47 protein-coding genes (1 of these 47 cut by a window edge) are annotated in these 57671 nt (G+C 66.6%); 24 read left to right on the forward strand and 23 right to left on the reverse strand.

Translation table 11 applies throughout. The features are described from left to right. Positions 1-68: 68 nt before the first annotated feature. Genes fliP through TSH64_RS22265 form a run of 4 tightly spaced genes read left to right on the forward strand, consistent with a single transcriptional unit; the run spans position 69 to position 2940 of the window. Positions 69-851, forward strand: coding sequence for a flagellar type III secretion system pore protein FliP (gene fliP, locus TSH64_RS22250; protein WP_199237638.1), 783 nt, complete (start codon positions 69-71; stop codon positions 849-851). Positions 852-855: 4 nt separating this feature from the next. Further along, a complete protein-coding gene (locus TSH64_RS22255) occupies positions 856-1140 on the forward strand; it encodes a hypothetical protein (RefSeq protein WP_247873089.1) in 285 nt (94 codons plus the stop codon). Positions 1141-1149: 9 nt separating this feature from the next. Continuing rightward, positions 1150-2178, forward strand: coding sequence for a flagellar motor switch protein FliG (locus TSH64_RS22260; protein ID WP_109448316.1), 1029 nt, complete (start codon positions 1150-1152; stop codon positions 2176-2178). Positions 2179-2223: 45 nt separating this feature from the next. Then, positions 2224-2940, forward strand: a complete 717-nt coding sequence (locus TSH64_RS22265) for a hypothetical protein (protein WP_109448318.1) — start codon at positions 2224-2226, stop codon at positions 2938-2940. A 39-nt stretch (positions 2941-2979) separates the two neighbouring features. Here the strand turns inward: TSH64_RS22265 and TSH64_RS22270 are convergent, their stop codons facing one another. The 4 genes from TSH64_RS22270 to TSH64_RS22285 form a co-directional block, all read right to left on the reverse strand. Further along, complete coding sequence (locus TSH64_RS22270) at positions 2980-3816, reverse strand: aldo/keto reductase (protein ID WP_109448320.1); 837 nt, start codon at positions 3814-3816, stop codon at positions 2980-2982. Positions 3817-3917: 101 nt separating this feature from the next. Next, a complete protein-coding gene (locus TSH64_RS22275; RefSeq protein WP_109448322.1) occupies positions 3918-5582 on the reverse strand; it encodes a nitrate ABC transporter ATP-binding protein in 1665 nt (554 codons plus the stop codon). Between the two features lie 11 nt (positions 5583-5593). Continuing rightward, complete coding sequence (locus TSH64_RS22280) at positions 5594-6673, reverse strand: ABC transporter permease (protein WP_109448324.1); 1080 nt, start codon at positions 6671-6673, stop codon at positions 5594-5596. Between the two features lie 159 nt (positions 6674-6832). Next, positions 6833-8236 (reverse strand): CmpA/NrtA family ABC transporter substrate-binding protein, encoded by a 1404-nt coding sequence (locus tag TSH64_RS22285; protein ID WP_109448326.1) that lies wholly within the window; start codon positions 8234-8236, stop codon positions 6833-6835. An 806-nt stretch (positions 8237-9042) separates the two neighbouring features. On the opposite strand from TSH64_RS22285, the gene nirB reads away from it, so the two are divergent. Genes nirB through cobA form a run of 4 tightly spaced genes read left to right on the forward strand, consistent with a single transcriptional unit; the run spans position 9043 to position 15620 of the window. Beyond that, positions 9043-11556, forward strand: a complete 2514-nt coding sequence (gene nirB / locus TSH64_RS22290) for a nitrite reductase large subunit NirB (RefSeq protein ID WP_109448328.1) — start codon at positions 9043-9045, stop codon at positions 11554-11556. A gap of 21 nt (positions 11557-11577) precedes the next feature. Further along, positions 11578-11970, forward strand: coding sequence for a nitrite reductase small subunit NirD (nirD, locus tag TSH64_RS22295; RefSeq protein ID WP_348770341.1), 393 nt, complete (start codon positions 11578-11580; stop codon positions 11968-11970). Beyond that, positions 11963-14656 (forward strand): nitrate reductase, encoded by a 2694-nt coding sequence (locus TSH64_RS22300; protein ID WP_109448332.1) that lies wholly within the window; start codon positions 11963-11965, stop codon positions 14654-14656. Before nirD ends, TSH64_RS22300 begins: the two co-directional genes overlap by 8 nt. Continuing rightward, positions 14631-15620, forward strand: coding sequence for a uroporphyrinogen-III C-methyltransferase (gene cobA, locus TSH64_RS22305; protein ID WP_247873090.1), 990 nt, complete (start codon positions 14631-14633; stop codon positions 15618-15620). Before TSH64_RS22300 ends, cobA begins: the two co-directional genes overlap by 26 nt. On the opposite strand, the gene TSH64_RS22310 is transcribed toward cobA, so the two are convergent. Further along, positions 15522-16304, reverse strand: coding sequence for an NlpC/P60 family protein (locus TSH64_RS22310; protein ID WP_109452938.1), 783 nt, complete (start codon positions 16302-16304; stop codon positions 15522-15524). The genes cobA and TSH64_RS22310 overlap by 99 nt on opposite strands. Positions 16305-16546: 242 nt before the next feature. On the opposite strand from TSH64_RS22310, the gene TSH64_RS22315 reads away from it, so the two are divergent. Beyond that, positions 16547-17626: a saccharopine dehydrogenase C-terminal domain-containing protein gene (locus TSH64_RS22315; RefSeq protein WP_109448334.1), complete on the forward strand. Its 1080-nt coding sequence runs from the start codon at positions 16547-16549 to the stop codon at positions 17624-17626. Between the two features lie 18 nt (positions 17627-17644). Here the strand turns inward: TSH64_RS22315 and TSH64_RS22320 are convergent, their stop codons facing one another. The 4 genes from TSH64_RS22320 to TSH64_RS35395 all read right to left on the reverse strand — a co-directional run bounded on the left by TSH64_RS22320 (position 17645) and on the right by TSH64_RS35395 (position 21562). After that, positions 17645-18667 (reverse strand): potassium channel family protein, encoded by a 1023-nt coding sequence (locus tag TSH64_RS22320; RefSeq protein WP_247873091.1) that lies wholly within the window; start codon positions 18665-18667, stop codon positions 17645-17647. A 141-nt stretch (positions 18668-18808) separates the two neighbouring features. After that, a complete protein-coding gene (locus tag TSH64_RS22325; RefSeq protein WP_109448337.1) occupies positions 18809-20218 on the reverse strand; it encodes an alginate export family protein in 1410 nt (469 codons plus the stop codon). 159 nt (positions 20219-20377) lie between these two features. Next, positions 20378-21244, reverse strand: a complete 867-nt coding sequence (locus TSH64_RS22330) for a 3-hydroxybutyryl-CoA dehydrogenase (protein WP_199237639.1) — start codon at positions 21242-21244, stop codon at positions 20378-20380. A gap of 54 nt (positions 21245-21298) precedes the next feature. Beyond that, positions 21299-21562, reverse strand: a complete 264-nt coding sequence (locus TSH64_RS35395) for a hypothetical protein (protein ID WP_146208057.1) — start codon at positions 21560-21562, stop codon at positions 21299-21301. Positions 21563-21574: 12 nt separating this feature from the next. On the opposite strand from TSH64_RS35395, the gene TSH64_RS22335 reads away from it, so the two are divergent. From TSH64_RS22335 to TSH64_RS22350, 4 genes are all read left to right on the forward strand, one after another. Further along, the gene (locus tag TSH64_RS22335; protein WP_109448338.1) at positions 21575-22585 is read left to right on the forward strand and encodes an ABC transporter substrate-binding protein; all 1011 of its coding nucleotides are present in this window, start codon (positions 21575-21577) and stop codon (positions 22583-22585) included. A 28-nt stretch (positions 22586-22613) separates the two neighbouring features. After that, positions 22614-23447: an ABC transporter permease gene (locus tag TSH64_RS22340; protein ID WP_109448339.1), complete on the forward strand. Its 834-nt coding sequence runs from the start codon at positions 22614-22616 to the stop codon at positions 23445-23447. Between the two features lie 25 nt (positions 23448-23472). Then, positions 23473-24309: an ABC transporter ATP-binding protein gene (locus TSH64_RS22345; RefSeq protein ID WP_109452940.1), complete on the forward strand. Its 837-nt coding sequence runs from the start codon at positions 23473-23475 to the stop codon at positions 24307-24309. A gap of 465 nt (positions 24310-24774) precedes the next feature. After that, a complete protein-coding gene (locus tag TSH64_RS22350) occupies positions 24775-26349 on the forward strand; it encodes an IS1 family transposase (RefSeq protein WP_146208058.1) in 1575 nt (524 codons plus the stop codon). Positions 26350-26466: 117 nt separating this feature from the next. Here TSH64_RS22350 and TSH64_RS22355 read toward each other — a convergent pair whose 3' ends face one another. Further along, positions 26467-27381: a LysR family transcriptional regulator gene (locus tag TSH64_RS22355; RefSeq protein ID WP_109448341.1), complete on the reverse strand. Its 915-nt coding sequence runs from the start codon at positions 27379-27381 to the stop codon at positions 26467-26469. A gap of 201 nt (positions 27382-27582) precedes the next feature. Here TSH64_RS22355 and TSH64_RS22360 point away from each other — a divergent pair, with 201 nt between their 5' ends. Both TSH64_RS22360 and TSH64_RS22365 read left to right on the forward strand, forming a co-directional pair. Beyond that, positions 27583-28044, forward strand: coding sequence for a (2Fe-2S)-binding protein (locus TSH64_RS22360; protein WP_109448342.1), 462 nt, complete (start codon positions 27583-27585; stop codon positions 28042-28044). Between the two features lie 3 nt (positions 28045-28047). Then, entirely contained in the window at positions 28048-30300 is a 2253-nt protein-coding gene (locus TSH64_RS22365; RefSeq protein ID WP_109448344.1) for a xanthine dehydrogenase family protein molybdopterin-binding subunit, read from the forward strand. A 10-nt stretch (positions 30301-30310) separates the two neighbouring features. Here TSH64_RS22365 and TSH64_RS22370 read toward each other — a convergent pair whose 3' ends face one another. From TSH64_RS22370 to TSH64_RS22380, 3 genes are all read right to left on the reverse strand, one after another. Continuing rightward, entirely contained in the window at positions 30311-30754 is a 444-nt protein-coding gene (locus TSH64_RS22370) for a hypothetical protein (protein ID WP_109452942.1), read from the reverse strand. 180 nt (positions 30755-30934) lie between these two features. Continuing rightward, the gene (locus TSH64_RS22375; protein WP_109448346.1) at positions 30935-31519 is read right to left on the reverse strand and encodes a mismatch-specific DNA-glycosylase; all 585 of its coding nucleotides are present in this window, start codon (positions 31517-31519) and stop codon (positions 30935-30937) included. Between the two features lie 53 nt (positions 31520-31572). Further along, positions 31573-33264 carry a GMC family oxidoreductase gene (locus TSH64_RS22380; RefSeq protein WP_109448348.1) on the reverse strand — a complete coding sequence of 564 codons (1692 nt, stop codon included), beginning with the start codon at positions 33262-33264 and terminating at the stop codon, positions 31573-31575. Positions 33265-33568: 304 nt separating this feature from the next. Here TSH64_RS22380 and TSH64_RS22385 point away from each other — a divergent pair, with 304 nt between their 5' ends. Then, positions 33569-34552, forward strand: a complete 984-nt coding sequence (locus TSH64_RS22385; protein ID WP_109448350.1) for a DUF4142 domain-containing protein — start codon at positions 33569-33571, stop codon at positions 34550-34552. Positions 34553-34654: 102 nt separating this feature from the next. After that, on the forward strand, positions 34655-34888 hold the full coding sequence (locus TSH64_RS22390; RefSeq protein ID WP_109448352.1) for a hypothetical protein: 234 nt from the start codon (positions 34655-34657) through the stop codon (positions 34886-34888). Between the two features lie 87 nt (positions 34889-34975). Here TSH64_RS22390 and TSH64_RS22395 read toward each other — a convergent pair whose 3' ends face one another. The 4 genes from TSH64_RS22395 to TSH64_RS22410 all read right to left on the reverse strand — a co-directional run bounded on the left by TSH64_RS22395 (position 34976) and on the right by TSH64_RS22410 (position 40260). Then, complete coding sequence (locus TSH64_RS22395) at positions 34976-37681, reverse strand: TIGR02302 family protein (protein WP_109448354.1); 2706 nt, start codon at positions 37679-37681, stop codon at positions 34976-34978. A 205-nt stretch (positions 37682-37886) separates the two neighbouring features. Beyond that, the gene (locus TSH64_RS22400; protein ID WP_109448356.1) at positions 37887-38825 is read right to left on the reverse strand and encodes a DMT family transporter; all 939 of its coding nucleotides are present in this window, start codon (positions 38823-38825) and stop codon (positions 37887-37889) included. 107 nt (positions 38826-38932) lie between these two features. Next, positions 38933-39490: a DUF2934 domain-containing protein gene (locus TSH64_RS22405; RefSeq protein WP_109448358.1), complete on the reverse strand. Its 558-nt coding sequence runs from the start codon at positions 39488-39490 to the stop codon at positions 38933-38935. A gap of 158 nt (positions 39491-39648) precedes the next feature. Beyond that, positions 39649-40260: a hypothetical protein gene (locus TSH64_RS22410; RefSeq protein ID WP_247873092.1), complete on the reverse strand. Its 612-nt coding sequence runs from the start codon at positions 40258-40260 to the stop codon at positions 39649-39651. 168 nt (positions 40261-40428) lie between these two features. Between TSH64_RS22410 and TSH64_RS22415 the strand changes: the two genes are divergently transcribed. The 5 genes from TSH64_RS22415 to TSH64_RS22435 all read left to right on the forward strand — a co-directional run bounded on the left by TSH64_RS22415 (position 40429) and on the right by TSH64_RS22435 (position 45504). After that, on the forward strand, positions 40429-42018 hold the full coding sequence (locus TSH64_RS22415) for an AAA family ATPase (protein ID WP_109448360.1): 1590 nt from the start codon (positions 40429-40431) through the stop codon (positions 42016-42018). A 177-nt stretch (positions 42019-42195) separates the two neighbouring features. Beyond that, positions 42196-43062 (forward strand): universal stress protein, encoded by an 867-nt coding sequence (locus tag TSH64_RS22420; RefSeq protein WP_109448362.1) that lies wholly within the window; start codon positions 42196-42198, stop codon positions 43060-43062. Positions 43063-43215: 153 nt separating this feature from the next. Beyond that, complete coding sequence (locus tag TSH64_RS22425; RefSeq protein ID WP_109448364.1) at positions 43216-43476, forward strand: hypothetical protein; 261 nt, start codon at positions 43216-43218, stop codon at positions 43474-43476. A gap of 120 nt (positions 43477-43596) precedes the next feature. Next, positions 43597-44067: a hemerythrin domain-containing protein gene (locus TSH64_RS22430; RefSeq protein ID WP_109448366.1), complete on the forward strand. Its 471-nt coding sequence runs from the start codon at positions 43597-43599 to the stop codon at positions 44065-44067. Between the two features lie 210 nt (positions 44068-44277). Continuing rightward, a complete protein-coding gene (locus TSH64_RS22435; RefSeq protein WP_247873093.1) occupies positions 44278-45504 on the forward strand; it encodes a hypothetical protein in 1227 nt (408 codons plus the stop codon). A 4-nt stretch (positions 45505-45508) separates the two neighbouring features. Here TSH64_RS22435 and uvrC read toward each other — a convergent pair whose 3' ends face one another. From uvrC to TSH64_RS22465, 6 genes are all read right to left on the reverse strand, one after another. After that, entirely contained in the window at positions 45509-47383 is a 1875-nt protein-coding gene (gene uvrC / locus TSH64_RS22440) for an excinuclease ABC subunit UvrC (protein ID WP_109448368.1), read from the reverse strand. Between the two features lie 98 nt (positions 47384-47481). Beyond that, positions 47482-48441, reverse strand: a complete 960-nt coding sequence (locus tag TSH64_RS22445) for an AraC family transcriptional regulator (RefSeq protein ID WP_109448370.1) — start codon at positions 48439-48441, stop codon at positions 47482-47484. Between the two features lie 235 nt (positions 48442-48676). After that, positions 48677-49468, reverse strand: a complete 792-nt coding sequence (locus TSH64_RS22450) for an EAL domain-containing protein (protein WP_109448372.1) — start codon at positions 49466-49468, stop codon at positions 48677-48679. A 28-nt stretch (positions 49469-49496) separates the two neighbouring features. After that, the gene (locus TSH64_RS22455; RefSeq protein WP_348770328.1) at positions 49497-51068 is read right to left on the reverse strand and encodes a PAS domain-containing methyl-accepting chemotaxis protein; all 1572 of its coding nucleotides are present in this window, start codon (positions 51066-51068) and stop codon (positions 49497-49499) included. A 1465-nt stretch (positions 51069-52533) separates the two neighbouring features. Continuing rightward, entirely contained in the window at positions 52534-53604 is a 1071-nt protein-coding gene (locus TSH64_RS22460; protein WP_247873094.1) for a GMP reductase, read from the reverse strand. Positions 53605-53744: 140 nt separating this feature from the next. After that, on the reverse strand, positions 53745-54548 hold the full coding sequence (locus TSH64_RS22465; RefSeq protein ID WP_247873382.1) for a DeoR family transcriptional regulator: 804 nt from the start codon (positions 54546-54548) through the stop codon (positions 53745-53747). A 334-nt stretch (positions 54549-54882) separates the two neighbouring features. Here TSH64_RS22465 and TSH64_RS22470 point away from each other — a divergent pair, with 334 nt between their 5' ends. Further along, complete coding sequence (locus TSH64_RS22470) at positions 54883-57087, forward strand: HAMP domain-containing methyl-accepting chemotaxis protein (protein ID WP_109448378.1); 2205 nt, start codon at positions 54883-54885, stop codon at positions 57085-57087. A 187-nt stretch (positions 57088-57274) separates the two neighbouring features. Beyond that, on the forward strand, positions 57275-57671 hold the 5' end (the start) of the coding sequence (gene glpD, locus TSH64_RS22475; RefSeq protein ID WP_109448380.1) for a glycerol-3-phosphate dehydrogenase. Its footprint extends 1175 nt past the window's final position; only the first 397 of its 1572 coding nucleotides appear in the window; its start codon is at positions 57275-57277; its stop codon lies off the right edge, out of view.

Genomic DNA, 57671 nt, shown 5'->3' on the forward strand with positions numbered 1-57671 from the left:
ACCCCCTGCATCCCCCTCACCCCGACCCTCTCCCCGGGGGGGAGAGGGAGCATCCCCGAAAGCCTCCCATGCGCCTCCGATCGCTGATCCTCCTGGCCCTCCTCCTCGCCGCCGGCCCGGCCGCGGCGGCGCCGCTCGACCTCAATCTCGGTGCGCTGGGCTCGCTGGCGGACGGAGGGAGCCTGTCGGGGCGGATCGTCCAGGGCATCGTGTTGCTGACGGTGCTGAGCGTCGCGCCCGGCCTGCTGATCATGGTCACCTGCTTCACCCGCATCATCGTCGTGCTGTCGCTGCTGCGCTCCGCTCTCGGGTTGCAGCAGTCGCCGCCCAACATGGTGCTGGTCAGCCTCGCCATGTTCCTGACCTTCCACATCATGGGGCCGGTGATCGACAGCGCCTGGCAGGACGGGCTGCGTCCGCTGCTGAACGAGCAGGTCACCCAGGAGCAGGGGCTGGAGCGGATGATCGAGCCGTTCCGCGGTTTCATGGCCTCGCATGTCCGGGACCGCGATCTGGCCGCCTTCGCCGCCTTCACCGCAAAGCCGAAGCCGGCGGGCGAGGGCACCGAACCGGCTCGGGACGAGCGTCCGGTGACGGCGGAAAGCGTCGATCTGCGGCTCTTGATGCCGGCCTTCCTGCTGTCGGAGCTGCGCCGCGCCTTCGAGATCGGCTTCCTGCTGTTCCTGCCCTTCCTGGTGATCGACATGGTGGTGGCGGCGATCCTGATGGCGATGGGCATGATGATGCTGCCGCCGGTGATGATCGCGCTGCCCTTCAAGATCATCTTCTTCGTGCTGACCGACGGCTGGTTCCTGATCGCCGGCAGTCTGATCCGCTCCTATGGGGTGTGACACGATGGACGACACGCCCGCCGACGTTGCCGCCAGTCCCGGGGCCAGTCTGGCCGACAGCCTGCTGGCGCTGGCCCGCCGCCGCGGGGTGACGGTGCCGGAGGACGGTTCGGTCGCCGGGCTGCTTGCCGTCCTCGATCCCAACCCGCTGATCCCGCATCCGCTGCTGCTGGTGGCCGGGGCGGTGATGGCGGTGGCCTTCCGCCATGACCGCGCGCTGGCCCTGCCGCCGGCCGACGCGTCCGACAACGCCCCGTCTTCCGCCCCCTCCGCCGATTGCTCATTCTGAGGTGCCGCCATGGGAACGCCGATCAAGATCCGTGAGAATTACAAGAGCCTGACCGGCATCGAGAAGAGCGCCGTCATCTTCCTGGCGTTGGGTGAGGAACGCGGCTCGCGGCTGATGGAACGGCTGGACGAGGACGAGATCCGCCTCGTCAGCCGCTCGATGGCGACGCTCGGCAACGTCACCTCCAATCTGGTGGAGACGCTGATGCGCATCTTCACCGAACGCTTCGCCAATGCCGGATCGGTCGTCGGCTCCTACGACAGCACGGAGCGGATGCTGAACCGCTTCCTGCCGGCCGACCGCGTGACGGAGATCATGGGCGAGATCCGCGGCCCCGCCGGCCGCACCATGTGGGAAAAGATGTCCAACGTGAACGAGGGGGTGCTCGCCGCCTATCTTGCCGGCGAATATCCCCAGACGGCGGCGGTCATCCTGTCCAAGATGCGCGCCGACCACGCCGCCAAGGTGCTGGTCCTGCTGCCGCCGGCCGCGCGCACCGAGGTGATCGAGCGCATGATCCAGATCGAATCGGTGCAGCGCGAGGTGCTGCTGGACATTGAATCGATCCTGCACAACGAATTCATGGCGAATTACGCCCGCACCCACGGCAACGACTCGCTGGAGCGGATGGCCGACATCTTCAACCGCATCGACCGCGAGACGCTGACCGAGATCTTCGACGATCTGGAAACCGTGATGCCGGAGCCGACCCAGCGCATCAAGCAGCTGATGTTCACCTTCGAGGATCTGATGCGGCTCGACCGCGTGTCCTTGCAGGCGGTGATCCGCCGCTGCGACACCGGCCAGCTCGCCATCGCGCTGAAGGGGGCGCCGACGCCCCAGCGCGACCATTTCCTATCGGTCCTGTCGGAACGCGCCCGCCTGATCCTGCTGGACGAGATCGAGAACATGGGCCCCTTGCGCATGCGCGACGTCAACGATGCCCAGGCGGAGATCGTGCGCGTCGCCAAGGCGATGGCGGAGGACGGCACCATCATCATCCCGCAATCCGACGACGCCGACGCCGTCGTCTATTGAGCGGAGCGCCAGCGAATGGGGACCATCCGGATGGAGGCCGATTGAATGGCGGGGCGCGACCTCGTTCCCCGGCATGTGCCGCCGCCGAGCCTGCTGGCGGCGCATTTCGCCTCGTCGCCGGCACCCGCCGCCCATGCCCACGGCTTGGCCGACGGCGACGAGGCACCGGCGCTGGTGCGCCGTCTGCTCGACCTGCTGGAGTCGCTGTCGCCGGCCGATGCGGTGCTGGCGCGCGGCTGCCTGCCGCGCTGCGATTCGACGTTCGGCGCGGCACTCGCCCTGTTCCTGGCGGCGACCGCCGGCGGCTGCCGCGGCTGGGTCGGCGCGGCCGCGGCCGCAAGGCTGGCGGATCTGGACGGCGGATTGCTGATCGACGAGTGCGACCGGGCGCTGGCGTCGCGCTTCCAGCCGGTGGACGGGCGGCTGTGGAGGCTGTCGCGCGTGCCCCTGCTCGACAGCGACGACGGGCTGCTCTGTGCCGTCGGCATCGACGACGGGCTGTCCGACCGCGTCACCCTGGTGCTTCAGGCCCGGCCGCGGCGGCTGGGCCCGGTGCAGCTGATGGCGACGCTGGCCGGCAGGCGGCTGGACGTGACCTTGCGGCTAGCGATGGGCCTGCCGTCCGCCGCCCTGGCCGACCTGCATGAAACCTTCAGCACCGCCCTGGCCGACTGCCGGATCGACGGGGCATTGACCGTCGGCCCGCTGGCCGATGCCTGGCTTGGGCTGGACCAGCCCCTATCGTCCGATCTGGCGCTGTGACCGGGGCGTTCCGCTCCTTCGGCCATCCCGGATCGTCGCTCAGATCATCGCCAGCGGCTGCTTGCGTTTCGGCGGCGGAAAGGCCTTGTCGATCTCCGCGATGTCCTCGCCGGTCAGGGTCAGCTTCACCGCCTCGGCATTCTCCAGGGCATGTGCGGTCGTGCCGGCCTTGGGAATGGCGATGACCCCCTGTTGCCGCAGCGCCCACGCAATCGCGACCTGGGCCGGCGTCACGCCGTGGCGCTTCGCCACCGCCAGCAAGGCGGGGGAGCGCAGCAGGCGGCCGCCCTGGCCGATGGGGGAATAGGCCATCACCGGCATCCGCGCGGTGTGCTGGAAGGGCAGCAGGTCGTATTCGATGCCGCGGTGTTCGGGGTTGTAGAGCACCTGATTGACGGCGCAGCCCTGCAGGTCGGTGGCCTCCGCCAGTTCCTCCAGATCGTCGACATCGAAGTTGGAGACGCCCCAGCGGGCGATCTTGCCGGCCTGGATCAGCGATTGGAACGCCTCCACCGTCTCCTCCAGCGGCACGCCGCCGCGCCAGTGCAGCAGATAGAGGTCGATGCGGTCGATCTTCAGCCGCTTCAGGCTGCGCTCGCAGGCCTTGACCGTGCCGATGCGCGACGCGTTGCTGGGCAGCACCTTGGTGACGATGAACAGCCCGTCGCGCCGGCCGGCGATGGCCTCGCCCACCAGTTCCTCCGACGCGCCGTCGCCATACATCTCGGCGGTGTCGATCAGGGTCATGCCGCGGTCGATGCCGGCCCGGATGGCGGCGATCTCGGCGGCGCGGTCGCCGCGCCCTTCCGCCATCATCCAGGTGCCCTGGCCGAGAGCCGGGACCTCGGTGCCGTCCGGCAGGGTCACGCGCTTCATCTTCCTCTCTCCCGTCTCAATCGCCGAAAGACAACAAGCTGGTCCCGCGGGGCCAGCTTGTCGATGGGTCTTCGGTGGGCTTTCCGGGGGATGGGACGGGGTCAGGCCGCCTTTTTCGGCGCCCCGGCGTGGCCGCCTTCGAGGAAGTTCAACAGCTCCTCGCGATAGTCGTAATAGCGCGGGTGCTCCAGCAGGGCTTGGCGGGTGCGGGGATGGGGGATGTCGACGGACAGGATGTGGCCGATCTTGGCGTTCGGGCCGTTGGTCATCATCACCACCCGGTCGGCCAGCAGTAGCGCCTCGTCCACGTCATGGGTGACGCAGACCGCGGTGACCTTGGTGCGCGCCCACACCTCCATCAGCACCTCCTGCAACTCCCAGCGGGTCAGGCTGTCGAGCATGCCGAACGGCTCGTCGAGCAGCAGCAGCTTGGGCGACAGGGCGAAGGCGCGGGCGATGCCGACACGCTGCTTCATGCCGTTGGACAGCTCCGACGCTTTCTTGTTCATGCTGTCACCCAAGCCCACGCGGGCGAGGTAATAGCGGGAGATGTCGGCGCGCTCGCCCTTGCTCGCATGGGGGAAGACGCGGTCGACGCCGAGCATGACGTTCTCATAGGCCGTCAGCCAGGGGAACAGGCTGGGGGCCTGGAACACCACGGCGCGGTCGGGACCGGCGCCGTCCACCTCCTTGCCGTCCAGCACGATGCCGCCGCTGGTCACGTCGGCCAGCCCGGCGACCATCGACAGCACGGTGGACTTGCCGCAGCCGGAATGGCCGATCAGCGAGACGAACTCGCCCTTGCGCATCTTCAAATCGAAGCCGTCCACCACGGTCAGCGGACCCTTCGGCGTGGCGAAGGTCTTGGTCAGGCGGGTGAATTCCAGATAGCGGTCCTCCATCCCGCGCCCGCCTATCGCCTCGATATAGGCCTTGGGCGGGGGCGAGGCGGTGATCGGCTTCACGTCGGGCAGGACAAGCCCGTCATCGCCGCCGGTGCCGCGGGCGACGCCGACCTCCATCAGATAGGCGGTGACCTCGGCGCGCAGGCGCTTGAAATCCTCGTCATGGTTGACGGCGGTGCGGTCGCGCGGGCGCGGCAGATCGACGGTGAAGGCCGGGCCGAGCGTGGCGTTCGGGCCGGGCGTCAGCGGGATGATGCGGTCGGCCAGCAGGATCGCCTCGTCCACATCGTTGGTGATGAGGATGACGGTCTTGCGGTCCTTGCGCCAGATCGCCTCGATCTCGTCCTGCAGCTTGGCGCGGGTCAGGGCGTCGAGCGCCGACAGCGGCTCGTCCAGCAGCAGCATCTCCGGGCTCATGGCCAGCGCGCGGGCGAAGCCGACGCGCTGGCGCATGCCGCCCGACAACTCCTTCGGCCGGCGGTCGGTGGCGTGGCCGAGACCGACCGTCTCCACCGCCCGGCGGGTCAGCACGCCGCGTTCGGCGCCGCCCTTCGCCTTGTGGACGGCGTCCACCGCCAGGGCGACATTCTCCTTCACGCTGAGCCAGGGCATCAGCGAATAGGACTGGAAGACGAGGCCGCGCTCCGGGCCGGGGCCGGTGACCGGCTTGCCGCGGTAGAGCACTTCGCCGGCATCGGGCATCGCCAGACCGGCGATCAGGTTGATGAGCGTCGACTTGCCGGAGCCGGAGAAACCGACAATGGCGACGAACTCGCCCTCTTCAATCGACAGCTCAATGTCGCGCAGGACGGTCGTGCCGCCGTAGGACTTCGACACACCCTTCAGGTCCAGGATCGCCATGGTCGGTCTCCTTAGCGGGCGGGGCTGTGGCTGACGGCGGACTGGAGCGCCAGCATCACGCGGTCGAGCAGGAAGCCGATCAGGCCGATGGTGAAGACCGCCACCATGATCTTGGCGAGCGAACTGGAGGAACCGTTCTGGAACTCGTCCCAGACGAACTTGCCGAGGCCAGGGTTCTGCGCCAGCATCTCCGCGGCGATCAGCACCATCCAGCCCACGCCCAGCGACAGGCGCAGGCCGGTGAAGATGAAGGGCAGGGCCGACGGCAGCACGAGGCGGCGGACCATGGTGAAGCCGGAGAGCTGAAGCACCTTGCCGACATTCATCAGGTCGCGGTCGATGGAGGAGACGCCGACCGCCGTGTTGATCAGGGTCGGCCACAGCGAGCACAGCGTGACGGTGATGGCGGACGTCAGGAAGGACTTCTCGAACAGCGGGTCGCTGCCTGACACGGTGGCGCTGACCACCATGGTGACCAGCGGCAGCCAAGCCAGCGGCGACACCGGCTTGAAGATCTGGATCAGTGGGTTGATCGCAGCGTTGACCGTCGGCGACAGGCCGCTCGCCACCCCCAGCGGCACCGCCACCAGGGCACCCAGCAGGAAGCCGGTGAAGACGGTCTTCAGGCTGGTGACGATCTGGTCGAGGTAGGTCGGCTTGCCGGCATAGGGGCGGGTCCTGACCTCCGCCTTCGGGTCCTTCGCCAGGATCTCGGCGTTGCGCTTGGCCTGCCGGTCGTAGAAGGCGGCCTCCTTGGCGCGTTCGGCCTTGTGGTCGGCGTAGAGGTTGGTCGCCTGCTCCCACACCTGGGCCGGGCCGGGGATGGCGCCGAGGCTGGTCTGCACCTGCGGGGCGGCCCAGCCCCAGGCGGCGAGGAACAGCAGGATGGCGGTGAGCGGGATGCCCATCTGGCGCCACAGTTCGATGCCCTGCTGGCGCGGGTTCTCGCCGGCGGCGAGCCGCAGCAGCGGCGCCAGCCAGCCGAGGCCGATCGTGGTCAGGGCGGAGGCGATGCGGTTCAGCACATGGGCGCGGCGGGCCTTGTGCTGGGCGCGGGCAAGGTCGGCGGAGGTGTCGGTCAGGCTGGTCATGGAAGTCTTCCCCTTGGAAAGATCCCTTCTCCCCCCTGGGGAGAAGGTTAGGATGAGGGGGTTCGGCGCAGCCGAAATCAGTTCGGCCTGTGCATCCCCCTCACCCCGACCCTCTCCCCGGGGGGGAGAGGGGGAATTGGCGGGTAAAGGCGGGAGGACTCAGCCCCCCACCACCTGACCGCCCTCGATCTTCTGGTCGCCCTTCAGGCCGATGGGCTGCTTGGCGAGGTAGTCGTTCGGCTTGTGGCCGTCATAGGGGATGCCGTCGATGAAGCCGGTGTCGACCGGCTTGTAGCCGTCGCTCTTCCACGGGAAGTCGGCTTCCTTGGATTTGCCCTCCTCGACCAGCAGCTTCGCGGCCTGGAGATAGATGTCCGGCTTGTAGACGCTGCGGGCGGTCTCGTCGTACCAGTTGTCGGGCTTGGCCTCGGCGATCTGGCCCCAGCGCCGCATCTGGGTCAGGTACCAGACGGCGTCCGAATAGAAGGGGTAGGTCGCGTTGTAGCGGAAGAAGACGTTGAAGTCGGGAACGTCGCGCTTGTCGCCCTTCTCGTATTCGAAGGTGCCGGTCATCGAATTGGCGATGACCTTGGCGTCGGCGCCGACATATTCGGACTTGGCGAGGATCTTCACCGCTTCGGCGCGGTTGGCATTGTTGTTCTCGTCCAGCCACTGGGCGGCGCGGATCAGCGCCTTGACGACGGCCAGATGGGTCTTGGGGTTCTTGCTAGCCCACTCGTCGGTGACGCCGAAGACCTTCTCGGGGTTGTTCTTCCAGATCTCGGTGTCGGTGATCACCGGCACGCCGATGCCCTTGACCACCGCCTGCTGGTTCCACGGCTCGCCGACGCTGTAGCCGTAGATGGTGCCGGCCTCCAGCGTCGCCGGCATCTGCGGCGGCGGGGTGACCGACAGCAGCGCGTCGGCGCCGATCTGGCCCGACACGTCGGTCGGGCTGTAGAAGCCGGGGTTGATCCCGCCCGACGCCAGCCAGTAGCGCAGTTCGTAATTGTGGGTCGAGACCGGGAAGACCATGCCCATGTTGAAGGGCTTGCCCTCGGCCTTGTACTGGGCGATCACCGGCTTCAGCGCATCGGCCTTGATCGGGTGGACCGGCTTGCCGTCGGCGCCGGTGGGCACGTTGGCCTTCATCTTGCGCCAGACGTCGTTCGACAGCGTGATGCCGTTGCCGTTCAGGTCCATCGAGAAGGCGGTGACGATGTGGGCCTTGGTGCCGAAGCCGATGGTGGCACCCAGCGGCTGGCCGGCCAGCATATGGGCGCCGTCCAGCTCGCCGGAGATCACGCGGTCGAGCAGGACCTTCCAGTTCGCCTGCGGCTCCAGCGTGACGGAGAGGCCTTCATCCTCGAAGAAGCCCTTCTCGGCGGCAATGGCGAGCGGTGCCATGTCGGTCAGCTTGATGAAGCCGAGCTTCAGCTGCTCCTTTTCGACGTCGAGCGGGGCGGCATAGGCAGAGACGCCTGCCGTCAGGGCGACGACGGCAGCAGCGGATGCGAGAAGGTGGCGGAGGGTGCGGGAGGCGGTGCGGGAGATTTGGGCCACGTCGGTTGCTCCATCTCTGAAATCCGGACCAGCGGTCGGGCGTGCGACACCGGTGTCGATTTTCTGAGCAGATCCCGGACTGGCTGTTTTTCGGGCAGATGGCTCATGCGTGCCTTGGCCGTCGAAAGCGTCCAGCGGGATCGACCGGAAAAGCCTTTTGAAAAGGCCTGTCGATACCGGGGTCGGCAACACTGCCGGGGGCTGGCCCATCATTGGACGCTTGGGATGCACGCACCGTCGTTGGCGCGTCTCTGGCATGCCTCTTCGCAAGCCTCATGCCAAAGGATGGCTTTTGCCGAAAAATCGGCCGGAGCGGTTGATTTCGTTGGCTATGACCGGGCTGAAGGTATGAGCTGCCTGTCGAGAGTATCGGGCCGCCTGCTGATTTTTGCGGCGCACACAGGCCGGCATGTCCATGCTTTGTGCAATACCTAAGCATGATCCAAAAATAGGCACCTAGGTATCGGGTGCGATGATGGTCGGGAGCCCGCGGAATCCCTGGAGTTTTGCCGGACGCACCCATCGATGCGGTGACTGGCACGTGGATTGCTTAGGAGACGGCGAGACAACAGCGGGCGCCGGCAACGTCGTCGGTGCCCGCAACATCGGCCAACACCGTGCGACGACGTGCGGATTTGGCCCTGGTTCGACGACGAACCGCCCGGACAACGGCGTCCGAACAGGTTTGCACCGGTCTTCGCGGTTCACTCGCGGGGCAGGGACGCAGGCCCGTTCGGACGCCTTTCTTTTTGGCCCCGTGCCTGACTTTGCAGCAGGCCGGACACGATAGACGAGGCAGACGCGCCATGGACATGCATCTCTCATCGAACAACGGGCCCGCCGTCGAATCCAACGAATCAGAACTGCACAGCACCGGCCCGGTCAGGGAACGGCTGGTTGTGGTCGGCAACGGCATGGCCGGCATGAAGACGGTGGAGGAACTGCTGGCCAAGGCGCCCGGCCGCTTCGACATCACCGTCTTCGGTGCCGAGCCGCACCCCAATTACAACCGCATCATGCTGTCGCCGGTGCTGGCGGGCGAGAAGACCTTCGACCAGATCGTGCTGAACAGCCGCGAGTGGTACGACGCCAACGGCATCGCGCTGCTGACCGGCGAGGCGGTTGAGAGCATCGACCGCGTGGGCAAGATGGTGGTCTCGCAGTCCGGCCGCGTCGTTCCCTATGACCGGCTGCTGATCGCCACCGGCTCCATGCCCTTCATCATCCCGGTGCCGGGATCGACCCTGCCCGGCGTCATTGGCTTCCGCGATCTGGCCGACGTCGACGCCATGCTGGCGGCGGCGGCGAAGGGCGGCCGCGCCGTGGTGATCGGCGGCGGGCTCTTGGGGCTGGAAGCCGCCAACGGCCTGCGCGTCAAGGGTATGGAGGTCACCGTCGTTCATCTGATGCCGACGCTGATGGAACGCCAGCTCGACCCGTCGGCCGGCATGCTGCTGCAACGCGAGCTGGAACGCCGCGGCATCGAGGTGCTGACCGGCGCCGACACGGCGGAGATTGTCGGCGACGAGTGGGTCAGCGCGGTCCGGCTGCGGGATGGGCGCGAACTGCCGGCCGACATCGTCGTCATGGCGGTGGGCATCCGCCCCAACATGGCGCTGGGCAAGGCAGCCGGTCTGGACTGCGGGCGCGGCATCCGCGTCGACGACCGGATGCGCACCAGCGACCCGTCGATTTCCGCGGTCGGCGAATGCGTCGAGCATCGCGGCGTCACCTGGGGCCTCGTCGCCCCGTTGTTCGAGATGGCGAAGGTGCTGGCCCACGATCTCGCGGGCGGGGAGGGGGCGGCCTACACCGGCTCCGTCACCTCGACCAAGCTGAAGGTCACCGGCGTTGACGTGTTCTCCGCCGGCGATTTCTCGGGAGGGGTGGGGACCGAGGACATCGTGTTCCGCGACGCCGCCCGCGGTGTCTACAAGCGTCTGGTGCTGAAGGACGGCAAGCTGCTGGGCGCGGTGCTGTATGGCGATACCAAGGACGGCGCCTGGTACTTCTCGCTGCTGAAGGACGGCACCGACGTGTCGGCCGAGCGCGACAGCATGATCTTCGGCCAGGGCTTCGGCGGCGCCGACGCCGGCGACCCGAACGCCGCCATCGCGGCACTGCCCGACAGCGCCGAGATCTGCGGCTGCAACGGCGTCTGCAAGGGCACCATCGTCAAGGCGATCACCGAAAAGGGCCTGACCAGCCTGGACGAGGTGAAGGCGCACACCAAGGCCTCGGCCTCCTGCGGCGGCTGCGCCGGCACGGTGGAACGGCTGCTGGCGGTGACGCTGGGCGACGGCTTCACCGCCGCGCCCAAGGTCAAGCCGATGTGCAAATGCACCCACCACACCCATGATCAGGTGCGGGCGGCCATCGTCGACCGCGGGCTGAAGACCATGCCCGAGGTCTTCCAGGCGATGGAATGGACGACGCCCGACGGCTGCGCTTCGTGCCGGCCGGCGCTGAACTATTACCTGCTCTGTGCGTGGCCGGGCGAGTACAAGGACGACTACCAGTCGCGCTACATCAACGAGCGCGCCCACGCCAACATCCAGAAGGACGGCACCTATTCGGTCGTGCCGCGCATGTGGGGCGGCCTGACCAATGCGGCGGAACTGCGCGCCATCGCCGACGTGGTCGACAAGTTCGCCATCCCGACCGTGAAGGTGACCGGCGGCCAGCGCATCGACCTGTTCGGCGTGAAGAAGGAGGATCTGCCGGCGGTCTGGGCGGATCTGAATGCCGCCGGGATGGTGTCGGGCCATGCCTATGCCAAGGGGCTGCGCACGGTGAAGACCTGCGTCGGGTCGGAATGGTGCCGCTTCGGCACGCAGGATTCGACCGGGCTAGGCGTCAAGTTGGAGCGGCTGACCTGGGGCACCTGGACCCCGCACAAGGTCAAGCTGGCAGTGTCGGGCTGCCCGCGCAACTGTGCCGAGGCCACCATCAAGGATCTGGGCGTGGTGTGCATCGACAGCGGCTATGAGCTGCATGTCGGCGGCAACGGCGGCCTGCATGTCCGCGCCTGCGACCTGATGGTCCGCGTGGGCACGGAGGAGGAAGTTCTGGAATACACCGGCGCCTTCATGCAGCTCTACCGCGAGGAGGCCCGCTATCTGGAGCGCACGGCACCCTGGGTGGAGCGGGTCGGGCTCGACCATATCAAGGCGGCGCTGGTCGAGGATCCGGAGCGGCGCCGTGCGTTGAACGCGCGCTTCCTGTTCTCGCAGACCTTCTCGCAGGACGACCCGTGGGCGGAACGCGCCGCCAAGGGCGTCGACCGTCACGAATTCAATCTGCTCGCCGAAGTGGGGTAAGGGATCATGGACAGCATCATCATGGAAAACGCCGTCTCCGAGCCCGCCATCTCGGAAACCGTCTGGACCCAGGTCGGCAGCATCGACGACATCCCGGTGCTGGGCTCGCGCGTCGTCCGCACCCCCGGCGGCGACATCGCCCTGTTCCGCACAGCGGCCGACGAGGTCTTCGCGCTGGAGGATGCCTGCCCGCACAAGCAGGGGCCGCTGTCCCAGGGCATCGTCCATGGCCGCCGCGTCACCTGCCCGCTGCACAGCTGGGTGATCGAACTGGCGACCGGCGAGGCCGTCGCCCCCGACGAGGGCCGCACCGGCCATGTCCCGGTGCGGGTCGAGGGGCGCAGCGTCGCCATCGCGCTGGGCGAGGCCAAGCTGTCGCGCGGCGGCTGCCGCAAGGCCTGCGGCCATGTTTGACGGGGCGGAGTCGTCCTCCGGCCGGGCCAAGGGCGGTGAACGGGAGGTGAAGACCACCTGTCCCTATTGCGGGGTCGGGTGCGGGGTGATCGCGCGCGTTTCGGCCGATGGCGCCGTGACCGTGCGCGGCGATGCCGACCACCCGGCGAACCGGGGACGGCTCTGCTCCAAGGGATCGGCGCTGGCCGACACGCTGGTGCCGGATGGGCGGCTGCTCTATCCGGAAATCGGCGACAAGCGGGTGTCGTGGGACGAAGCGCTGGACGAGGTGGCCCGGCGCTTTTCCGACACCATCGCCAGGCATGGGCCGGACTCGGTGGCCTTCTACGTCTCCGGCCAGCTGCTGACCGAGGATTACTACGTCGCCAACAAGCTGATGAAGGGCTTCATCGGCTCGGCCAACATCGACACCAACTCGCGGCTGTGCATGGCCTCGTCGGTGGTCGGGCACAAGCGGGGGCTGGGCGCCGACGCGGTGCCGGGGGCTTACGAGGATTTCGAGTGCGCCGATCTGGTGGTGCTGGTGGGGTCCAACCTCGCCTGGTGCCACCCGGTTTTGCACCAGCGGCTGCTGGCGGCACGGGCCGAACGCGGCACCCGGATCGTCGTCGTCGATCCAAGGCGGACCGACTGCGTCGATGCCGCCGACCGCCATCTGGCGCTGAGGGCCGGTACCGACGCGCTGCTGTTCAACGGGCTGATGGCCTATCTGGATGAGCGCGGCCATCGCGATGCGGGCTTCGTCGCCGCCCATGCCGAGGGGGTCGAGGAGGCGCTGACCACCGCCCGTGCCGATGCGCCGGATGTGGCGACCGTGGCCCGCCGCTGCGGGCTGGAGGAGGCGGAAGTCGCCGCCTTCTATGCCGAGTTCGCCGCCACAGACCGGGTGGTGACGGTCTATTCGCAGGGCGTCAACCAGTCCTCCCAGGGCAGCGACACCGTCAACACCATCCTGAACGTCCATTTCCTGACCGGGCGCATCGGCCGGCCCGGCTGCGGCCCCTTCTCCGTCACCGGGCAGCCGAACGCCATGGGCGGGCGCGAGGTCGGCGGGCTGGCGAACCAGCTGGCCGCCCATATGGGCTTTACCGAAACGGAGGTGGACCGGGTCGGCCGCTTCTGGAATGCGCCGCGCGTGGCGGCCAAGCCGGGGCTGAAGGCGGTCGATCTGTTCCGCGCCATCGAGGCCGGCACGGTCAAGGCGGTGTGGATCATGGCGACCAACCCCGCCGTCAGCATGCCCGATGCGGGCCGGGTGCGGCGGGCGCTGGAACGCTGCGAGACGGTGGTGGTCTCCGACTGCATCCGCGACACCGACACCGGCCGCTTCGCCCATATCCGCCTGCCGGCAAGGGGCTGGAGCGAGAAGGACGGCACCGTCACCAACTCCGACCGCACCATCTCGCGCCAGCGCGCCTTCAAGGACGGGGAAGGGGAGGCGCAGGCCGACTGGTGGATCGTCACCCAGGTCGCGCGCCGCATGGGCTTTGCCGAGGCCTTCCCGTACGAGACTGCCGCCGCGGTGTTCCGCGAGCATGCCGCGCTGTCGGACTTCGAGAATGGCGGGACGCGGGCGTTCGACATCGGGGCGCTGAGCGGGCTGGACGATGGCGGCTATGACGCGCTGACGCCCTTCCCCTGGCCCTGGCGGGTGGATGCCAAGCCGCAGAAGCGGCTGTTCGGCGATGGACGATTCTTCACCGCGGACGGGCGCGCCCGGATGCTGCCGGTCACGGCGAAGCCGCTGCCGCGCGAGATGCCGGACGGGGCGCTGTTGCTGAACACCGGGCGGCTGCGCGACCAGTGGCACACCATGACCCGCACCGGACTGTCGGCGCGGCTGTCCGCCCATGCGCCGGAACCGCGGCTGGACATCCACCCGGCGGATGCGGCGGCGCGTGGGCTGGCGGATGGCGGGCTGGCCCGCATCGCGACGGTGGCCGGGGAGGCGCTGGCGCGGGTGCGCGTCACCGATACGCAAGGCGAAGGCACGGTCTTCCTGCCGATGCATTGGACTGAGCGCTTCACCGGTGCCTGCGTCATCGGCCGGCTGGTCGACGACGAGGCGGTGGATCCGGTCTCCGGCCAACCCGACCTGAAGCGGATGCCGGCGACGGTGGGGCCCTGGCGGCCGGACTGGACCGCCTTCCTGCTGGTCCGCCATGCCGTGGAGCCCGGCCATGGCGGCTATTGGGCGCGCCGCGCCGTGGCGGGCGGGCATCTGGTGGAGATGGCGGGGATGGGGGCGATCCCGGCGGTGGCGGAGTGGCTGCCCGGCCTCGACCCCGCCGGGGCGGTGGTGGAGTTCCGCGATCCTGCGCGCGGCGGCCTGCGGATGGCCTGGATGGACGGGGACCGGCTGGAGGCCTGCCTGTTCGTCGCCGCTGATGGGCGCCTGCCGCCGCGCGGCTGGCTCGCCGGGCTTTTGGAAAAGGATGGGCTGGACGACGGGGCGCGGGCCGGGCTGCTCGCCGGCCGGGCGCCGGGGGCGCAGGCCGATGAGGGGCGGATCGTCTGCGCCTGCTTCAGCGTCGGCATCAACCGGTTGGTCGGCGCCATCCGCGACCGCCGGCTGACCAGCGTGGCGGAGATCGGCGCGGCATTGAAAGCCGGCACGAATTGTGGTTCCTGCGTGCCCGAACTCAAGGAGGTGCTTCGTCATGCTCACCAGCGCGAAGTGGCGTGAGAGTCTCGTGGCGCTGGCGCGCCTCTTGGTACCGCGCTTCGCGGGTGCTGGCGGCGGTGCCTTGTCCCTTCTCCCTCTCCCTTGGGAAAGGGCCGCCACGCGACCCCCTCACCCTAACCCTCTCCCCGGGGGGGAGAGGGGATACCGTGCTGCCCGGCAAAAAGAGTGCGGGCAAGTCACCCTCGTCGGTGCCGGTCCCGGCGACCCCGACCTGCTGACCGTCGCGGCGGTCAAGGCGCTGGCGGCGGCCGAAGTCGTGCTCTACGACGCGCTGGTCGGCGACGGGATCCTCGACCTCGCCCATCCCAAGGCCGAGCGCATCTGCGTCGGCAAGCGCTCCGGCCGGCATTCGCTGCCGCAGGGGGAGATCAACGCGCTGATCGCCTTCCATGCCCGGCGTGGCAAGCGGGTGGTGCGGCTGAAGGGCGGCGACCCGATGGTGTTCGGCCGGGCCGGCGAGGAGATCGAGCATCTCGACAGCCTCGGCATTCCGGTGCGGGTGGTGCCTGGGATCACCGCGGCACTTGGCTGCGCCGCCTCGACCGGGCTGTCGCTGACCAAGCGCGGGGTGTCGCGCGCCGTCACCTTCGTCACCGCCCATGGCCGTGACGGCGAGCGGTTCGAGCCCGATTGGGCGCGGCTGGCCGATCCGCAGGGCACGCTGGCGATCTACATGGGACGCGAGCAGGCTCGCGCGGTCGGGCAGGGGCTGACCGGTGCCGGGCTGCCGGCCACGACGCCGGTGCTGGCGGTGGAGAATGGCTGCCGGCCCGACGAGCGGCGGTACTGGACGACGCTCGGCCGGATGGCGGAGCAGGGCGTGGCAGCCGGCAGGGGGCCGACCCTGCTGCTGGTGGGGGAGGCGCTACGCCCGCGCCAAATTGCCGGTGAGACGGTTGGGACGGCGGACACCATTGACCTCCGCGCGCTCGGCGACCTCGCTCAGGGGTTCGATCACGACTGACATGGTGAAGACGGTGGCGTGCAGCAGGTTCGTCCCGTCCACCATCAGCCCGACATGGCCGGGGAAGAAGACGATGTCGCCGCGCCGATACTCGACGCCGCGGCCGTCCTCGGACACCCACGCCCCCAGCCGCTCGTCTTTGCGCTGCATGCCGCTGCTGTGGTGGGAGACGATGCCGGCGGCAGCCATGGCGGTCAGCACCAGCCCGGAACAGTCGATGCCGAAGCTGCTGCGGCCGCCCCAGACATAGGGCGTTTCCAGAAAGCGCAGGGCGGTGGCGATGTGATCGGGTGCGGGAGCGGCGCCCACCGGCTCCAGCCAGCCGGCGAACAGCCACAGCCCGTCGTCGGTGCCGACCCAGCCGTTTTCGGCCCGGCCGTCCAGCGTCACCGTCGACCCGAAGCTGAGCGTCGCCACCGGCGGCGCCCGGTGCGTCGGGCCGGGGTGCAGGTCGGCGCGCAGGGCCCGCACGCGGTGGGTGGGGGCGACCGGCTCCCGATGCGCGGTGCCCGGCGGCAGCCAGCCGACATGGCCGTCGAAGGCGTTCTCCGCCCGCAGCCAGCCGTCACGCTCCTCCAGAATGCGGAAGCGCTCACCGCGGATCATCTCGCTGGTCTGGGCGATGCCGTCCTGCGGCTCTTCCAGCAGGACGGCGTGCGGGGCGGTCAGTTGGCGAAGGGTCATGGGGGCGGGCCGGAATTTGGGGAAACCGGCTGCGACCTTAGCGCCGCCGCCGCGGTGGTGCGAGGGATAAAGCATGTCCGTCATTTCAACGGGGCTTCCGTCATTTCGCCGGAAAACTCAAGCGCCACCGGCGCATTGCCCGGTTCTGCCCGGCGGCATCCGCCGACATCTTTCGTGTGCGGGCCAAACCATCGGCATGGCCCGCCAACACGGGACACGGCTGAACAGAGGAGCGGGAGACCATGGCAACGATGAAGGTTCTGGTTTTGGGTGCGGGCAAGATCGGCTCGATGATCGGCACGCTGCTGTCCGAGACCGGCGATTTCGCCGTCACCATCGGCGACCGGGACGAGGCGCTGCTGTACCGCGCCGAACATGCCGGGCTGCGGGTGGCGCGTGTCGATGTCGAGGATCCGGCGTCTCTGCGCGCCGCCATGGAAGGCCAGCAGGCGGTGTTGAGCGCCTGCCCCTTCACCCTGACCCCAGTCATCGCCACCGCCGCCGTCGCGGCCGGCGCCCATTACCTCGACCTGACCGAGGATGTCGCCGCCACCCGCAAGGTGAAGATGCTGGCGGAGACGGCCAGTACGGCGCTGATCCCGCAATGCGGTCTGGCGCCGGGCTTCATCTCCATCGTCGGCCATGACCTCGCCCGCCGATTCGACGAGCTGCACAACCTGCACCTCAGGGTCGGCGCGCTGCCGCAATACCCGACCAACGCCCTGAAATACAATCTGACCTGGAGCACCGACGGGCTGATCAACGAGTATTGCAACCCGTGCGAGGCCATCGTCGACGGCCGTCCGCACGAGGTGATGCCGCTGGAGGGTGACGAGCGCTTTGCGCTGGACGGTGTCGATTACGAGGCCTTCAACACGTCGGGCGGGCTGGGCTCGCTGTGCGAGACGCTGGCCGGAAAGGTGCGGAACCTCGATTACAAGACGGTCCGCTATCCCGGCCATCGCGACATCGTCCGTCTGCTGATCCGCGACCTGCGGCTGGGCGAGCGGCGCCATCTGCTGAAGGATGTGCTGGAAACTGCGGTGCCGCTGACCTTGCAGGACGTGGTGCTGGTGCTGGCGACCGCCACCGGCATGCAGGACGGCGAGCTGCGGCAGGAGACCTTCGCCACCAAGATCTACAGCAAGCCGATTGCCGGCCGCACCTGGAGCGCCATCCAGGTCACCACCGCCGCCGGCATCTGCGCCGTGCTGGACCTGCTGCGCGAGGGCTCCATCCCGCAGGCCGGCTTCATCCGGCAGGAACAGGTACCGCTGGATGCCTTCCTGAACAACCGCTTCGGCCGGCATTACAAGGGGTGAGCGTGTGGGGGGCCGATCCTAGTTGGGTTGGCTCCCCTCCGCGGGCAGGCTGATAATCAGAAGGGTGTCCTGCGGCTGGATGAGGTAGCGGTTGCGTTCGGTGAAGGGGATGTCGCGGCCGTGGCTGTGGACCTGCACCACCATGCCGGCGTTGACCTCCGCCATGGTCAGGCCGACCTCGTCCGGCTCCGCCCGGCGTTCGCTCAGCACCATCTGCCCGCCGGCCGACATCAGGTCGCACAGGAAGGGGGTGGCGTAGCGCGTCTCCACCGCGTCGGCCATCAGGTAGCCGCCGATCTTGGGCGGCGACACCACCAGGTCGGCGCCGCTGAGATTGGCGAGCTTGATGTTCTCCTCCTGCTTGATGTTCGCCACGATCTTGGTGGCGGCGGACAGGTGGCGCACGGTCAAGATCACCAGGATGGTGGTGTCGTCGCGCCCGGTGCTGACGATCACCGCCTTCGCCTTGCCGACACAGGCATTCTTCAGCGTGTCCTCGCTGGTGCCGTCGCCGAGCAGGCCGACGAAGCCGCAGTCGGCCGCCAGCTGGATGCGGTCCTCCGACTCGTCGATGACGACGATGTGGTCGGCGGGATGGCCCTTCGAGACGGTCTCCTGCGCGGCGATGAAGCCGCTGTGCCCGAAGCCGCACAGCACGATGTGGCCTTGCAGCTGCTTCTGAATGCGGCTCAACCGGAATTCCTCCACGATCCTCTGCACCACCAGCTCATAGGCGGTGCCGAGGAAGATAAACCAGATGAAGATGCGGATCGGCGTGACGGCGAAGGCGTCGATCAGCCGGGCGGTGTGGCTGACCGGCACGATGTCTCCGTAACCGACGGTGGTCACCGTGATCATGGCGAAGTAGAGGATGTCGGGAAAGCTGATGTGGCCGTCGATCTGGTCCTTCAGCCCGTCGCGGTCGAACCAGAACACCGCGATGACCAGCGCGATCAGGGCGGCGACGATCCCGACCCGCAGCAGCAGGGTCTTTTCCGCCGACAGTCCGGAGCGGACATGGAGAAGCCGACCCTTGCGCAAGGACGGTTTGGTCCGCCGTCTGTCCTGAAGTCTCCGTTCCACCGCTTCCCGCATCCGCCGTCGGTCCATATGGGGCTTATCAAAAGCCCCGGCTGATTGACTGAACGTACGGGATCGCCGTCCGGCTGCAAGGCTTGCGCTTTAAAATTTGAAGACCGCTTCCATCCCGGCGAAATGGATGGTCTTGGCCGGGCCGCTGTCCTTCAGGAAGGGACCGGGCCGGAACAGCGAATAGGAGATTAGCCCCTCGAAGGAGCGGCCGGAGCTGTAGGATAGCACCAGTTCGCCCTGCGTGCCGACATAGCGCGCCTTCGACGCCGAACCGGAGCGCAGAAGCCCGCCGGTCAGGTCGTACACGCCGTCGTCCAGGCTTTCCCGCCAGAAGGCGATGGCGGAGGCGGACAGGCTGAAGTCGTCGGACAAGGCGAGGTCCAGCGACGGATGCAGGTTCATCAGGTTGTAGGGACCGATGGGCGTCAGTTCGCCGAAATACTTGGCGCGCGGGAACAGCGGGTTGAAGGTCTCCAGACGGTCGTCGCGCGGGTTGCCGTCGCCGCTGGCGATGTTGGCCTTCAGGCCGAGCCGGGGTTGCAGCGGCAGGTCTGTGAAGCGATAGCCGCTGTCGGTGGCGAACGACCAGGCCCGGATCAACCCGCTGCCGAAACGGCCGAACTGTCCCATCGCCTCCCAGTTCCAGTCCCAGCCGGCCGCCTTGCCGAAGCTGCGCAGCCCGACCGTATGCCGCAGTTCGTTCGCCCGGCCGGCGTCGAAGCCGGCGCGGCGGTTGCGATAGCCGATGTAATAGGCGTCCAGCCGGGCGCTGCCGCCCCCTTCGAATCCCAAATGGCCCAGATCGAGCGGCCGGGTGGCATAAAGCCCCCAGGCGGTGCGCTTGGCGTCGCGCCCATCGTCGAAGAGATCCGGTGTCGGCTGGACCGGCCGGCCGTAGAAGGCGTCGACCCGCCAGGGGCCGGCGGTGACGATGCCCTTCACCGCGTCGAAGGCGCGCGGGACATTGGCGCCGTAGCGGATGGAGATCAGCCGTTCCGAACCGTAGGCCAGCATCTGGCGGCCGACACGCAGCGTGCCCTGGGCCTCGCCCAGCGGGGCGTTCAAATCGGCGAATCCCTGCATCAGGTCGATGCGGTCGGCATCGGGCGGGGCCAGCGGGCCCAGCTTGCCGTCGGCGTCGGCCATGATCAGCTGGCCGAACAGACGCAGGCTCTGGCCGACGCGCAGGTCGGCGTAGGGCAGGGCGCGCCACAGCCCATAGGCGTCGTTGCGCGGTTCGTCCTGGCCCCAGCCGCTGTTGCGGACCGCCTCACCGCGCAGGCGCAACTCAAGCCCGGTGGAGAGCGAGGCGAAACCGTCCGGCGTGACCGGGATGGCCTTGAACCGCTCCCAATAGGTGCCGGTCCCTGCCCCGGGCTGGAGCAGGTAACGGTAATCCTCGTCATAGCGGGTGTTGGTCAGCGGTGGCGGATCGGCTGCATGGGCCGGACCGATCCACAGCAAAAGGGCGACCGCCGCCGCGCGAAGGCGGGCCGTCATGGGGCATCTCCGTGATGGCGCTGGACTGCACCGATCCTATGGAGATGCCCGGCCGGGTGATTGCTCCATCCGAACCGCTTTTGACGGTTCTGCGCACCCCCTTGCCGACTTGACCGGATTTGGCAGGGAGGGCGCTTGGGCCCTCCCTTGCCGCAGCGGTTACTTGCTGTAGTCGTAGAAGCCGCGGCCGGTCTTGCGGCCGAGGTAGCCGGCGTCGACCATCTCCTTCAGCAGCGGGGCCGGGCGATACTTCGGATCGTTGAAGCCTTCGTAGAAGACCTCCATCACCGACAGCATGGTGTCCAGACCGATCAGGTCGGCCAGCGCCAACGGGCCGATCGGGTGGTTGCAGCCCGCCTTCATGCCGGCGTCGATGTCCTCGGCCGTGGCGATGCCTTCCTGGAGCGCGAAGATCGCCTCGTTGATCATCGGGCAGAGGATGCGGTTGACGGCGAAGCCGGGGCTGTTCTTGGCGGTGATCGGCGACTTGCCGACGCGCTTGGCGAAGGCCATCGCTTTGGCGTGGGTGTCGTCGCTGGTCTGGATGCCGCGGATGATCTCCAGCAGCGCCATCAGCGGCACCGGGTTGAAGAAGTGCAGGCCGATGAAGCGGTCCGGACGGTCGGTGGCCGTCGCCAGCTTGGTGATGGAGATCGACGAGGTGTTGGTGGCGACCAGCGCCTCCGGCTTCAGGGTGGCGCAGAGATCCTTCAGGATCTTGACCTTGAGGTCTTCATTCTCGGTCGCGGCCTCGATCACCAGATCGCAGGTGGCGAGCTTCGACTTGTCGGTGGTGGCGGTGATGCGCGCGACGGCGGCCTCGCGGTCGGCGGCGGTCATCTTCTCCTTCTTGACCAGACGGTCCAGGCTGCCGCCGACGGTCGACAGGCCGCGCTGCACCGCTTCCTCGGAGATGTCGGTCATGACCACCGTCAGGCCGGCGACGGCGCAGACCTGGGCGATGCCGTTGCCCATCTGTCCGGCGCCGATGACGCCGATCGTTTCGATCCCCATGCTCTCGGCCATGTTTCTTGTCCCTATCGGTTGAGCGCGTGCGTTGGTTCGCAGATGCAGCATCTTCTACACGCATTTTCGTTGCGCTGCGATGACTTGTCGTAAGCGGTAAGCGCGGCTATCCCCCGGCGCGGCGACCTGCCGCAGGGACGGGTGTCGGCGGAAATCCGCCTGCCCGTGCACCGCCATCGGCGGCTTTCCGCCGATGCAGCCCATGGCGCCGACGGCCGGCTCCAGGCTTTTCAACTGTTTGCGCGACGAACTGACAATGGCACGCCCCTTGCTCTCCTCCAGGCCAACCGCGGCGACGGGTCGCGGATCAAGCCCCATGGGAGAGACACGATGCTCCGGAAGACTCTGCTCGCCGCCACCGCCTTCGCTGCCGCAGCACTCGCCGCCCAGGGCGCCTCGGCCGCCGATCTGGTCCGACTCGGCAACCTGAAATTCGCCCATTACGGCGCGGTCTCCTACATGAAGGAGATCGCCGGCAAGTACGACCTGAAGATCGAGGAGCGGGTCTTCCCCAAGGGCATCGACATCCTGCCCGCCATCGTCGCCGGCGAGATCGACGTGGCCGCCAGCGCGGTGGACGCCGCCATCGCCGGCCGTGCGTCGGGCGTGCCGATCTATGCGGTGGCCGGCTTCGCCAAGGGCGGGGCACGCATCGTCGCCAAGCCGGATGCCGGCATCAAGAGCGTCGCCGACCTGAAGGGCAAGAAGGTCGCCACCCCGCGCGGCGGCGCCCAGGAACTGATCCTGCTGGCCGAGTTGGCGAAGCATGGGCTGAGCTGGTCGGACCGTTCCGGCAAGGACGTGCAGATCGTCTACATGGCCTACGCCGACATGAACCAGGCCCTGCTGGCTGGCAGCATCGACGCCATGTCGCAGTCCGAGCCGCAATCGAGCCAAGCCATCAACAAGGGCTTCGGCGTCGAGGTGGTCAAGCCGTACGACACCGAACTGGGCGAGCCGGTGCGCTCGCTGGTCATCACCGAGGACTTCTACAAGAAGAAGCCCGACGTCGCCCAGCGTCTGGTCAACTGTTTCGTCGAGGCGACGGCGACCTTCATCGCCAACCCCGATCTGGCCGAGAAGTATGTCCGCGAACAGATGTTCAAGGGCCAGATCTCCAGCCAGGACTTCAAGGACGCTATCGGCAACTCGCCCTACAGCTACGACCTGTCGGTCCATCACGTCCAGGTCACGACCGACATGATGCAGAAGTTCGGCGTCGGCCGCATGGACAACCCGCCGAAGGCCGCCGATTGGGTGAAGCTGGACCTGCTGGAAAAGGCGAAGGCCACCAAGGCGGCCGCGAATGACGCCGGTACCGGCACCGTGAAGGCGAACTGAGCCCCACCCAGCGGAAGGAGGACGCCCCATGTCCCAAGCCAAGCCCCGTTTCTCGCCCGCGGCCCTGCTGCGCGGCTCCCTGGTGCCGGTCCTGGTGATCGCGCTGTGGCAGATCCTGTCCACCTCCGGCCTGATCAACCCGGTGGTGCTGCCGTCGCCGGTGCAGGTGGTCGTGCGCTGGTGGGCCTATCTGCTGCCGACCGAAGCCTACGATCCGGCGCAATCCAGTTGGATCCTGTGGGCGCTGTCGGGCGAGATGCTGTTCGACGCCTGGTCCAGCCTGTACCGCGTGGTGCTGGGCTTCGCCGTCGGCGCCGGGCTGGCGCTTCCGCTGGGGCTCGCCATGGGCGGCAACCCGCGCATCTACGCGCTGTTCGACCCGCTGATGCAGGTGCTGCGGCCGATCCCGCCCATCGCCTACATCCCGCTGGCGATCCTGTGGTTCGGGCTGGGCAATGCGCCGGCGGTGTTCCTGATCGCCATCGGCGCCTTCTTCCCGGTGCTGATGAACACCATCGCCGGGGTGCGCCATGTCGACGGCATCTATCTGCGCGCCGCCCGCAACCTGGGGGCCGGCAAGCTGACCATGTTCCTGCGCGTCATACTGCCGGCCGCCACCCCCTACATCCTGGCCGGCGCCCGCATCGGCATCGGCACCGCCTTCATCGTCGTCATCGTGTCGGAGATGATCGCCGTCAACTCCGGCCTCGGCTTCCGCATCCTGGAAGCGCGCGAGTTCATGTGGTCCGACAAGATCATCGCCGGGATGTTCACCATCGGCCTGCTGGGCCTCGCCATCGACATCGGCATGAACCGCCTGAACAACCACCTGCTGCGCTGGCACCGCGGTCTTGAGAACTGATGGGGAGGGGATGGAGATGACGCCCATGCTGAAGAGTGTTGCCGACACCGCTCCCGTCGCCGACGCGGCGCCTGTGCAGATCCAGGTGCGCGGGGTGGAGAAGACCTTCGCCGTCGGCGCGCAGAAGATCGTCGCCTTGCAGAACATCGACCTCGACATCCGCAAGGGCGAGTTCGTCTGCCTGCTGGGGCCCTCGGGCTGCGGCAAGTCCACGCTGCTGAACGCGGTGGCCGGCTTCCAGCCGCCGACCAAGGGGACCGTCACCGTCGATGGCCGCACCATCACCGAACCCGGTCCCGACCGCGGCATGGTGTTCCAGGAATATGCCCTGTTCCCCTGGATGACGGTGGCGCAGAACGTCGCCTTCGGCCTGGAGATCAAGGGAATGTCCAAGGCGGAGATCGCCGAGCGGGTGGAGTGGCTGCTGCAGAAGCTGCATCTGCAGGACTTCCGCAACCGCTTTCCCAAGGATCTGTCGGGCGGCATGCGCCAGCGCGTCGCCATCGCCCGCGTGCTGGCGCTCGACAGCCCGATCCTGCTGATGGACGAGCCGTTCGGCGCGCTCGACGCCCTGACCCGCCGCACGCTTCAGGACGAGCTGCTGCGCATCTGGGAGGAGGTCGGCAAGACCATCCTGTTCGTCACCCACTCCATCGAGGAGAGCATCTATCTGGCCGACCGCATCATCGTGATGACCTACCGGCCGGGCACCATCAAGCGCGACGTCGTCGTCGACATGCCGCGCCCGCGCGACGGCTCCGCCCCGGAGTTCAACCGCCTGAAGCGCGAGCTGTCGCAGATGGTGATGGAGGAGCAGCAGCGCTTCAGCCAGGACGAAATCCGCTCCGTCACCGCGGATTGACGGGAAGAAGGTTCAAGCGGACAGGAAGGGGCGCCCCGCCGTGGCCAGCCCCTACACAAAGGTGTTGCACCTCGTCGGAACCGCGCTCTACTCTCCGACTATACCGGAGCGCGCGGTTCCGCCCGAGGTTGACTTGCGGAACGCTAAGTAGACGCGCACTCTGGCCTCCGTTGCGGCGGTGCTGGAGTGCGCGTTCTCATGCCGAAGATTTCTTCGACAAGTAGTCAGCGTCGAATTCCCGCAGAATACTCGGGAATTGAAGTAAATTTCTGCAAAACGCCGGGCTGCGCGAACTTCGGCGTGCCACCCAGCCGCGCGTCAGCCCGAGGTCGCTCGGCGACGGCGCCCAGTCGAGATAACTACAGACTGAGCGGCACGGGTGGCGTTCCCGGGCTTTACTGCCAATTGTGTCGCAGAACAACCACTTTGAAGTCCAATCGGGGAATTCACGAAGAATTCTCGCGTGTGGCCGCTTTTCTGCGGATTCCGGAGGGACACAGCTGTCCAAACGCCGCCTGTCTGAACCACGAACAGGCGACTCGGGAAAATCCTGACCTCTACCGTCTTTACGGCAAGACACGCTCCGGCTCGAAGCGGTTCCTCTGCAAAAAGTGCGGCAAGACCTTCTCGGTCCCTGGCCCGACGACCGGACACAAGAAGCCGCACGAGAACCTACTGGTGTTCCGACTTCTGGTGAACCAGACCCCCATCAGCCGCATCTGTGAGGTTGCGGACCTGTCTTACACGTCCGTCTACGGGAAAATCGACTTCCTGCATCGGCAGTGTCTGAGATTCGCCGCCGAGCGTGAACGCCAATTCTCCAACACCCCATTCGAGCGCCTTTACCTCTGCTCCGACCGACAGGACTACATCGTCAACTGGGGCGACCGGAAGGCCCGCAAGACGGTCCAACTGACTTCGGCGGGCACCGCCGACCTGCACTCAGGATACGTTTTCGCCATGACGCCGAACTTCGACGCGACGCTCGACCCTGAGCAGGTCGAGACGGAAGCCGACGGCGCAGGCGACAACGCCGAGGACCCACCGTTCCGCAGGCACGCTCGGCTCTGGCTCCGGTCAGACTATGCGGCTTCCGTCGAGCGAGCCAAGGCAACCGCTGCGGCCTCCGGCCGGAAAGGGCAAAGCCTGGACGTGGAGATCCAGCAACGCGAGGTTCTGGTCGCCGCCCGCGATGACCTCGCGACCGCCGAACTTCTGGATGAGGGGCAGGCATTGCCCGAGCGGGGCATGCAAGTCCACGCCGAATACGGCCTCTACGGGCACTTCCTCTATCTTCGCCACCTTCTGCACGGGGCACGGAAGGTGCGCTTCTTTCTCGACCAGGACGCCGGGATGAAGCAGGCGTGCTTTGCCGCGTTCCACGATGGCGTTCGGGACCGCTGGGCCGATGCCTTCTTCGTCGCCATCGCGAAGGATCGGACGGTGGACGAGAAGCGCACGGCCACCGCTGAAGCGACGAAGCGGCTAGAACAGGCGTTGACGGCCAGAGGACTGAACCCTGCCAAGGCGACACCGACCGAGGTGCGGCGCGTCAAGGTCGCGGTGATGCGGGAACGTATCCAGGCGATCACTGACGCCAGCCCGGAAGAACGCGGCAGGCTCGACGGCAAATGGGTTGACCATCCGTTCCCGACGATGGCTGAACCGGAGAAAAAGGTGGCGCTGCTGACGGACCTGAACGGTTATGACGACGACGACCTCGACCGTCTGGCTCATCTGTTCAACCGGGCCTCGCTCCACGCCATCGATCGCTTCTTCATGCTGGTTCGGCGGCGTCTGCGGCTGCTGGAGCGGCCTATCTCGCCGACCCGCAGAGCCCGGCGAGTCTGGCACGGCTACGCACCCTACGACCCGGCAATGGTCGGCAAGTGCCTCGACATCTTCCGGGTCTGGTACAACTGGTGCTTCACGGGCGAGGACGGCCTGACCCCGGCGGAGCGGCTGGGGGTCGCCAAGGGCAAGGTCCGCATGGAAGACATCGTCTACTTCGACCCGAACGCCAAGGCCCCAGTGGATTGAGCCCGTCCCGGATAGCTGAACGGGTGCTGGGAAGTGCTGCCAAGTAATGTTGCGGGTCATGCGACCCGCAACACCTTTGTGTAGGGGCTGGCCCGCCGTGGGCGCCCCTTTTTCGCATCAGAGCTTCGCCGCCTCTTCGCTCAGGCGCTGGCGCAGCCAGCCATGCGAGGGGGAGCCGGTGTTGCGGCGGTGCCAGATCATCGACATTTCGTAGTCGCCGATGTCGAAGGGCAGCGGGCTGGTCGCCAGCCCCAGCGCGTCGGCGTACAGACGGGCCAGCCGGGCGGGCAGTGAGGTCAGCATCGGCACCTGCATCAGGATCATCGGGATCGCCAGGAACTGGGTGGTCGAGGCGGCGACCCGCCGGCTGGTGCCGAGTGCCGCCAGCTCTTCGTCGATGAAGCTGGTCATCCCGCCGCGCAGCGACGGCATCAAATGCGGATAGCGGGTGTAGTCCTCCAGCCCGATCGGCGGGGTGACCGGCACGAGTTTCGGATTGTACAGACAGGCATGGGTTTCCCGGTAGAGCACCTGCCCGTCGTGCCAGCGCCGCAGATCCGGCAGATAGCCGATGGCGAGATCGAGGGTGCCGTCGTCCAACGCGTTCAGCATGGCGTCGGGGTCGAGGTTTAGCAGCGACACCGACACGCGCAGATTGCCTTCCGCCGCATCGCGCAGAATGCCGGTCAGCAGGACCGCCTGCATGGAATCGGTGGTGGAGATGGTGAAGGTCCGTTCCTCCCGCTGGGGATCGAAATCCTCCTCCGCCGACAGGGCGCGGGCCGCACCCACCAGCAGGTCGCGCAGGGGTTCGGCCAGACGCTGGGCGCGCGGCGTCGGCTCCATCCGGTTGCCGGTGCGCACGAACAGCGGGTCGCCCACCAGGGTGCGCAACCGGCCCAGCGCGTGGCTGACCGCCGATTGGCTGACGCCCAGCGCCTCGGCCGCGCGGGAAACGTTGCGGGTCTCTAGCAGCGCGTCGAACACCTTTACCAGGTTGAGGTCGAGCGCCGGGTTATGAATTGCTTTCATGACGATATGAACCAAAGCGTCCTAGTTCATTGTGCACTGGACGGTGTATTCTGTCTAGCCAGCGCTGATCCAACAGCCATCAATCAAAAAAACCATATTCCGTAGCCAACGCCCGCAACCGGGCAGCGGACCTGTCGTCGTCCTTCCTCCAATCGTCGGGGCAGGCCGGTGGTTCCGTTCAGGGAGAAAGAGGCAAGAGCCATGGTTCGCATCAACGTCAACGGCGAGGAGCGTCAGGTCGACGTTCCCGAGGACATGCCGCTCCTGTGGGTTCTGCGGGACGAGCTTAACATGACCGGCACCAAGTTCGGCTGCGGCATCGCCCAGTGCGGCGCCTGCACCGTCCATGTCGACGGCACGCCGACCCGCGCCTGCCAGACCCCGGTCGGCATGCTGACGCCGGACAGCAAGATCACCACCATCGAAGGCGTCAAGGGCAAGGCCGCCCAGGCGGTCCAGGCGGCGTGGCAGAAGCTGGACGTCGTCCAGTGCGGCTATTGCCAGTCGGGCCAGATCATGAGCGCCGTGGCGCTGCTGACCGACAACCAGAACCCGACCGACCAGGACATCGACGCGGCGATGGACGGCAATGTCTGCCGCTGCGCCACCTATGTCCGCATCCGCGCGGCGATCAAGGATGCCGCCCAGACGATGAGGGCCTGATCCATGCTGCATCATCTGATCCGTCAGGCCGCACAGAATGGTTTTGGCGACGGGCTGTCGCTCACGCCGCTGCCCGCCCCGTCGCGCCGTGGTTTCCTGAAGGCCATCGGCGCCGGTGCCGGCGTTCTGGTGGTCGGCGCGCATCTGCCGATGCCGGCGCTGGCCGCCGAAGCGGCGCCCAAGATCATCGGCCCGGCCGACCCGCGCCCGCACGCCTTCGTCATCGTGGCGCCGGACAATACCGTTACCGTGCTGGCCAAGCATCTGGACAAGGGCCAGGGCATCGTCACCGGCATCGCCACCATTGCGGCCGAGGAGCTTGACGCCGATTGGGCCCAGGTGCGCGGCGCCTTCGCTCCGGCCGATGCCAAGCTGTACGCCAATCATTTCTTCGGCATCCAGGGCACCGGCGGCTCGACCGCCGTCGCCAACAGCTGGGACGAGCTGCGCATGGCCGGCGCCGCCGCCCGCGCCATGCTGGTTGCCGCCGCTGCCGTGCGGTGGAAGGTTCCGGCCGGCGAAGTGACGGTGTCGAAGGGCGTGGTCCGCCATGCCGCCAGCAACCGCAGCGCCACCTTCGGCGAACTGGCGGAGGAGGCATCCAAGCTGCCGGTGCCGCAGCAGGTCAAGCTGAAGGAGCAGAAGGACTATGTGCTGATCGGCAAGCCGGACCTGCACCGGCTGGACCACATCAGCAAGACCAACGGCACCGCCATCTTCTCGATGGACATCCGCCGCCCCGGTCAGGTGACGGCGGTGCTGGCGCGCAGCCCGCGCTTCGGCGGCACGGTGAAGAGCGTCGACGATGCCGCCGCCCGCAAGGTGCCGGGCGTCATCGAGGTGATCAGCCTGCCGGTCGGCGTCGCGGTGATCGCCAAGAATACCTGGGCCGCCATGAAGGGCCGAGAGGCGCTGACGGTCGCCTGGGACGATGGCAAGGCCGAGACCCGCGGCACCGACGCCATGCTGGCCGACTACCGCAAGGCGGCGGAAAAGCCGGGCTCGGTCGCGGCGAACAAGGGCGATGCCGACAAGGCGATCGCCGATGCCAAGGCCAAGGGCGGCCATGCGGTGGACGGCGAGTTCGTCTTCCCCTACCTCGCCCATGCGCCGATGGAGCCGCTGAACGCCGTGGTGGCGCTGAACCCGGAGGGTGGCTGCACCATCTGGGCCGGATCGCAGTTCCAGACGGTCGAGCAGATGACCGCCGCCCACATCCTGGGCTGCAAGCCGGAGCAGGTGAAGATCGAGACGCAGTGGGCCGGCGGCAGCTTCGGCCGGCGCGCCACCACCAACGCCGACTACATCGCCGAGGCGGTGATGATCGCCAAGGCCTATCCCAAGGCCCCGGTGCATCTGGTCTGGACTCGCGAGGACGACATCAAGGGCGGCCGCTACCGCCCGCTGTTCCTGCACAGGATCACCGCGGCGGTCGACGCCAAGGGTGCGCTCGTCGGTTGGAAGCAGCGCATCGTCGGCCAGAGCTTCATGGCCGGCACGCCGTTCGAGGCGGTGATGGTCAAGGACGGCGTCGATGCGACGATGGTCGAGGGCGCCTCGGACATGGCCTATCCGGTGGCGAACCTCGCGGTCGATGCCCACACTGTCGCCTCGCCGGTCACCACCCTGTGGTGGCGGTCTGTCGGGCACACCCACACGGCTTATGCCAAGGAGGTGATGATCGACCGCCTCGCCAAGGCGGCCGGCAAGGACCCGGTGGCCTTCCGCATGGAAATGCTGAAGGACCATCCGCGTCTGGCCGGCGTGCTGAAGCTGGCAGCTGAGAAGGCCGGCTGGGGCCAGCCCTTGGCGCAGGGCAAGGGCCGCGGCGTCGCCGTCCATGAGAGCTTCAACACCTATGTCGCCCATGTCGCCGACGTGACGGTCGATGCCAAGGGCCAGATCAAGGTGGACCGGATCGTCGTCGCCGTCGATTGCGGCGAGGTCGTCAACCCGGACATCGTCAAGGCCCAGATGGAGGGTGGTGCCGGCTGGGGCATCGGCCATGCGCTGCGCGGCGAGATCACCATGACCGACGGCGTGGTCGATCAGGCCAACTTCGACAGCTACCTGCCGCTGCGGATGTCCGACATGCCGGTGGTCGAGGTCCACATCGTGCCGTCGCACGAGCGGCCGACCGGCGCCGGCGAGCCGGGCGTCCCGACCGTGGCACCGGCGGTGGCGAACGCCGTCTTCTCGGTGACCGGCCAGCCCTTGCAGACGCTGCCCTTCAGCCGGGGCGGCATCGTCAGCTGAGACGGGGCGGCTAAGGCGAGGCTTTGTCCGAGACTGCAACGATTCCGGCCGTCCGCGCGGCGGCCGGGATCGTTGCGGGCGGGTAGGCGGGCCAGCCATGGTCGACCAGCAGCTTCACTGCGGGATCCGGTTGCACAGGGCCGGCGGGGACGGGAGTCTCCGCCGGCCCTTTTTTGTGGGGCGGATCGAGATGCAGAAGCCGGGCGAGCTGCCGGTAATGGGTGTCCGTCAAGGGTGATGGGGGAAGCCGCGGTCCCCAAGGGTCTTTCCAGGGTTCTGTCGCGGCGGTCGCAGGCGTCAGCACCGTGAGATAGCAGGCCGCCCGCAGAACCCCTGCCATCAGCAGGACGGCCAGCGCCAGGATTGCCCAATGGCGGCGGCGCAGCCGCAGGGCGACCCTGTCGGTCTGCGGTGCCTGTTGGTCAACGGGACGGGTTCGGGCGGTCGCGGTCATGCGGGGCACAGCATGGCTCAAGCCGGTATCGGCCTGCCCGGCCTTTCCCGGCGAGATGCCGGGGCAGGGGGAGTGCCCCCCGCGTCCCGTCCTGACCGGCCGGCATTCTCCGTCCGGACAACAATCCCTGCCGCCTCCCCAGGAATTGCAACGGAGGCGACATCTCCGTCGGAGACGGGTTCAGGCAAGCCGGCGACGCCCGATTTCCGCCCGTACCTCGCGGAACCAGTGCAGCTTGTCCTCGAAGGGCAGGCGGGCGAGGCCGCTCGGCGACGGCACGACCACATCGGCGACGCCGTCGAACAGGCTGCGCTCCTGCACGCCCCAGGGCGCGTCGGGCAGGCCGGTCGCCGCCAGATAGACGCCCTTGCCGGTATAGGCCAGCACCCGCGGCCGGACGAAGCCGACGATCCGCGCCAGCCGCGGCACCCCACCGCGCAGCTCCGCCCGCGACAGCTCAGCGGCGCTGGCGGTGGCACGGGCGACGAGGTTGGTGGAGCCGAGCCCGATGGCCGGCAGGGTGATGTCCTCCTCCGGCCGGTAGAGGCGCGGCGTCAGCCCGGCCTCATGCAGCAGGCGCCAGAACTGGTTGCCGCGCCCGGCATAGTGATGGCCGAGCGCGCCGGAGCGCAGGCCGGGGTTGAAGCCGACGAACAGGCATTCGAGCCCTGGCGCCACGATGTCCGGCAGCGGCCCGGCGGGAGGCGGCAATCCCGGCGGGGCCGGGGTCAGGGGCGGGGCCGGAACATCGTCGAACAGGTCCATGGCAATCGAATCCTCTCCGCAAGGGAGAGCAATATAGGACGCCGCCGCCCCGCTCAAAGCGAGGCGGCGACCGCGGGTGCGGGGGGGCTGCCGCGTTCATCCTGCAACAGGGCCAGGACGCGGTCGGTCAGGCGCAGGGCCAGCGCCACGATGGTCATGGTCGGGTGGTCGGCGCCCATGGTCGGGAAGACGGAACTGCCGGCGATGTAGAGGTTGCCGACGCCATGGACGCGCCCATCGGGATCGACCACGCCGTGGCGCGGCGAGTCATGCATCCGTGTGGTGCCCATATGGTGCCAGCACCAGCCGACGTCGGCCATCGTCGCCTCGGCCGTGTTCTCCCCGTCCTCCACCGTGATCAGGCCGCGGCGCAGCAGATCCTCGCGCAGCAGGCGCTGGGTTTCGCTGGCGCCCCAGCGGTCCTGCGCGGTCAGGCGCCAGTCCACCTTGGGCAGGTTGCGGCCGAACGGATCGGTGGCGTGGTCCAGCGTCACCCGGCTTTCTGGGTTGGGCACCGGTTCCAGCACCGTTTCCAGGGTGAAGCGGCGGGGCAGCCAGCCCGGATCGATGGTGCTGTCGAACAGCGCATGGGCCAGCTGCGGCATGCTGCGCAGGATGCGCGGGCCGGCGTTGCGCAGCAGGCTCGCCGCCTCGTCCTCCGACACGCCGAAGCGGCGGCAACGGTGGCGCGACGGCAGGAGCCGCAGGTCGCGCATCGCCTTGAAGGCGTCCAGTGCCGCCGAATGGTAGGAGGCGACCAGATATGTCCGGGAATTGGGCAGCGCATGCCGTTCCTGGAGATCCTCGGTCGGCGACAGCGCCAGCGCGATCGACGGGTGCGGCCGCCGCAGCCGCCGCCGGGCGAGGCACAGGCTGACGTCGTAGAGCGTGCGGTGATGCCCCTGCCGGGTCAGGCGGATCGGCGAGGTCTTGAAGCGCGGGTGATCGGCGAAATAGCGGCCGACCAGATCGCTGCCGTTGCCCAGACCGGCAGCCTGCACCTTGTTGGACAGCAGCAGGATGCGCGCATTCTCGATGCCGCCGCAGCCCAGCACGAACAGCCGGGCGCCGACGGTGAAGCCGGGGCCGTCCAGGGTGCGGACCTGCACCCGCTCCACCGCCGTTGCCGAATGGTTGGTGTCCAGCCCGGTGACGTTGGCGTTCAGGAAGGCGGTGATGTTGGCGGCCCGTCCGATTTCGGCGCGATAGGCCTCGCCCATGCGGATCGGCGGGCTGAGCTGGGCGACGCGGTTCTCGAAGGCGCTGGCGCTGCCGTCCTCGTTCTCCACCGGAATAAGCTCGGTCTTCGGTCCGCGGACCTGCTCCATCCAGTAATCGCTGTCGTACTCGAAGGGGCCGAGGCCGAGCACGCTGTGCGAGCGCTCGTAATAGGGCATCATCGTGTCGCGCGGGATCGGCCAGCCGCTGCCGGGGATCCAGGGGCGCTCGGCGAAGTCAGTCCGCTCCAGCGGGCGGGAGAAGCCGCCCCAGCAATTGGTGCTGCCGCCGAGATAGCGGCTGCGCGCGGTGGTCAGCCGCTCATAGGGCAGGCCGACGTTGCGGCCGGCATACAGCGCCTGGGAAATGCCGTCGACCTCCAGCCCGCCGCCTTCCAGCAGGACGACGCTCAAGCTGCCGCCCGCCAGTTCGCGCGCGATGGTCAGGCCGGCGGCACCGCCACCGATCACGCACAGATCGCAGTCGATGTGCGTGCCGTTCAGGACATGGCGGGCATCACGAAGCAAGCGGGCCTCCGTACTGGGAACATAAGCATACCGGGGTCATCGGGGTCATAAGCCCCCTTTCTTGCCCCGGACACGTGGCCTAGACCGAGCACTCATTCGGATATACCCCCGGCGCGTCCCCCTTGGTCCGGAGGTCGCAAAAGCGCGGCACCCCGGACGAACCGGACGGCCCTCGACCGGGAGGGAACGACCGCCGCGCCCAACGGTTGAGAAGGGCAAGAGGGGTGCTTCGGCCCGGCCGCAGGCTTGGCCGCCCGGCACCGGAAACCTTGCAAGTCCCAATGCAATTCGAGGAACCGCCGCCATGAAACGCCACCATCTTCTCGCGACCGCCGCTGTGCTCCTGTTCACGGCGCCGGCACTCTCGCTGGCCCAGACGCCGGCCCCGGCCAAGACCGTGACCGAGAAGGGCCAGTTGGCGCAGCAGGACATGACCTTCGCCGAAAAGGCGGCGATCAGCGACATGTTTGAAATCCAGGCGGGTAAGCTGGCGCAGGATCAGGCGAAGGAACAGGGCGTCAAGCAGTTCGGCAGCCACATGGTGGCCGACCACACCAAGACCTCCGACGCCATGAAGACCATGGCCCGGGAAAAGTCGATGACCCTGCCGACCAAGCTCGATTCCGAACACCAGCAGAAGCTTGACAAGCTGCGCGGCCTGAAGGGCGACCAGTTCGATTCCGCCTATCTCCAGGGCCAGATGGACGCTCACCAGACCGCCGTCACCCTGTTCCGCCAGCAGGCGGAGAACGGCAAGGACGCCGACCTGCGGCGCTTCGCCGAACAGAGCCTGCCGACGCTGGAGCAGCATCTGCGTCAGGTCCGCGACCTGCGCCCGAATGTCGCTTCCGCTGCCGGCGGTGCCGCCCAGCAAAGCACCAGCTTTGAGAAGATGATGGGCAAGGATGTCTATGGCGAGAACGGCAAGAAGCTGGGCGACGTCGCCGACATCATCCTCGACGCCCAGAGCGGCAAGGCCACCCAGGTGATCCTGAACCGCGGCGGCGTGCTGGGCATCGGCGCCAAGCATGTGGCGCTGGACTACAACCTGCTGCGTTCCGACAGCGACCGCCTCGTCGCCCGGCAGGTGACCGAGGATCAGGTCAAGCAGATGGCGGAGTTCAAGTACGACGACACCACCGTCTCGCTGGGCAAGCGCCATGGCACCAGCAGCGGCAGCAGCGTCGACCACAACGCCACCGGCCACAACACGGGCGCTGCCGGCGGCGACGCGGCGCATGGCACCGCCAACAGCCTGGACAGCACCCAGCCGCGCAACCCTCAGTAATCCCGCTTGCCGAGGTCCGTTAGCGATTTCCCAAACCCAGCCGCCCGCCGCCGGGAGTCCACGTCCCGGCGGTCCGGGTGGTCAACCGATGGAGAACACGCCATGGCGAACGCCAGCAAGAAGCACATGAGCCCCAGCGGGCAGGGCAAGGGCACCGGCACCGGTGCCACCACCGACCTGCCGGCCGGCGCCATCGGCGACAACATGGTGCTGTCGAACCGCGACAAGTCCCGTCACTCCGACGCTCGCGGCCTGGACAGCAAGGCCGTGCAGACCGAACAGATGCAGGACCACGCCGCCAACCACAATCCGGACGACGACCGTCCCGAGCAATGACGGACAGGTCAGCCTGATGGCGCCTGTTGAGCGGGACCGGCTTGTGCCGGTCCCGTTTTTCATGTCTGCACCGCTGGAAGTGATCCGTCAGAACTGCTTCAGCAACCGGTCGATGTAGTTGCGTTCCTCCTGCGGGCGCCCGTACTGGCCGGAGCGGCGGCGTAGCTCGTCGAGGATCTCGCGGGCGCGCTGGAGTTCCGACTGCTCGGGGATCTTCACGTCGTTGGAATCCTGCATGCCGTAGCCGGACGGACGGCGTCCGAGCGGGTCGCGGCCCCGGCCCTGGCGCGGCATCTGGCCCTGCTGGCCCATCATCGCCGGCCCGCCCTGGCCCATCATCTGCTGGGCCATCTGCTCGGCCATGCCCTGCATGCCCTGCTGAAGCTGTTCCATCGCCTCGGTCTGCGACGGAACCGCGGCACCGGGGGCGCCCTGTTGCAAGGCCTGGGCGGCGTCGCGCATGGCGCGCTCGGCGCGGCCCAGCGGTTGCGGGATCTCGCCGCCCTGCTGCTCGCCCATGCGCCGCATCAGCTCGCCCAGCTGGCGCCGCAGCGCCTCCTGCTGCTCGGCCTGCTTCTGCATGGTCGGGCTTCCCGAGTTCTGCTGCTGGCCCTGCTGGTTCCGGCGCTGGTTGGGCTGGCGGCCGCGGGGCTGGTCGCCCTGCTGCCCCTGCTGGTCCATCGACTCCTGCGACTGGCGGAAGCTCTGGTCGAGAAGCTGCTGCTGCTGCTGCGCCAGCTTCTGCAACTGCTGCATCATCTCCCAGGACTGGTTCTGCTGCTGGCCGTTCTGCTGGTTCATCTGGGCCATGGCGCCGGAGCGCATGTTCTCCAGCATCTGCTGGAGCTGGGACAGCATCTGGCGGGCGGCGTCGCGCGACCCCGTCTGCGCCATCTCGCGCATGCGGTCGAGCATCTGCTGGAGGTCGCTGCGGTCGGTCATCTTGTCCGCCATCTCCGGCGGGACCATCGGGATCTGCTCGCCGCGCTGCATGGCTTCCAGCATCCGCTGTTCCATGGCGTCCATGAACTTGTCGAGCGCCGCCTGCAGCTCATCCATCAGGCGGTTCAGCTCCTCGTCGGAGGCATTTTTGTCCAGAGCCTCGGACAGCCGCTTTTCGGCGTCGCGCAGATCTTTCTCGGCCAGCGACAGGCCGCCGTCCTCGATGCGCAGCGCGGTTTCCCACAGAAGCTGCTGGAGGGCGGGGACGGACTCCGCGCTCTGGTCCAGCATCAGTCGGGCCAGGGCGGTGCGCAGGGACAGGAAGGCGACGATGTCGTTGCCGTAGCTGTCGGGGCGGGCGGAGATCTCCGCCAGCGCGCGGGCGACCTGGACTCGGGACTCCTGCGGGCTGCGGGTCAGGATCTTGCGCTGATTGACGATGGCGCGGGCGACGGGGTGGTTGAAGGTGCGCTCCGGCAGGATGATCGCGGCATCCTCCGAACGGCCGGTCTGGCCGGCGCCGTCTGCTGCGGTCAGCCGCACCGTCACCGGCATGCCGGCCCAGGGATGGGCGGTCAGGTCCTGGAAGGCGGTGCCGCGCGCGTCCTTCGGGCGGACGCCGGGGAGCGACAGCGGGAATTCGAGCACCTGCTCGGTGCCGGCCTTGTCCGGCTTGGGTGCGGCATCCGGCTTCGCCGCGCCGGGAGCAGGGGCGGGCGGCATCTCCGGGGCGAGGCGGATTTGCGCCTTCACCTCGGTTAGGCCGTAATCGTCGCGGGCGGCATAGTCCAGCTTCAAGGCGCCGCGTTCGCCGGCGGCGGGCGGGCTGGCGTGGGCGATGATCGGTGCGCGGTCGGGCACCACCTGGATCGGCCAGGAGCCCAGCGTCCGGCCACCCTGGGTGACGGCGATGCGGGTGCCGCCGGTCACCGGCTTCTGCACCTGGAAATTGCTGGAGTCCACCGCCTCGAACGGGCCGGTCTGGTCGCCGGCCTCCAGGCTGGGGGTGCCGCTGCCGCCGGTGACGCGGGCGAGCACCAGGCTGCCCTGCGGAATGTGGACCGGCTGGTCCGCGGCAGGGGTGCCGGCGGCAGTCTGCTGGGCTGCCGGCTGGGCTCCTGGCTGGGCGGTGGGCTTCGCGGCGGAGCCGGATTTCAGGAAGACCGGCGGCAGGCCGGTGTAGTCGGGCGGGTTGATCCAGAGGTCCAGCGTCGCCGCCGCGGTGACGGTGCCGCCCGAGAACTGCGGGGTCAGCGCGGCGGCGATCCGCGGGCGCCAGTCGCCCCAGGCGGCGGCTCCGGCGACCACCAGCGTCAGGATCACCAGGGCGCGCAGGGCATAGCGGTCGTGCGACGGCACCTCGGTTCCCGGCCACGCCACGCGCAGGCCGCGCATGGCGGCGCGCGTGCGCTCCTGATGCAGGCGCCACAGCGCCTGTGCGGTCGGGTCATTGCCGGCGGGGCGGTCGCGCAGGGTGTGCAGCGGACGATGGGCAAGGCCGCTGTCCCGCTCCAGCCGGCGGCGGGCCTCATCCTCGACCGGGGCGCGGAAACGCCGGACTCCGACGGTGAGCGACCACAGGAAGGCGGCGGCCATCACCAGCAGGGCCAGCCCATGCAGCCAGCCCGGCAGCAGGATCAGCAGGTTGAGCAGGGCGAGCGCCAGGAAGCCGCCCAGCACCGAAAGCGGTGCCCACGATGCCGGCCCCAGCCGTTCCCACAGCAGCGCCGCGCGCGCCTGGGCAAGGCGGAACCGGGGCTCCGTCACGCCGTCCGCCAGGTCCGCGTTCCGGCTCCGCTCGGATCCGGCCCGCTCGATCCCGGGTTCGCCGCGTCGCTCGTTCTGCTTCATGCCGCCCCCTTCGCGCCGTAAGGCAGCCGGTCCGGCGGGTCGCCTGCCGTGGACCGGTGTGCTCGCGCGAACCAATCATATAGGCGTCGCCAGCGGATTTCGCCCGCCGGTTCGCTCACCTCGAAGTCGATGGTACAGCCCATCATCGCGGGATGGCGAAACTATGACGCGCGACGGTCGGCTGAAATTTCGGAGGGTAGGACCCTCAGTCGCCGTCGCCGGCCGGCAGCGGCTTGGTCACGGTGGTGCGGCGCCGGGTCTCGCGGTGCAGGATGTAGAGGCCGCTCGCCATCACCACGGCGGCGCCGGCAGCCATGGTCGCGGTCGGCACCTCGCCCCACATGAACCAGCCGAAGACGACCGCCAGCAGCAGCGAGGTGTAGTTCAGCGGCGCCACCACGGCCGCCGGGGCCAGCGAATAGGCGCGGGTCAGCATCAGCTGGCCGCAGCCGCCGAACAGGCCGGTCACCAGCAGCAGAAGCCAGTCCATCGGGTCCGGCGTGACCCAGGAGAAGGGCAGCGACAGCCCGAGCAGGACGGTGGTCAGCAGGGTGAAGTAGAAGACGATGGTGTCCGGCCGCTCCGTCCGGCTCAGCTGGCGGATGGCGATCATCGCCAGCGCGTTGGTCAGCGCACCGCACAGCGCGATGATGGCGCCCAGGTTCAGCACGTCGCCGCTCGGCCGCACTATGATCAGCACACCGGCGAAGCCGACCAGAACGGCGCTCCAGCGATGGATGCCGACCTTCTCGCTGAGCAGCGGCACCGACAGGGCGGTGAGGAACAGCGGCGCTGCGAAGTTCAGCGCGATGGCGTCGCCCAGCGGCAGCAGGTGGAAGGACCAGAACATGGCGACCATGGTGGTCAGCCCGATCAGCGACCGCCCCATATGGCCCCAGGGATAGCGCGTGCGCAGCGTGGTGGCGAAGCCGATGCCGAGATGGATCGACAGGCAGACCGGGATCAGCGCGAACAGGCTGCGGAAGAACATCACTTCGGTCACCGGGAAGCGGTCCATCAGGAGCTTCGCCAGGACGTTCATCAGCGAGAAGAACAGCACCGACATCAGCATCGCGGTGATGCCGCGGGGCGTGTTGTCGACGCGCTTGTGCGTGGGGGGAGTGGATCGAGGCGGGGCTGTCACGGTGCGCCGAGCCTACCAAGCGTTGCCGCCCGCGTCACGGTGTCGCGACGCGGGCGGTCATGCCGGTGGGGAATGGCGGTGTTGCGTAAACCCGCTTCGGTTGTCCGTCAGGACTGGGCCTTGAACAGGCCGGAGACTTCCGCCTCGGCGCGCAGCCAGTGCTCCTGCTCGCGGCCTTCGGGACGGCCGTCCTCTTCCCAGATCTGATAGGCGCGTTCCTGGATCATGCGGTTGCGGTGGCCGCTCAGCAGCCCCTCGGCGATGTTCATGTTCAGGCGGGCGAGCGAGACCAGCTTGGCCGTCTCGATGGCGCCCTGGGTCGCCAGCATGGTGGTGGACACGACATACTGCGCCAGATTGCGCAGGTTGGCCTTCACCTCCGGCTCGACCGGGCAATCGCTGTTCAGCAGGACCGTCTTGATGGCGATCCACAGCTTCAGGTTCTGGTCCAGCGTGACGGTCACCTTGTCCGGCGAGTCCGACTCCAGAAGGGCTCCGGCCGCCTGCAGCAGGACGATGCTGTCCTGTTCCACCGACGCGAAGTTGGTGCGCAGGATGGTGTCGGCCCAGCTTTCCACCGGAGCCTCGAACACCGGCGCAGCAGAGGCAGCGGCGGGAGCGGTTGCGGGAGCGGCGGAAGAGGCGGTCTTGCGCTTGGTGGCCATGGTGGGTTCCCCAGGGAGCGTTCGGTCCGCGTCCACTTGAGCCAACCATGTTTAAAATGCGGTTAAGACGCTACCGATGCGCGCGTTTTCACCGCACCGGACGCCGCGGCACGATGTCCCGGCCTTGTCCCGGCCTTGTCCCGGCCCTGTTCGGGCGGTCATGGGCCGCCGAACGGCAGGCGGTAGTAAAAGCCGAAGACGTTGTTGGTGCCGGCCGCCGGGTCGCCCGCCGCGGCGTCGTTGACGATGCGGCTGTAGCCCAGGCTGAAGCGCGACTTGTTGTCGAACTCATAGCCCAGCTCCAGCTGCGAGCGGAATTCGGTGGTGGGCGCGCCTTCGCGCCGGGCGGTGGGCAGGGTGCCGGCGCCGACGCTGGGGGTGAAGACGAAGGAACCGAGCGGTACGTCGACCAGCACGCCGCCGCTCAGGCCCCCGGAAAGGCCGCCGGAAAGACCGGTCACGGCGCTGCGCGGGGTCAGGCTGCTGCCGGTGGCCGGTCCGATCCAGGGCTGGATGTTGACATAGGGTTCGATCTGCGGGACCAGCGACGATCCGATCCGCACCTTGCTGTTCAGCACGGTGAGGTTGCTTTCCGGCGGTGGCTGCAGGCTGTAGGCGAGGCCGCCCAGCGCCCAGTTGCCGAACCGGCCGTCGGCGTCGATCGACTCCGCCCGCGCAACTCCACCCCCCGTCAGGGCGAGCCAGAGCAGACTGGCGGCCAGGACGGCCGGCAGGCGGTTCTTCTGGTGGCTGCTGCGCAGGCGTTTCACGGGCACCCCCCTCCCCAGCCCTCTTCACGGCAAATCGGGTCGGACCATGAGGTCCGGCCACTATAACGAAGGGGCGTGGCAACTGACCCATGGAGTATCGGCACTACCCCTAGGATGTCGTCATCGCCATCTGCGTTTCAACCATGAAAGCAGGAGCGCGGCGGGATCATGCTCTGTTATTCTAACGTCATGACCGTGCATCCCGCCGAACCGTCCGCCGGCCGGTCTTCCGACGCCGGGCAGCAAGAGGAGGCGATCGCCTTTCTCGGCGATCCGCACACCCATGGCGGGCTGGCGGTCGAGCGGATCGACACCCATGCGGCATCGGTGTTCCTGGCGGGGGACCAGGCGCTGAAGCTGAAGCGCGCGGTGCGCTATCCCTATCTCGATTACTCGACTGTCGGGAAGCGCCACGCCGCCTGCGTCGAGGAATTGGCGATCAACCGCCGCACCGCGCCGGCGCTCTACCGCGGCGTGGTCGCCATCCGCCGCGGCGACGATGGCCGGCTTCGGCTGGACGAGAGCGGGGGTGCAGATGGAGCCGTCGATTGGCTGGTGTCGATGGCGCGCTTCCCGGACGAGGCGCTGTTCGACCGCATGGCGGAGCGGCAGGCGCTGACCCCCGTGCTGATGCGCCGCCTGGCCGAGCGGATCGCCGCCTTCCATCGCGATGCCACGCCCCGGCCGGATGGCGGCGGGGTGGAGGCGATGCGGGCGGTGGCCGACGGCAATGTCATGGATCTGCGGGCCGCTCCGGATCTGTTCCCCGCAGCTGTGGTGGACCTGCTGGCGGAGCGCACCGGCGATGCGCTCGACCGGCTGGCGCCGCTGCTGGAGGAGCGGCGGCGGGCGGGGTTCGTCCGTCATGGGCATGGCGACCTGCATCTGCGCAACATCGTCCTGCTGGATGGCGAGCCGACCCTGTTCGACGCCATCGAGTTCGACGAGGCGCTGGCGGTCGCCGACGTCTTCTACGATCTCGCCTTCCTGCTGATGGACCTGGATCACCGCGGACTGCGGCCGTTGGGCAATGCCGTGCTGAACCGCTATCTGGAGGAGACGGGCGATTACGCCGGGCTGGCGGCGCTGCCGCTGTTCCTGTCGCTGCGCGCGGCGGTGCGGGCCAAGGTGTCGGCCGCGGCATTGCAGCTGGAGGGGGCGGCGGACGAGGCTTTGGCCGGGGAGGCGCGGCGCTATCTGGAGCAGGCGCTTGCCGTTCTCGACCCGGTGCCGGCGCGGCTGGTCGCGGTCGGCGGGCTGTCCGGCAGCGGCAAGACGCGGCTGGCCCGGGAGATCGCGCCGGACCTTGGACCGCCGCCCGGTGCGGTGGTCCTGCGCAGCGACGTGCTGCGCAAGCGGCTGTGCGGGGTGGCCGACAGCGACCGGCTGCCGGCCGAGGGTTATGGCCCGGCCATGACGGAGCGGGTCTATGGCGAGCTTTACCGGCGGGCCGCGGCGGTGCTGGCCGCCGGTCAGGCCGTGGTGGTCGATGCGGTCAGCGCCCGGCCCGACGAGCGCAACCGGATCGCGGCGGTCGCCGCCGGAGCCGGGGTCCGTTTCGACGGCATCTGGCTGGAGGCACCGCTGACGGAGCGGGTGGAGCGTGTGACCAATCGTCGCAACGATGCCTCAGACGCCACCGCCGAGGTGGTGGAACGGCAGGAATCCTACGATCTGGGGAGCATCGGTTGGGCGCGCCTGGATTCTGGCAGGGTTGCGTCGGATGTGCTGGACGACGCCCGTGCAAGCTTGGCCTAATTCCAGGTGAGACAACGCGTTAAGGGTCATATCTTAAAGGTTGGCGGCCTCCGTCCCGGGCCGCGGACCGCAGCGACGACGGGGCAAATGACGGCAAGGGCGAGAATTGCCCGCCACACCGGCGGGTGGGCCGCCGCCGTCCGGGAAGGGCCGCTCGAACCGGTCCGGGAGGAGTCCATGACCTACAAGACCATCCTTGTGCCGCTGTGCGGCAGTGACAACGATCCGGTCGCCCTGAAGGGCGCGGTGGCGGTGGCGCGGGACTTCGACGCCCACCTCGTCGGCCTGTTCGTCCGCCTCGACCCGCGCGACGCCGTGCCGATGCTGGGCGAGGGCATGTCCGGCGCCATGGTGGACGAGATTATGCGCGCGGCGGAGACGGAGTCGAACAACCATCGCGCCGCCGCCCGCCGCCATTTCGACAGCGCGGTCGCCGAAGCCGGGTTCGAGATTCGCGACGTCCCCGGCGGGGTCGAGGCGCCGTCCGCCTCCTGGCGCGAGGTGATCGGCCGGATCGAGGACGTCGTGCCGGCGGAAGGCCGCCTGTCCGATCTGATCGTCTGCGCCCACACCTCCATCGAGGCCGACACGCAGGGCTACACCACCATGGAGACGGCGCTGCTGGGCTCCGCCCGGCCGGTGCTGCTGGTGCCGAAAAACCTGCCGGCGGAGATCGGCCACACCGTCGCCGTCGCCTGGAACGGCAAGACGGAGGCGACGCGCGCCGTCGCCGCGGCTCTGCCCTTCCTGCGCAGCGCCGACCGCACCCATGTGCTGACCGCCGAAACTTCAGTGACGGAAGGCGCGACAGGACGTCGCATTGCCCAATATCTCGCTTGGCAAGGAGTTAACCCGGAGTTAACTGTATTGCATCCGGGATCGGAACCCGTTGGGGAGACGGTCACCAAGAAAGCCGTTGAGCTGGGCGCCGACCTGCTTGTCATGGGCGGCTACGGCCACAGCCGGATGCGGGAAATGATCCTGGGCGGTGTCACGCGCTACGTGCTGAACCACGCCGGGCTGCCGGTTCTGATGGCTCACTGATTTTTGCCGGTCTTCGGCCGCGCGGTTTTCCCCGTCGCCCACAGTTGGCGGGGGCCCGTGCGGCTCCGGCATTTGCAGGGATGCCGTGTCAAGCAGGACCGTTTTCCGACCCTGCCAGCAGGGCAGTCCGGCCGTTCCCGGGAGGAACGCGCCATGTTGACGATCAAGGACTGCATCGCGCTGAGCGATCTCACCGAAGCCGAGATCGACGCGATTGCCGAACACGAACATGTTCCGGAGATGGTCGCCGTGGAGATGGGCCATTGCCTTGCCCATTGCCCGGGCGGGGCCGACCGCATCGCCCGCATCATCGCCGACGACATCGCGGAGGCCTGCGCCCATGGGCAGGTCGGCCATGCGGTGGATCTGATGCACACTCTGCGCGAATTCGTGGAAACGCACCCGCGCGGGTAAAGGTGTAAGGCGATGGCGAAAGGGACGCGGCCGGGAACAGTCCGGCCGCGACGGGGTTCTATTGGCAACCGTTCACCTTGTTCCCAGAACGATTGCCCTCAATTGCCAAGGACCCCGACGATGGCCAGCAAGACCACCGGTACCCAGGCCGACATCTTCGCCCGCATCAAGACCGACCACGACACCATCCGCAGCCTTTTGGACAAGACCGAGAAGGCCAACGGCAGCGGCCGTGCCGTGTTCGAGGAACTGCAGCGCGAGCTGTGGGCCCATTCGAAGGTGGAGGAGGGCGTCTTCTACGCCTCCCTCAAGAAGGTGAAGGAAGCGAAGTCGGAAACCGTCGAGGGGCTGAACGAGCATCACCTCATCAACGGCCTGCTGGATGAGCTGAACGCGATGAAGACCACCGACAGCGGCTGGAAGGAAAAGCTCCAGGTGCTGGGCGAACTGGTCCGCCACCACCTGGACGAGGAGGAGGAGGAGCTGTTCGAGGAGGCCAAGGACGCTCTGGACGACGACCGCGCCGCCGAGCTGGGCAGCGCCTATGCCGAGCGCAAGACCCACATCATGGCCGGTCTGGCGCCGCTGTAAGCCGGTTGGCTCCGCCCTCTCCCACCGGGGGAGGGGGCGGAGTCCGTTTGGTTGCCGTCGGCCGGCAAAGGGGCCATATCAGGGGCTTCTTTGATTTGGCCGGCGGTGTCGATGTCCAAGCGTGTCAGCCTCTTGCGAATGCTCCCACGGCGAGGAGAGCGGTTCGGCCGCGCCACCGTCGCGGCGGTCTTCCTTGGAGTTTACGCCCTGATGTGCGGTTCGGCGTCGGCTGCACCGGTCCCGCCGGCGAAGGAGTTGGCGCAGAAGACCTGTGGCACGCTGGCGGCGCGCGTCGACGAGGTGTCCGGGCGCGGGCCGCTGTTCCTGCGCAGCTACGACAATTCCTATGCGCCCGGCCCGACCTCGGAGCCGGCACTCTCCAATGCGGCCTTCACCTACGACAATGCGCTGGCGATCATGGCGCTGACCGCTTGCGGCCAGCGCGACAAAGCCCTGCGCATCGGCGAGGCGCTGCTCGACGCCGTGTCGCTCGACCGTGCCGGCTGGAAGGGGCGGCTGCGCAACACCTATCGGGCTGGCGCGCAGAAGCAGCGGCCGATTCCGCCCAACGGCTGGTGGGATGCCGTCGGCAATCATTGGGGCGAGGACCCCTATCAGGTCGGCACCGCCACGGGGAATGTTGCCTGGGCCGGTCTTGCCCTGCTGACTCTGGGCGACGCCACCGGCGAACAGCGCTTCCGCGACGGTGCGGTCGAGCTGGCGCGCTGGGTGGTCGAGCACACCCGCGACCCGCGCGGTCCCGGCGGCTTCAACGGCGGCGTCCAAGGCTTCGACGACGCGCCGCAGCCGCTGACCTGGAAATCGACGGAGCACAACACCGATCTGGTCGCGCTGTTCGCTTGGCTCGGCAAGAGTTCCGGCAAGGGCTCCGGAGACAGTTCGGGCGACGATTTCGCCGGGCCGGAGCGCGAGGCGCGCGCCTTCCTCGACACGCTGTGGACGGCGGGCGGCGACCATTTCCCCATCGGCACCGCGCCGGACGGCGTGACGATCAGCACCTCGACCTCCGGCCTCGATGCGCAGCTCTGGCCGCTGCTGCTGCCGAAGGCGCCGGAGGCATGGCGGGCGGCACTCGCCTATGCGGAGCGCGCCCATGGCGCCGACGGCGGGTTCGACTTCAACGACGACCGCGACGGCATGTGGGTGGAGGGCACGGCGCAGGCGGCACTCGCCTACCGCAGCGTCGGCCGCCGCGGCGATGCCGACCGGCTGTTCGGCGAGATTCTGAAGGAAGTCAGCCCCGGCGGCTATCTCTACGCCACCCGGCCGCAGGTGCTGACCACCGGGCTCGCCATCGGGCCGGACAGCAAGACCGACGATTTCCTCTACTACCGCCGACCCCATCTGGGTGCCACCGCCTGGGCGGCGCTGGCGGCGCTGGGCTGGAATCCCTTCACGGGGAAAGCGGTGCCGTAACCGCCTATCCGTGGAAATGCTCGTAGAGCTTCCGCGCGATGGTCTCGCTGATGCCGGGGGCGGCCTCCAGATCCTTCAGTCCGGCGGACGCGACGGCGGTGGCGCTGCCGAAATGATGCAGCAGGGCCTTCTTGCGGGCCGGGCCGATGCCGGGGATGCCGTCGATCCGGCTGTGCGAGATCGCCTTCATGCGGCGGGCGCGGTGGCTGTCGATGGCGGTGCGGTGGGCTTCGTCGCGCAGCCTTTGCAGGAAATGCAGCACCGGATCGTTGGGCTCCAGGGTCAGCGGCGGCAGGCCGGGGCGGAAGAAGCGCTCCCGTCCGGCGTTGCGGTCCGGTCCCTTGGCGATGGCGACAAGCGGGATGTCGGTGATCTGAAGCATCGCCAGCTCGTCCTTCACCGCATTCAACTGCCCCAACCCGCCGTCGATCAGGACGAGGTCGGGCCATTGTCCGGAATCCCGGCCAGCCTCGTTGCTGCGGTGGAAGCGGCGGGTGAAGGTCTCGCGCAGCATGGCGTAATCGTTGCCGGCGGCCTCGGGATCACGGATGTAGAAACGGCGGTAGGCATTGCGCTGGAACCCCTCCGGCCCGGCCACCACCATGGCGCCGACCGGGAAGGATCCCTGGATGTGCGAGGTGTCGTAGATTTCGACCCGGCGCGGCGCGTCGGGCAGGCCGAAGACGCGCGCCACCCCCTCCAGCAGCGTCGCCTGGGTGGAGCGCTCTGCCAGCCGGCGGCCCAGCGCGTCACGGGCGTTGGTCTGCGCATGTTCGACCGCGCGGCGCTTGGGTCCGCGTTTCGGACATTCGACGGCGACGTGGCGCCCGGCGGACAGGCTCAGCGCTTCCTCGAGCAGTTCCGCTGACTCGACCGGGTCGCTCAGCAGCAGCAGGCCCGGCGGCGGGGTGTCGGCATAGAGCTGGGCGGCGAAGGCGGCCAGAATGTCGCCCGGCTCCTCCTCGGCATCCACGCGGGGGAAGAAGGCGCGGGTGCCCTGGTTGCGGCCGCCGCGGAAGAAGAAGACCTGGACGCAGGCCGCACCGCCGTCCCGGTGCAGGGCCAGCACGTCGGCATCGCCCAGCGTGTCCTCCAGATTGATGTCCTGGCGGCTTTGCAGTGCGGTCAGGGCGCGGATGCGGTCGCGCCAGCGGGCGGCGTCCTCATATTCCAGCCGGTCGGAACTGTCGAGCATGTGGCGGGCGAACTCCGCCTGCACCTCCGCGCTGCGACCGGACAGCACGTCGCGCACGCCCTGGACCTGGGCGGCGTAGTCCTCTTCGTCGACGCGGCCGACGCAGGGGGCGGAGCAGCGCTTGATCTGGTGTTGCAGGCAGGGCCGGGTGCGCGAGGCGAACACCCCGTCGTCGCAGGTGCGCAGCAGAAAGGCGCGTTGCAGGGCGGCGATGGTCATGCCGACCAGATGCGGCGAGGCGTAGGGGCCGAACAGGTCGGACTCGCGGCGGTTGCCCTTTCCCGAGCTGCCGCGCCGCTCGGCGCTGCCGCGGTGATGCATCAGGCGAGGGAAGTCGTGTCCTTTTCCAATGACGATGTAGGAGAAGGAGCGGTCGTCCTTCACCAGGATGTTGAAGGGCGGCAGCAGGCTGCGGATCAGGTTCGCTTCCAGCAGGAGCGCCTCGGCCTCGGTGTGGGTGGTGACGAACTCCATTGAGCGGGTCAGCGACACCATCCGCCGAGTGCGGCCGGGCAGCCCGTCGGTCCGGGTGTAGCTGGCCACCCGCCGCTTCAGGTTCTTGGCCTTGCCGACATAAAGGACCGACCCGTCGGCCGCCAGCATCCGATAGACGCCGGGCGTGTCCGGAAGGGTCGGCAACTGGGCGCGGATCACGTCCGCTCCGCTGCCGGGCACCCCGTGCATAAGCTCCCTCGTTCCCGCAAAGCTCCGATTCGCCGCTCACTCAATCAGTAGAACGGAACGGGACCAAGAGACAAGAGTCGGACGAGGCTGCCGTGGCCTCATGCTCCGGTGCTTCTTTTGCGCCATTCGGTCGGAGGCATTCCGAAGGCCTTGCGGAATCGGGCGGTGAAATGGTCGGCATTCACGAAGCCGACAAGGAGAGCGATCTCCGCAACCGTCTTGGCGTCATATCTGCGGTCCTCCAGGAACGAACGGGCCCGGGCAAGGCGCATGCCGAGCAACTCCCGCATGAAGCTGTTGCCTGAAACGGTGAACACCGCATGGAGGGTTCGGACGGAAATTCCATGCTCGGCGGCAAAGCTTGTCGGGTTCAATGACGGATCGAACAGGCGGTCGCGCATATCCTGGCGAAGCCTTTCACGCAACGATCGTTGACTGCTGGTCAGGTGATCGATTTCGGGACCGATCGACAGGGCCAGCAGTCCGAGGACATGATCCGCAACGGTGCTGGGAGGGAGGGCAAGATGGTCGATGGTCCGTGGCGTGATCTCCCTCATCATGGATGCCAAAGCCCCGCCCCACCCGGTCGCCGTGGGCATTTCCTTCAGATGCAGGATGTCGGGATTGGGGATGATGGATTTCATGTAAGAAATGTCGAAATAGATCGCAGTGAAAACCAGTTCGCGGTCTGTAACAAAATGATAGGGAATTGAGTTCCCTCCGCAATAAATGCCTCCCCCCTTCCATGTGAGGTCACGGCCACCACAAGACACTTCTGCATTGCCATCCAATATCATAGCAATGCAGATCGATTCTGAGCTATCCCTCGATATATAATAGGGAGTTCGGTCAACTTCATGAGAACCATTCAGACGAAAATGAGTCAGGGTTCCAAAATTAAATCCCTTGTAATCAACTTCCGCTTCAAACAGGTCGTCGTTTTTATAATTAATTTGCACATTGTAGCACGCGCTACCAACATGATCTGCCCAATATTCTTTTGCTTTATTTTGATTCAATCCTTTCGTGGTTAACTTCCGAAAGTTATCAGCGGTCATTGTCTTCCCCGTAAGCGCCTTTCGAAACTCAAGGGCCTATACAATCTATAAAGCTTTGATGAAAAAATTATGAAACTGACTTTTCTGTTGTTAAAAAATGCAATACCCATACAAAGTTTAACGATAATGAATGCCGCATTGTAAGCATTTTTATATAATTTTGAAATAGAAATTGTGAATCTTGTTGCGGTTTTGGTTTCAAAGCCACACAAGATATAGCCTTGGTGAGGTATCGTCAGTTCTTGGCATGGTGGTAATTCGAGAGAAGTCTCGTATAATCATCGAATTCAAGCGGAAAGGCAAGCAGATAGCCCTGACCGAATTGGCAGCCCGATGCCCGTAGCCAGTCCAATTGACATTGTGTTTCTATGCCCTCGGCAATTACCTTGAGATTAAGGGAATCTCCAAGTGTCACTATGGACCGGATGATCGCTTCATCTTCATATGTCCGGCCTATGCCGGAAATGAAGCTCCTGTCGATTTTGATCTCCGATGGGATGCGATGTTTGACATAGGAAAAGGACGAATATCCAATGCCAAAATCATCGACGGAAATTTTGATTCCGGCCTGTTTCATAGACTCCATTCGTGCCAAAGACACGGGATTGATTTCCAAAAGTGCACGTTCCGTAATTTCAACTATCAAGGAATGATGGGGAATGCCTGCATCCTCGACGCTTTGAATAAGCCCGTCGATGAAACCGGGGATACAGAAAGACAGGGGCGATATGTTGATGCTGATCGGTGGGAAATTGAGCGCGCACGCCTGCCATGCCTGGATCAGCGCAACAATCCGCCTGTAAACAAATCGATCCAGATCGACGATCAGGTTGGTCATTTCGGCAATGGGGATGAATTCGGCTGGCGACACTTCTCCCAGCCGCGGATGTCTCCACCGGACCAAAGCTTCCGTACCGATCAATCGACGACTGTCGTCCAGGGCGTATTGGGGTTGGAACACCATTCTCAGCCATTGGCTGGGGGTGGCGAGGGAATCCCGCAGGGCGTCGGCGATGGCGGTATGCATTTAGGGTCTACCTTGACTTCTTCGTTTTTCAGCGCGCCAGTATCTGCGCCGCATCCCTGGTCTTCAGCAGCGCATTGGCACTTTGACTGATGGCGGCGGAGATCTGGGCAATGTTGCCGGTGATCGTTTCGACGGCGATGGCTGCGCTCTGCATGTTGAAGGACATGTCGCGGGTCACGGCCGTCTGCTCTTCGACGGCGGACGCTGTGATCGATACGTTCTGGCGCACTGCCTCGATGGCGCTTGTGACCCCGTCGAGAGCGCAAACAACGTCATGCGACGTCGATCGGACTCTTTCGATTTCATGTCCGATCTGCTCGGTGGCTTTGGCTGCCTGGCCGGCCAGATTCTTCACCTCGTTGGCCACGACGGCAAAACCCTTGCCGGCTTCACCCGCGCGGGCGGCCTCTATGGTGGCGTTCAGGGCCAGAAGATTGATTTGCGCGGCGATCGATTGGATCAGGCCGAGGATGCTTCCCATATCGTCGGCTGTCTGGGCGAGGCGTTGCGCCGACGTGTCGGCCGAAAGGGTTTGCTCCACGGCGCGATCCGTGGCGGATTGGGATTTGACCATACTGTGTGAGATTTCGCCGATCGATGCAGACAGTTCTTCGGCGCTGGCGGCGACGGTTTGAACGTTGCCGAATGTTTGCCCCGCAGCCGATCCGACGGACAAGGCGAGAGAGTCGGATTGCGAGATTGCGGCTTCGATTTCGGTAAAATTCACATCGATCATTTTGTTGAGATCTGTCAGAAGTTTTACTTGGTCAGTGACATTGGTGGCAAACTTCACGACCTTGAAAGGAATGCCATTCAGGTCATAAATCGGATTATAGCTGGCTTCTAGCCAGATAATTCTATTTCCTTTTCCAATCCGTTTCCATTGTTTTGTTTGAAACTCTCCATTGCGAAGCTTTTCCCAAAAAACTTTGTATTCTGAATTTTCTCTGTTTCCATCTTCAACGAAAATGCTGTGATGCTTTCCTTCGATTTCTTGCAAACTATAACCAACTGTGGATAAAAAATTTTCATTGGCCGTGAGGATCGTTCCATCAAGATTGAATTCGATCACGGCCTGGGATTTTCTGATCGCATTGATCTGTCCAAGAAGATCGGCGTACTGCCGCTTCTGCGCGGTTACGTCCGTCGCATACTTGATCACCTTGCGGGGGGTGCCGTTCTTGCGCAAGACAGGGTTGTAGGACGCTTCAAGCCAGACTTCCCGACCGTCCTTGCCGATGCGTTTGAACTGCGTACGTATGAACTGGCCATTTTTCAACGTATTCCAGAAATCCTGGTATTGGGGGCTATCGCGGAAGGCTTTTTCCACGAACATGCTGTGATGTTTTCCTTTGATTTCTCCGAGGGTGTAGCCGACCGTTTCAAGGAAATTCCCATTGGCGGCCAGAATTGTCCCGTCCATATTGAATTCGATGACGGCTTGCGAGCGATCCAGTGATGCCAGAACCGCTTCGGCGTCACTTTTCTTTGACAACTGAGAAAACATGCGAGGCCCCTTTTGCTTATCGACCGGTAAGGCTTGGTTTTGCTCTCTGCCGGATATTGTGCCTGCGTCCATGGACGCCATTTGCTGCTTCACTCAACCCTGTCCGTCCGCGTGACATCAAGAGTATGCAGATGCTCGATCAAGGCGGCTGAGACTGTGCTTCAGGTCCGCCGGAAACAAGACGGTGGTCAGGGTTGGGGCCTGTATTGTGCAATCCCGATGCGGGAGTGGGATTTTCCGATACTGCCGCCCTGTATTCTTCTTAGAAACCAGAAATGACTTTTCTGCATGTCTTTTAGTCTTTCCGCCTGACGCCATCGGCACAGCCAGTATGTTCTTCCGAGAAATTGATATTCCAGTCTTTTGGTCCAGAAATCATCCAAATGTATGGTTTCCGCGCTGAAGGAATGTGTTTCATGCACTGGCAAAAAGGGCGCTTTAAAATAGTGCAAAAGAACTATCATATGATGAAGGTATGCTTCATTATCCACTAAGTTAAATTCCGTAATTATGTTTTTTACAGCGCTTATTTTATTACCGATGTGCTTCGCAATTTGTTAATAAGAACTATTCAAAATTATGACGGGTTGGATTGGCGAATCTTCAGCGGCGGGGCCGACGCATGGTGCGTTTCCAAGAGAGGTCTTCGGCCTTTGATTGGGGGAGCAGGATTGCGGTGATATGCGCTCTCAGGATAGGGGAGATTCGCATGTGTCGTGCTCGGCGGCATCGCCGTCCCACTACGCTTCAAATTTCAAACAGGCTCTTGAGTGCGCTTCATTGACACTCAAAGAGCATTTTCTGGCCGGAGACCGTGCTTTGAACCGACCCCGATTCCAGGTGACCCGAAGCCAGTCTGTCGCACCCTATGAATCGTGAGGCGGCTTATGATATAAATAGCGGATTCAAATAATGAACTTTATTGTTCGCTGGCTGGGTGACCAATTTTTTCAAAAAGGTACTTTCCAGATTTGATATTGCGAACATTTATACTGTATAGGTAGTTTTTTCCTTTTAAGAAGCTGTCTATAAAAAAGGCAATTTCCTTCAAGGAGTATTCCGAAGATTCTTCTGAGTCATTGGATGAAATTACGCACTCTATGTAGTATTCCATGTGGTTTCCACTCATACACTGACAAAGTTATTGGCCTTTCAAGGCCGTGTGGGTTCCTGTCCATTTTTTGAACAGGATCGATTGTTTCTTTTGAGGATTTACATCCCTGCCTCCATCTGGTGTTCGCAACGTTCATTGCTGCCGATCTCATTGTTGCTGATATGTCAGGGCAAATCATTCAAATGTACGATGTCTGCGCTGACCGGATGTGTTTCGTGCGTTGAGAGAAAGTGGGATGTTGGAAGGCCCGGCAATAGCCGTCTCAAATGAAACCATTCGAGGTTCTGCTTGTAGGGAAAACCAGAAGCTATGGTTCCGTCCGTTTGTTGCAGGATGTACGGAACCATAGCTTCGAACTCGGCAATCCGAGCGGCGCCTCTGCCCGGGTGCAATTCTCAGGCGATCCAAACTCGAAGTTCGCTGCGGCGAGCCCCCGGAGGCCGGTCAGCCTCCGAAGACGGTATTCAGCTGGGCGCCGACGCGGACGAAGGTGGTGCGCTTGGGCACTTCCTTCAGCCGGGTGGCGCCGATGTAGGTCATCATGCTGCGCACGCCGCCCATGATCTCCTGCATCGTGTTCTCCACCGGGCCGCGATAAGGGACATCCACGGTCTTGCCTTCCGACGCACGGTAGGAAGCGACGCCCCCCGAATATTTGTGCATCGCGGTGTCCGACGACATGCCGTAGAAGGTCATGGCGACCGGAACCCGGTTGCCGTCCCGGTCCTCGTAGCGGATCTCGCCCTCGCACTCGTCATGGCCGGCCAGCATGCCGCCCAGCATGACGAAGTCGGCGCCGGCGCCGTAAGCCTTGGAGATGTCGCCCGGCACGGTGCAGCCGCCGTCGCCGCAAACCTGTCCCTTCAGCCCGTGGGCGGCGTCGGCGCATTCGATGATGGCTGACAGCTGGGGATAGCCGACGCCGGTCATCTTGCGGGTGGTGCAGACCGAACCCGGCCCGATGCCGACCTTGACGATGTCGGCGCCGGCCAGCAGCAGCGCCTCCGTCATGTCGCCTGTGACGACGTTGCCGGCCATGATGACGGCCTCCGGATTCTCCTGGCGCAGGCGGGAGATCACCTCGACGAAGCGCTCGGTATAGCCGTTGGCGACGTCCAGGCAGATCTTGCCCACCGGCGCCTTGGCCTTCACCGCCAGGAACTTGTCGTGGTCGGCCTCGGCAATGCCCATCGAGTAGAAGACGTTGGACAGGGTGGCCGATTCAGCCTCGGCCCGGAAGAAGTCGGCCAGCTCGTCCGCCTTGTAATGCTTGTGCAGGGCGGTCATCGCGCCGAAGCGCGACAGCGCACGGGCCATGCCCATGCTGCCGGTGACGTCCATGTTGGCGGCGATCAGCGGGAAGCCGGTCCAGTCGCGCTGGGTGTGCAGGAAAGTGAAGGTCCGGTTGACGTCCACGTCGTTGCGGCTCTGCAGCGTGCTGCGTTTCGGCCGGATCAGCACATCCTTGAAGTCGAGCTTGAGGTCGCTTTCGATGATCACCGCACACCTGCTCATCTCTGTTCGGTGGGCCAACCGCTTTTCACAAGGCCCAACACCACAGAGTGGAGGCGATGATGCGGTTCGGCAAGCGGCGTCGGGGCTGCGGTGAGGGGTGCCGCGTTTGAAGCTGTTTCGCCGAAACGAGGGGTATCCGCCTACTCCTCCGCCTCCTCCCCATCGCCGTTGGCCGCGTCGCTGCCGTCGGCGACATGCACCTGGCAGTCGGCGTTGCTCAGCACCTCCATCAACTCGGCCGGCGGCAGGCGGTCGGTGAACAGCGCGTCGAGCACGCTGACGTCGGCCATGCGGATCATGGCGTTGCGGCCGAACTTGGTGTGGTCGGTGACCAGGAAGACCCGGCGCGAGCTTTCGATGATAGCGCGGGCGACGCGGACCTCCTGCTCGTCGTAATCCAGCAGGTCGCCTTCGCTGTCGATGCCGCTGATGCCGATGATGCCGATGTCCACCTTGTAGCGGCGGATGAACTCCACCGTCGCCTCGCCGATGATGCCGCCGTCGCGCTCGCGCACGAGGCCGCCGGCGATGGACAGGGCGAAGTTCGTGTTCTTGTGCAGGATGGTGGCGACGTTCAGGTTGTTGGTCAGCACCCGCAGCCGCTTGTGGCCGAGCAGGGCCTGGGCGACCGCCTCCGTCGTCGTGCCGATGTTGAGGAACAGCGAGGCGTCCTCCGGCACATGGCGGGCGACCAGTTCGGCGATGCGGCGCTTCTCCTCCGCCATCAGGGTCTGGCGCGTGGAGTAGGCGATGTTCTCCACGCTGGACGGCACGGTGACGCCGCCGCGGAAGCGCCGGACGGCCGACTGGCCGGCCAGATGCTCGATGTCGCGGCGGATGGTCTGCGGCGTGACGTCGAAATGTTCGGCCAGCCATTGGATCTGCACCATGCCTTTGGCATGGACCAGGGCCACGATTTCCTGCTGGCGGCGTTCGGCGTCCAGGCGCGCATCCATCGGTGGGCTGTCTCCGGTCTCGAAAGGGGGGCGCTGAGTGAATCAGATGCGCGCGATGGGTCAAAGCGAAAAGGCGACGGTTCCGGCGCCCGGCTGGAGTTGCGGCACCGTACGCCGGATATTGTTCGTAGCACAAGCATGTTTCTTTACGAAAATGAACGCGCATGCTATGACAGGATCTACGCGGTTCCGATGTCTGCCCGATGCCGTCAGCCCGATCAGGGTTTGCCGCGACTGACGGCTGTCGCCGCCATCCTTCAAACTTGTCGCGACGCTCAACGGTCCGGCCTGCCGACATAAAGATAACGTATAGGAGAGGAATATGACGCAACTGACGCCAGCCGGGGGGCGGCGGGGTGTTCGGCTCGGCATTCAGGGGCGGCTGTTTCTGGCCTTCGGCGGGGTGGCGATGCTCGCCGCCTTCGCCAGCGTGATGGCATGGTGGTCGCTGACCGAGACCGGACGGTCGATGGACCAGATCGGCCGCAGCAGCGTGCCGGCCATCGTCCGCTCGCTCAATCTGGCGAAGGACAGCACCGCGATCGCCGCCGACGCGCCTGCGGTGGCGGCCTCGCGCGATGCGGCGGAACTGACGGAGCGGATGGATGGCCTGACCAGGCGGCTGGCGGCCCTGCGCGACCGCATCGGGGCGATGCGCAGCCAGTCCGGCGGAGGACATGGCGGGCCGGCCGGCGGTATGGAGGCCGGCGGCATGGCCGCGGATGCGGATGCGGTCGCCAAGCTGCTGGAGCGCATGGGGGCGGCACTCGACACGCTGGGCAAGCGCACCGCCGAACGGCTGGCGATGGAGGAGAAGCTCAACACGCTGGTCGCCGACGCGGTGATGGCGCACGAGGACTTCACCGATCTGGTGGCGCCGCTGCTGGAGGTGTCGACCCTGTCGGTCAACAATGTGGTGGGCGATCTGGCCGCCGCGCAGGCGGTCGAAACCGCAACCGGGCTGGGCCGCCGGCTGGCGCAGGAGGAGCTTCCGGTCATCACCCAGCTGATGAACGTGCAGGCCAACGGCAACCTTGCCTTCGGCATGATCGCCGCCGCCTCCAGCGTGCCGCATGGGGCGACGCTGAACAACATCCGGTCGAAGTACAATTGGGCGCTGCTGCGCGTCGACAACGCCATCGGCGCCTTGCCGAAGGACAGCCAGGACCGGCCGTCGCTGGTCAAGGCGCGCGATGGGCTCGCCGCTTTCGGCGGCGGCGCCGGCAGCGTCTTCCGCCTGCGCGACGAGCAGGCGCGCATCACCGCCGACATCGAAAGCGCGCTGGCCGAGACGGTGCGGCTGACCGCCGACCTGAACGGCACCATCGATGCGGTGGTCGCGCACCAGCAGGAGCGCACCGATGCCGATGTGACGCGGACCGAAACGGCGATTTCCGGTGCGGTCGCGGTGCAGGGCGGGGCTGCGGCGGTCGTCGTGCTGTCGAGCCTGCTGATCGCCTGGTTCTATGTCCGCAACCGGCTGACCCGGCGGCTGATGCGGGTGATCGACGCCATGCGCGCCGTGGCCGGCGGCGATCTGGCCGTCGACGCCGCGGTCGGCGGGCGCGATGAGATCGCCGAGATGGCGGGGATCGTCGGCGTCTTCCGCGACAAGAGTGCCGAGATCGCCCGCTTGCAGGAGGACCAGGACGCGATGAAGCAGGCGGCCGACGCCGAGCGGTCGCGCACCATCCAGTCGATCACCGCGAGCATCGAGGCCAGCGTGAAGGAGGCGTCCCGCCACATCAGCACCGCATCGGCCGACATGCGCGAGGCGTCGGAGGGGATGTCCACCACCGCCGAGCAGACCTGCCGCCGGATGACCGACGTGCGGTCGGCGGTCGCCGACACCGCTACGAACGTGCAGACGGTGGCCGCCACCGCCAGCCAGCTTTCCGCCTCCATCGGCGAGATCACGCGGCGGGTCGGCGATTCCAGCCAGATCGCCCGCAGTGCCGTGGCGGAGGCGCGCAGCACCAACGACCTGATGGTTGAACTCGCGGCCGCCGCGCAGAAGATCGGCGACGTGGTCGGCATGATCAACGCCATCGCCGGACAGACCAACCTGCTGGCCCTGAACGCCACCATCGAGGCGGCGCGGGCGGGCGAGGCCGGGCGCGGCTTTGCCGTGGTGGCGGAGGAGGTGCGCAGCCTTGCCGGCCAGACCGCCAAGGCGACGGAGGAGATCGCCCAGCAGGTCCAGGCGGTGCGCACGACGGCGCAGGGAGCGGTGTCGGCCATCGACGACATCGGCCGCACCATCAGCCGCATCGACGAGATCACCGCCATGGTCGCCGCCGCGGTCGAGGAGCAGTCCGCCGCCACCGACGAGATCGCGCGCAGCATCAACCACGCCTCCGACGCGGTGCAGAGCATCGCCGACACGGTGGTTTCGGTTGACGATGCGGTGAACCGCACCGGCAGCGCCGCCGCCCAGGTGGTGGACGCCACCCGCGCGCTTTCGCAACGGTCCGAAAGCCTGAGCGAGGATATCGACCGCCTGCTGGGCCGCATCCGCGCGGCGTGAGCCTGGTGCGGGGAGGGGAGCCGGATCAGCCTTATTTCCGATAGGAAAGACGCTCGATCCGGCGTAGCCTCAGAAACATGGTCCGTTGAACAAACATTTTCCTTTTCAAACGCGAACGAACATTCTATGTTCCGAAACGAAAGCGGCCGGGTTCGAGAAGGAACCGCCGCGGTACGGAGAGGAACCCATGGCAAACGAGTCCGCGGTTACCGACCTTCTGATCGTCGGCGGCGGCGTCAACGGGGCGGGCATCGCCCGCGACGCGGTCGGGCGCGGGATGTCGGTGGTGCTGTGCGAACAGGGCGACCTTGCGGGCGCCACCTCGTCGGCCAGCACCAAGCTGATTCACGGCGGCCTGCGCTATCTCGAATATTACGAATTCCGTCTGGTGCGCGAGGCGCTGCAGGAGCGCGAGGTGCTGCTGCGCGCTGCGCCGCACATCATCTGGCCGCTGCGCTTCGTCCTGCCGCACGACAGCAGCATGCGCCCGGCCTGGATGGTCCGCATCGGCCTGTTCCTTTACGATCATCTGGGCAAGCGCAAGCTGCTGCCGGGCTCGCACGGCGTCGACCTGACCAGTGCGC

Origin of the sequence: Azospirillum sp. TSH64 (assembly GCF_003116035.1) — a bacterium.
Lineage (GTDB): Bacteria > Pseudomonadota > Alphaproteobacteria > Azospirillales > Azospirillaceae > Azospirillum.

Excerpts from the sequence above, each read along its gene's own strand:
- fliP (WP_199237638.1), top strand. The coding sequence starts at position 69 with ATGCGCCTCCGATCGCTGATCCTCCTGGCCCTCCTCCTCGCCGCCGGC.
- TSH64_RS22255 (WP_247873089.1), top strand. The coding sequence starts at position 856 with ATGGACGACACGCCCGCCGACGTTGCCGCCAGTCCCGGGGCCAGTCTG.
- TSH64_RS22260 (WP_109448316.1), top strand. The coding sequence starts at position 1,150 with ATGGGAACGCCGATCAAGATCCGTGAGAATTACAAGAGCCTGACCGGC.
- TSH64_RS22265 (WP_109448318.1), top strand. The coding sequence starts at position 2,224 with ATGGCGGGGCGCGACCTCGTTCCCCGGCATGTGCCGCCGCCGAGCCTG.
- TSH64_RS22270 (WP_109448320.1), bottom strand. The coding sequence starts at position 3,816 with ATGAAGCGCGTGACCCTGCCGGACGGCACCGAGGTCCCGGCTCTCGGC.
- TSH64_RS22275 (WP_109448322.1), bottom strand. The coding sequence starts at position 5,582 with ATGGCGATCCTGGACCTGAAGGGTGTGTCGAAGTCCTACGGCGGCACG.
- TSH64_RS22280 (WP_109448324.1), bottom strand. The coding sequence starts at position 6,673 with ATGACCAGCCTGACCGACACCTCCGCCGACCTTGCCCGCGCCCAGCAC.
- nirB (WP_109448328.1), top strand. The coding sequence starts at position 9,043 with ATGGACATGCATCTCTCATCGAACAACGGGCCCGCCGTCGAATCCAAC.
- nirD (WP_348770341.1), top strand. The coding sequence starts at position 11,578 with ATGGAAAACGCCGTCTCCGAGCCCGCCATCTCGGAAACCGTCTGGACC.
- TSH64_RS22300 (WP_109448332.1), top strand. The coding sequence starts at position 11,963 with ATGTTTGACGGGGCGGAGTCGTCCTCCGGCCGGGCCAAGGGCGGTGAA.
- cobA (WP_247873090.1), top strand. The coding sequence starts at position 14,631 with ATGCTCACCAGCGCGAAGTGGCGTGAGAGTCTCGTGGCGCTGGCGCGC.
- TSH64_RS22310 (WP_109452938.1), bottom strand. The coding sequence starts at position 16,304 with ATGACCCTTCGCCAACTGACCGCCCCGCACGCCGTCCTGCTGGAAGAG.
- TSH64_RS22315 (WP_109448334.1), top strand. The coding sequence starts at position 16,547 with ATGGCAACGATGAAGGTTCTGGTTTTGGGTGCGGGCAAGATCGGCTCG.
- TSH64_RS22325 (WP_109448337.1), bottom strand. The coding sequence starts at position 20,218 with ATGACGGCCCGCCTTCGCGCGGCGGCGGTCGCCCTTTTGCTGTGGATC.
- TSH64_RS22330 (WP_199237639.1), bottom strand. The coding sequence starts at position 21,244 with ATGGCCGAGAGCATGGGGATCGAAACGATCGGCGTCATCGGCGCCGGA.
- TSH64_RS35395 (WP_146208057.1), bottom strand. The coding sequence starts at position 21,562 with ATGGGGCTTGATCCGCGACCCGTCGCCGCGGTTGGCCTGGAGGAGAGC.
- TSH64_RS22335 (WP_109448338.1), top strand. The coding sequence starts at position 21,575 with ATGCTCCGGAAGACTCTGCTCGCCGCCACCGCCTTCGCTGCCGCAGCA.
- TSH64_RS22340 (WP_109448339.1), top strand. The coding sequence starts at position 22,614 with ATGTCCCAAGCCAAGCCCCGTTTCTCGCCCGCGGCCCTGCTGCGCGGC.
- TSH64_RS22345 (WP_109452940.1), top strand. The coding sequence starts at position 23,473 with ATGCTGAAGAGTGTTGCCGACACCGCTCCCGTCGCCGACGCGGCGCCT.
- TSH64_RS22355 (WP_109448341.1), bottom strand. The coding sequence starts at position 27,381 with ATGAAAGCAATTCATAACCCGGCGCTCGACCTCAACCTGGTAAAGGTG.
- TSH64_RS22360 (WP_109448342.1), top strand. The coding sequence starts at position 27,583 with ATGGTTCGCATCAACGTCAACGGCGAGGAGCGTCAGGTCGACGTTCCC.
- TSH64_RS22365 (WP_109448344.1), top strand. The coding sequence starts at position 28,048 with ATGCTGCATCATCTGATCCGTCAGGCCGCACAGAATGGTTTTGGCGAC.
- TSH64_RS22370 (WP_109452942.1), bottom strand. The coding sequence starts at position 30,754 with ATGACCGCGACCGCCCGAACCCGTCCCGTTGACCAACAGGCACCGCAG.
- TSH64_RS22375 (WP_109448346.1), bottom strand. The coding sequence starts at position 31,519 with ATGGACCTGTTCGACGATGTTCCGGCCCCGCCCCTGACCCCGGCCCCG.
- TSH64_RS22385 (WP_109448350.1), top strand. The coding sequence starts at position 33,569 with ATGAAACGCCACCATCTTCTCGCGACCGCCGCTGTGCTCCTGTTCACG.
- TSH64_RS22390 (WP_109448352.1), top strand. The coding sequence starts at position 34,655 with ATGGCGAACGCCAGCAAGAAGCACATGAGCCCCAGCGGGCAGGGCAAG.
- TSH64_RS22395 (WP_109448354.1), bottom strand. The coding sequence starts at position 37,681 with ATGAAGCAGAACGAGCGACGCGGCGAACCCGGGATCGAGCGGGCCGGA.
- TSH64_RS22405 (WP_109448358.1), bottom strand. The coding sequence starts at position 39,490 with ATGGCCACCAAGCGCAAGACCGCCTCTTCCGCCGCTCCCGCAACCGCT.
- TSH64_RS22415 (WP_109448360.1), top strand. The coding sequence starts at position 40,429 with ATGCTCTGTTATTCTAACGTCATGACCGTGCATCCCGCCGAACCGTCC.
- TSH64_RS22420 (WP_109448362.1), top strand. The coding sequence starts at position 42,196 with ATGACCTACAAGACCATCCTTGTGCCGCTGTGCGGCAGTGACAACGAT.
- TSH64_RS22425 (WP_109448364.1), top strand. The coding sequence starts at position 43,216 with ATGTTGACGATCAAGGACTGCATCGCGCTGAGCGATCTCACCGAAGCC.
- TSH64_RS22430 (WP_109448366.1), top strand. The coding sequence starts at position 43,597 with ATGGCCAGCAAGACCACCGGTACCCAGGCCGACATCTTCGCCCGCATC.
- TSH64_RS22435 (WP_247873093.1), top strand. The coding sequence starts at position 44,278 with ATGTGCGGTTCGGCGTCGGCTGCACCGGTCCCGCCGGCGAAGGAGTTG.
- uvrC (WP_109448368.1), bottom strand. The coding sequence starts at position 47,383 with ATGCACGGGGTGCCCGGCAGCGGAGCGGACGTGATCCGCGCCCAGTTG.
- TSH64_RS22445 (WP_109448370.1), bottom strand. The coding sequence starts at position 48,441 with ATGACCGCTGATAACTTTCGGAAGTTAACCACGAAAGGATTGAATCAA.
- TSH64_RS22450 (WP_109448372.1), bottom strand. The coding sequence starts at position 49,468 with ATGCATACCGCCATCGCCGACGCCCTGCGGGATTCCCTCGCCACCCCC.
- TSH64_RS22460 (WP_247873094.1), bottom strand. The coding sequence starts at position 53,604 with ATGAGCAGGTGTGCGGTGATCATCGAAAGCGACCTCAAGCTCGACTTC.
- TSH64_RS22470 (WP_109448378.1), top strand. The coding sequence starts at position 54,883 with ATGACGCAACTGACGCCAGCCGGGGGGCGGCGGGGTGTTCGGCTCGGC.